Genomic DNA, 47,026 nt, shown 5'->3' with positions numbered 1-47,026 from the left:
AGGAAGAGCTCGACAAAGCACTCGATCCAAAAGGAGATGCTCCAGTCCTGCACAACTTCACATTGAAATAATATCCCATAACATCAATACGGAAATATCTAATTGACAACGCCTGACGGTTTCAATATGCCGTCAGGCGTTTTTCTGAAATTGCCCCTCATGCGTGCGCATTAATATATAAGGTGAATAACCACGTTTTTCTTTGTTTTCTGTCAAATAAAAGGAAAACCGTCACTTTTTTCTCATTTTCTTTTTGAAAACATTTGGATGGTATGAGAAAAACCCATACCTTTGCATCCGCTTTTGAGAACGAACGCTGTTACAAACAGTTACTAAGTCAGAAAGAGCGACAAAAGAAAGAGTTCTTTGAAAAGATTACAATAAACAGAGAAGTAGTAGTACAAGAAGCAGCTTCTTTTCCACCTTATATTATATAGGGGTCATGGATAAAGGAGTTCTGGGTAGAACGAAACCTATCAATTTCTGAAGGTGATACCGAATGATTTTCGGAGGCATTCTGAACAGAGACAAAACGAACTTTCCTTCGGGAAAGGTCATTATAAAGATATTATACAATGGAGAGTTTGATCCTGGCTCAGGATGAACGCTAGCTACAGGCTTAACACATGCAAGTCGCGGGGTAACATCTGGTAGAGCTTGCTCTTCCAGGATGACGACCGGCGCACGGGTGAGTAACGCGTATCCAACCTGGCCCATACCACGGGATAGCCCGTCGAAAGGCGGATTAATACCGTATGCTGTCATTAAGATGCATATATTGATGACGAAAGGACTGGCGGTATGGGATGGGGGATGCGTCTGATTAGCTTGTTGGCGGGGTAACGGCCCACCAAGGCGACGATCAGTAGGGGTTCTGAGAGGAAGGTCCCCCACATTGGAACTGAGACACGGTCCAAACTCCTACGGGAGGCAGCAGTGAGGAATATTGGTCAATGGGCGCAAGCCTGAACCAGCCAAGTAGCGTGAGGGAAGACTGCCCTACGGGTTGTAAACCTCTTTTGTTTGGGAATAAAGTGCGGGACGTGTCCCGCATTGCATGTACCATTTGAATAAGGACCGGCTAATTCCGTGCCAGCAGCCGCGGTAATACGGAAGGTCCGGGCGTTATCCGGATTTATTGGGTTTAAAGGGAGCGCAGGCCGTGGGTTAAGCGTGTCGTGAAATTCCGTCGCTCAACGGCGGACGTGCGGCGCGAACTGGTCCACTTGAGTACGCGGGACGTTGGCGGAATTCGTGGTGTAGCGGTGAAATGCTTAGATATCACGAAGAACTCCGATTGCGAAGGCAGCTGACGGTAGCGCAACTGACGCTGAGGCTCGAAAGTGCGGGTATCGAACAGGATTAGATACCCTGGTAGTCCGCACGGTAAACGATGGATGCCCGCTATTCGCCCACCTGGGCGAGTGGCCAAGCGAAAGCGTTAAGCATCCCACCTGGGGAGTACGCTGGCAACGGTGAAACTCAAAGGAATTGACGGGGGCCCGCACAAGCGGAGGAACATGTGGTTTAATTCGATGATACGCGAGGAACCTTACCCGGGCTTGAATTGCAGAGGAAGGATTTAGAGATAATGACGCCCTTCGGGGTCTCTGTGAAGGTGCTGCATGGTTGTCGTCAGCTCGTGCCGTGAGGTGTCGGCTTAAGTGCCATAACGAGCGCAACCCCTCTCCGTAGTTGCCATCGGGTGATGCCGGGCACTCTGCGGACACTGCCACCGTAAGGTGTGAGGAAGGTGGGGATGACGTCAAATCAGCACGGCCCTTACGTCCGGGGCTACACACGTGTTACAATGGGGCATACAGAGCGCCGGCGGCCGGCAACGTCCGTCCAATCGCAAAAGTGTCCCCAGTTCGGACTGGGGTCTGCAACCCGACCCCACGAAGCTGGATTCGCTAGTAATCGCGCATCAGCCATGGCGCGGTGAATACGTTCCCGGGCCTTGTACACACCGCCCGTCAAGCCATGAAAGCCGGGGGCGCCTGAAGTCCGTGACCGCAAGGGTCGGCCTAGGGCGAAACCGGTGATTGGGGCTAAGTCGTAACAAGGTAGCCGTACCGGAAGGTGCGGCTGGAACACCTCCTTTCTGGAGATGCCTTTCGAAAAGGTGCACCTGTAAGACAGAAGATACGGAATCAGGTCTTTCCAAAAATCTTCTTGTACTCACGAACTCCTGTTTTTAAAATAGAGAAAAATGAAACCGGGCAAAACCCTTGAAAGAGTTTGAGCCGCAGTTTGACTTGACGGTAGCGTCCGACACAGTCCTATAGCTCAGTTGGTTAGAGCGCCACACTGATAATGTGGAGGTCGGCAGTTCAAGTCTGCCTGGGACTACAAGGAAAACAATTTCTTAAGCATGGGGGATTAGCTCAGTTGGCTAGAGCGCTTGCATGGCATGCAAGAGGTCAACGGTTCGACCCCGTTATTCTCCACGCAGTCGACAACCGTATTCGTATGGTTATGAATCGACAGACGATCTTTGACATGTTGTTACAGACAAAACTGTAGAAAAGAAAATTTCAATACAGCTGAAAGTATGGGCTAGGTCCCTTGTGAATTACGGTTCACATGTGGACACAGGCGAAAGTAAGAAAGGGCGTATGGCGGATGCCTAGGCTCACGGAGGCGATGAAGGACGTGATAAGCTGCGACAAGCCTTGGGGAGGTGCAAATGACCGTTGATCCAGGGATTTCCGAATGGGACAACCCGGCAGTCTGAAGGACTGTCATCCGGACAAAAGTCCGGAGGCGAACGGAGGGAACTGAAACATCTTAGTACCTCCAGGAAGAGAAAATAAACAATGATTCCCCCAGTAGTGGCGAGCGACCGGGGAAGAGCCCAAACCGGTGTTGTCAAGGCAACGCCGGGGTTGTAGGACCGCGCTGTGGTACTTTTATCGTGAACAGAATGGACTGGAAAGTCCGGCCGTAGAGGGTGAAAGCCCCGTACGTGAAGCGAGCGAAGGCCTAGCGGTATCCTGAGTAAGGCGGGACACGAGGAATCCTGCCCGAATCCGCCGGGACCATCCGGCAAGGCTAAATACTCCCGTGAGACCGATAGTGTACCAGTACCGTGAGGGAAAGGTGAAAAGCACTTCGACGAGAAGAGTGAAAGAGATCCTGAAACCATGCGCCTACAAGCGGTCGGAGCATCCATGAGATGTGACGGCGTGCCTTTTGCATAATGAACCTACGAGTTGCCGTCGCCAGCGAGGTTAAGTCCCATGAGGGACGAAGCCGTAGTGGAAGCGAGCCTGAAGAGGGCGTCAAGTTGGCGGAGGCAGACGCGAAACCAAGTGATCTACACTTGTCCAGGTTGAAGTCCCGGTAACACGGGATGGAGGACCGCACCAATAAGCGTTGAAAAGCTTCTGGATGAGGTGAGTGTAGGAGTGAAAGGCCAATCAAACTTGGAGATAGCTCGTACTCCCCGAAAGGCATTTAGGTGCCGCGTGGGAAGGTCAGCGTGAGAGGTAGAGCGACCGATAGGTCAAGAGGGCTTCACCGCCTATCGAGACCTGACGAACTCCGAATGCTCACGCTTAGTATTCCTGCAGTAAGGGGGCGGGTGCTAAGGTCCGTCCCCGAGAGGAGAAGAATCCGGACCGCCGTCTAAGGTCCCGAAGTTCTGTCTGAGTTAGTCTAACGAAGTGTGGTCCCTGAGACAGCCAGGATGTTGGCTTGGAAGCAGCCATTCATTCAAAGAGTGCGTAACAGCTCACTGGTCGAGGGTCCGTGCATGGATAATAATCGGGTATAAGACAGGCACCGAAGGCGCGGGATAGCAAATAATAAAAGTATCGGTAGGGGAGCATTCCATCGGCGTAGAATGCAGTAGGTGACTACTGCTGGAGCCTATGGAAAAGCAAATGTAGGTATAAGTAACGATTAGGAGGGCGAGAACCCCTCCCGCCGAACGACTAAGGTTTCCCAGGCAATGCCATTCATCCTGGGGTCAGTCGGGTCCTAAGGCTAAGCCGAGCGGCGAGGCCGATGGCAGACACGGTCAACATTCCGTGACTACCGCCATCAGTGATGTCCAGACGGAGCAGTGACACCTCCGCGCCCTGACGGAATAGGGCGTTGAAGGGCGTAGGCTATGAGAATGCCAGGCAAATCCGGCGTTTGAGCTGAAACCCGAAAGTACGGGGTCCCCTTCGGGGGAACCTGAGAGCGAGGGTAAGCATACTCCCGAGAAAATGGGCTAAACTCATGTTGGCGGTACCCGTACCGCAAACCGACACAGGTAGTTGGGTAGAACATACTAAGGCGTTGAGAGATTCATGGCTAAGGAACTAGGCAAACTGACCCCGTAACTTCGGGATAAGGGGTCCTCACCTCCGGGTGAGGCGCAGAGAATAGGTCCAGGCAACTGTTTAACAAAAACACAGGGCTGTGCGAACTCGAAAGATGAAGTATACAGCCTGACACCTGCCCGGTGCCGGAAGGTTAAGAGGAGATGTCACCGCAAGGGAAGCATTGAATTGAAGCCCCGGTAAACGGCGGCCGTAACTATAACGGTCCTAAGGTAGCGAAATTCCTTGTCGGGTAAGTTCCGACCTGCACGAATGGTGTAATGATCCGGACGCTGTCTCGGCCATGAGCTCAGTGAAATTGTAGTATCGGTGAAGATGCCGATTACCCGCGATGGGACGAAAAGACCCCGTGAACCTTTACTACAGCTTAGCATTGACCTTGGTCATCCGATGTGTAGGATAGGCCGGAGGCTTCGAAGCGGCGTCGCCAGGCGTTGTGGAGCCATCCTTGAAATACGGCCCTTTGGCTGTCTGAGGTCTAACGCGGATAGTCGCGGACACTGCTTGGTGGGTAGTTTGACTGGGGTGGTCGCCTCCAAAAGCGTAACGGAGGCTTCCAAAGGTGCCCTCGGGCCGTTTGGTAAGCGGCCTTCAAGAGTGCAATGGCAAAAGGGCGCTTGACTGGGAGGGAGACATCCCGAGCAGGCAGGAAACTGGGGCATAGTGATCCGGCGGATGTGTATGGAAACTCCGTCGCTCAAAGGATAAAAGGTACTCCGGGGATAACAGGCTGATCCCCCCCAAGAGCTCATATCGACGGGGTGGTTTGGCACCTCGATGTCGGCTCGTCACATCCTGGGGCTGGAGAAGGTCCCAAGGGTTGGGCTGTTCGCCCATTAAAGTGGCACGCGAGCTGGGTTCAGAACGTCGTGAGACAGTTCGGTCTCTATCTATCGTGGGCGCAGGAGTTTTGAGTGGTGCTGTCACTAGTACGAGAGGACCGTGACGGACAGACCTCCGGTGTACCGGTTGTGCCGCCAGGCGCACCGCCGGGTATCCGCGTCTGGATCGGATAAGCGCTGAAAGCATCTAAGTGCGAAGCTTTCCACGAGATTAGAACTCCATTGAGGGTCGTCGCAGACGACGACGTTGATAGGGCGCAGGTGTAAAGACGGCGACGTCAAAGCCGAGCGCTACTAATTGCCCGAGAGCTTTCGCTTTCCGGCACACACTTTCAGTTGTATTGCAACTGTCAATTCTACAGGACAAGAAGTCTGTAACATTACGCATGTCCCCCATATCAGGTGGCGACAGCGGCGGGGTTCCACCTCTTCCCATTCCGAACAGAGAAGTTAAGCCCGCTTGCGCCGATGGTACTGCAATGCAATGTGGGAGAGTAGGTAACCGCCTTTTTTCACTTTAAGACTTGAATCCTCCGGAAGAGCAATCCTCCGGAGGATTTTTTTTGCGTGTCTGTACGCATCAGGGTCTTCCTTGGTTCTCATGCAGCGTCATGTCTGTTTTCATCAGACGATAATTGAATTGTCCGGACAATTACCAGATGGTTTTTGCATGCAGAAACAGACGGAAGTGACTGAATTATAGACACTTCCGGATATGGGACCAGATGGTTGAAGGTTTTGGGGAAAAAGTGGTTTTGAGGAGTTTTTCATATTCTTGACTTCGGCGAGTATTTTGTTTGTTGGTTTGGCATCCATGTCACATACTTATCTCATTATATTGTTTTTGATACTTCAGTATGTCTACTTTTCTTTAGAATTTATCCAGAATGAATAAATCTCTAAGACTATAATCTATTTTCTTTCTTCATTATTTTCCTTTTTTCATATAATTATTTACCTTTGTGGAAAATATTAAAAACACATGGATATCTTAAAGGAAAGGATTATGCAGGATGGCAAATGCTATCCTGGAGGAATTTTGAAAGTTGACAGTTTTATCAACCATCAGATGGACCCTAATCTCATGATGGATGTGGCTAAGGAGTTTGTTCGCCTATTTGATGGATTGAACATCAACAAGATCGTTACCATTGAGGCAAGTGGTATCGCTCCGGCCATCCTTGTCGGATATTTGAAGCAGTTACCTGTGGTTTTCATCAAAAAGAAACAGCCTAAGACTATGGATAATATGCTTTCAACTGTAGTCCATTCATTCACCAAAGATAGAGATTATACTGTCTGCATCAGCAATTCCTTTTTGACCCCTGATGACCATGTGCTCTTCATCGACGACTTCCTTGCCAATGGCAATGCTGCAAATGGTGTGATAGACCTATGCAAGATGTCAGGAGCAACAATCGAGGCGATGGGATTCATAATCGAGAAGGCTTTCCAGCATGGCGGAGATTTCCTTCGCGAACACAATATCCGATATGAGGCTTTGGCTACTGTGGAGAGTCTTGATGACTGTAAGATATTGCTGAAATAAATTTTTTCTGCACTTGTCTTCAGCGACTGTTTAAGATGTTCTTCTAAGTTCAATATTTCTCTGGACAGGTAATTCTGACAATTACTATTTCTAATATTTCAAAATCCGCATATGGCACAGCATAATGATTTCGGTAAATGGGGAGAAGATCTCGCTGTACATTATCTTTCTGAGAAGGGATATGCCATATTGGAGAGAGATTGGAGATATGGGCATAAGGATATTGATATCATTGCAATTTCTGATGACACGCTTGTATTTGTGGAAGTGAAGACAAGGAGAAACGACACCTTCATGCGGCCGGAGCAGTCTGTCGACTGGAAGAAGATAAAGAACATCACTCTTGCAGCCAATCATTACGTAAAGATGAATGGTATTGACCTGCAGATCAGATTTGATATCATTTCGATTGTGGCAAAGGGAGCAGATGGCAAATGCAGTATAGATCATATTGAAAGTGCTTTCTTGCCTTATTATTTCAGATAATGCGGTATTACAGCTCTTTCAAGAACTATATTGAACGATTCTGTAACAGCGTGTGGAATGCTATTTCAAGAACAACATAGAACTAATAATATTTGAGGATTAATATTGGAAAGAATAAAGGTTATAGAACTTGATTCCGTAGACTCTACAAACCGTTATCTTCATGACTATGACGGTGAGGAGGGTGAGCTGATGACAGTAGTCGTTAGCAGGAACCAGACTGCCGGTCGTGGACACGGTGATAATAAATGGGAGAGCGAGGATGGCAAGAACCTTACGTTCAGCGTAAAGGTACATCCTGAGAATCTGCCAGCCAACAGTCAGTATGTCATGCTCGAAGCAATGGCTCTCGCCATCCGTTCCGCTTTGGATGCGGAAGTGAAGAGCGTGAGGAGCTGGTCGACGTTGGAAGACTACGACTTTATGTTCGGCAGGTCGGTGGCAAGCGGAACTGACTGTCGCGGTTTCACCATCAAATGGCCCAACGACATATATTGGGACGATCTTAAGATCAGCGGCACGCTTTCAGAATGTGAGATAAACAGTAGTGGAGTGAAGAGCTGTATCATCGGCAGCGGCATCAATGTGAATCAGCGAGAATTCGTCAGCGATGCTCCAAATCCCGTTTCTCTGTCACAGATAATGCGCCGCACGGTGCCGTTGAAGAAAGTCTTCGAGGCAGTGCTCGCCAAGTTTGAGCATTATCTCGCCATTGTCAATGCGGGCGAGTATGCAAAATTGAAGGAAGAGTATATGGGTGTTCTCTACCGTCGTTACGGTTCCTATGGATATATAGATGGCGACGGCGAGTTTTATGCTCGTATTGAGGATGTTGGTCAGAACGGGCATATCATGTTGCGCAGAGATGACGGGATGCTTTCTGAATACGAGTTCAAGGAAGTGAAATTCAAATTGAAACAAAGATAGAATATAAAAATCAAACATAACATGGCAAAGTATAATAGAATCCTTTTGAAGCTCAGCGGCGAGAGTCTTATGGGCAAGCAGAATTATGGTATCGACGTGGAACGTCTCAACGACTATGCGCGCCAGATCAAGGAAGTGTATGAGATGGGAGTGCAGATAGGAATCGTCATCGGCGGCGGAAACATCTTCCGTGGACTCAGCGGTGCCGGGAAGGGCTTCGACCGTGTGAAAGGCGACCAGATGGGAATGTGTGCCACTGTCATCAATTCCCTCGCCCTCAGTTCCGCCCTCGGAGCTGTAGGTGTGAAGACCAAGGTGCTCACAGCTATCCGCATGGAGCCTATCGGCGAGTTCTACAACAAGTGGAAGGCTATCGAGGCAATGGAGGCAGGATACGTATGTATTTTCTCAGCAGGAACGGGAAGTCCGTATTTCACCACCGATACCGGTTCTTCACTCCGTGGAATAGAGATTGAGGCCGACGTGATGCTCAAGGGGACAAGAGTAGACGGTATCTATACCGCTGATCCGGAGAAAGATCCTACAGCTACCAAGTTCAGCGAGATTACCTACGACGAGATCTACACTCGCGGACTGAAGGTCATGGACCTTACTGCTACAACAATGTGCAAGGAGAACAACCTGCCGATATATGTGTTCAACATGGACATCGTGGGCAACCTGAAGAAAGTGATGGACGGAGAGCAGATCGGTACACTCGTGCACAACTGATACAGAATGTCATAAGATCAAACTGTGATAGTAGCTGTGTCTTGCCATTTGTCCATGATGATGGCATGACACAGCTGCTTTGGCTTTAGTCAGAAATCCCGGAGATTCTAATTGTCAATCGGGCTTAATCCCTAAAACGGTCATTCGACCGTCTTATATAATATTGTATAAAACAATCTAACGGGCATTTGGGATAAACGGCAATCCCCCATCTGACTGCCGAATTAGATTCATATTCATGTAAACGACAAATAATGATGGAGACATATTTGATAATAGCAATAGTGGCGTCTGTAGCCGTGCTTTTCATCGGCTACTATTTGGGAAGTAAAGGCAAGAACGCCAATTCGCCAGACAATTCCCAACTTCTTGACAATATGCGTGAACAGATTGCATCCCTTGAAGCCAGGCTGAAAGAGAGAGACAGCACCGTAGCCCGTATGACCGATGAGATTCGCGAACTCACCTCTCAAAGGGATGTGCAGAAAGCCAAGGCCGACAACGCCGTGCAGACCATCGCCATGCAGAAAGAAGATTTCGAGAACCGGCTCCGTAGGCAGAAAGAGCAGCATGATGTGCTCCTTGCCGACCATAAGACTTCGTATGAAAAGCAGATTGCAGAACTGAGAATTTCATACGACCGGCAGGTTGCCGAGCTTAGGGATAACTTCAACACCCAGCTAGCCCAGACCAAGGAGAGCGCCGAGAAACAGATTGAGGCCCTGAAGACAATGAACCGTGAGCAGGTGGACAGTCAGCTGAAGCTGATAAAGGAACAGATGCAGACCACCTCTGAAGAGGTGCTGAAGCGTAGACAAGACGAACTCGGCGAGAGGAACAAAGAGCAGGTGTCGAAAATCATTGACCCTCTGCAGCAGAGTCTGAAAGATATGCAGGAAGCCTTCAACAAGTCTAAGCTCCAGCAGAACGAAGCCCTCACGCGTCTTGACGAAACGATAAAGATAAACATGCAGAAGAGTGCCGCCCTGGGCGAGACCGCCGACAGGCTTACCCGTGCGCTCACCGGTGAGGTGAAGGTGCAGGGAAATTTCGGCGAGCTGAAACTCAAGCAGCTTCTCGAAGACCTGGAACTCAAGGAAGGCGAACAGTTTGATACCCAGGAAACGCTCCGCGACAAGGCTGGACGATCAGCCAGAGGCGACGACGGAAAGGGACTGGTGCCCGACTTCATCCTTCATTTCCCCAACAACCGTCACGTCGTGGTAGACTCAAAGATGTCGCTCACCGACTACGAGCGCTATATGAATGCCGCCGACGGCACACCGGAAAAGTCGGAATATCTCAAGGCACATATTGCGAGTGTTAGGGCTCAGGTGCGCCGACTTGCCCGTAAGGAATACACCAAATTCCTGCCCGACGGATACAACAAGCTAAATTTCGCCATCATGTACGTGCCGATAGAAGGTGCTCTCAACCTTGCTCTGCTCAATGATGACACCCTATGGCGCGAGGCATACGACGAGGGCGTGATGATTCTCGGTCCGCAGACCATGTATATGAACCTACGTGTGCTGGAGATGATGTGGACACAGGTGAGACAGCTCAAGAACCAGCAGGTGATGATCGACGCCGCTAACCAGGTGATAGACCGTGTACAGGATTTCGGAGTGCGCTTCATGGATGTGGAGACGAGCATGAACGACACTATAAAGAAGATGACCAAACTGAAGATCACCACCGCCGACAGCGGTCCGAGCATCATAACGGCAGCGCGGAAGCTGCTCAAGGCAGGAGCTAAGGAAAACCAGCGCAAGAAGACACTCGCCGAAATGGACGAGTCTATATACATAGAGTCTGACGACGCTCCATTGCTCGCCCATCATCAGACTGGTGATGCCGATGTGGCAGCGGCAGACAATGAAACAGACAATAACTCACATATACCGACTGGCAACGAGGAGGCGGACTCATGAAATACATTCTTGCCATAGATTCATTCAAGGGATGCCTGTCGTCGGTCGAAGTGGAGACGGCATTGGCAGAAACCCTCTGCCGTGAGGGAATAGAGACAGTCTGTCTGCCGATGTCAGACGGAGGCGACGGGATGCTCCATGCCTTTACCGCAGCCCTCGGCGGAACATTGGAGCCGGTGTATATCCACGACCAGATGATGCGTCGTGTGGATGCCCAATATGGCATTGCGCCCGACGGCACGGCGATAATAGAGGTGGCACAGGCATGTGGACTGAATCTCGTAAAGGAGGATGAGCGCAATCCGATGCGTGCCACCACGTATGGAGTGGGGGAGTTGCTGTCGAGAGCCATAAAGCGGGGCTGCCGCAATTTCATTATCGGACTGGGCGGCACGGGGACGAGCGATGCAGGAATAGGAATGATTCGTGCGCTCGTGGATATCTTTGCCCGTGGCAAGAATTTCGATGAGGCGATGAAGACGGAACTTGGCGAATGCAGGTTCACTCTCGCTTCCGATGTAACCAATCATCTTTGCGGTGAGAACGGTGCAGCCTATGTTTATGCTCCGCAGAAGGGAGCAACACCAGAGATGGTGGAACAGCTCGACCGCCGTGCCCGTCTCTTTGCCGAGAAATCTGCCATGCATTTCGGTTTCGACAAGTCAAACGAACCGGGAGCAGGAGCTGCCGGAGGGTTGGGCTATGCCTTCATGCAATATCTCGGAGCAGAGATGAAGTCGGGTGCCGACCTGCTCTTGGACCTCACGGACTTCAATGAAAAGATAAAAGATGCTGATTTGATAATTACGGGTGAAGGAAGTGCCGACCGCCAGACCTTGATGGGCAAGCTTCCGCAGCGTATCCTGTTGCGTGGAAAGCAGTTGGGGGTACCCGTAGGACTTGTAGCCGGCGGAGTGGAAGACAAGGACGAACTTCTTTCCGCAGGCTTCACCTTTGTAGAAAGCATAACGCCGGAAGGCATGCCGTTGGAAGAGGCAATAAAAAAAGAAGTGGCATTCAGCAACCTCCGTCGCTTTGCCGCTTCATTTATTTAAAACTTAATTTCCGTTGCCGCTTTTCTCGCCAAGTGTGAACTCATCGTTATAGTATCTGAAGCGTAGGTCTATGCTTTACGAGTCAAAGGTATATGGTTTTTGCCTCGTGAAGTATAGGCTGGATAATCTTCTGGATATACACTGTCAGGCAATGCCCAACAGTTCAATTTCGAACACGAGCGTGGAACCGCCCGGTATTCCCGGCTGTGAGAATTTGCCGTAGCCTTTCTCCGCCGGTATGTACACCTCCCATTTGTCGCCCACACACATCTGCTGCATGGCGATAATCCATCCATCGATGAGGTCGCAGAGGCGCACGGCGAGCGGTGCACCGCCGAGCGAGGAATCGAATTTCTTGCCGTTTATCGTGCGTCCCGTATAGTGGGCGGTCACGATGCTGCGCCTCGACGGGTGTCGCCCGTCGCCGAGTCCCTCCTTCAATACCTTATAATATATGCCTCCGGGAATCTCCCTGACCCCCTCTTCCTTTGCTTTCTCCAATAGCCATTCTTTGTTGACTTTGGCATATTCCTGTTTCTTCATGTTTTATTATTTCCTATTTCAGAAGTTTCACTACGTTTTCAAGACTAATGCCAGTCATTGTCGAAATCTGCTCCTCTGTCATTCCTTTGCTAAACAACGCTTTAGCCATATTGCGTAGCTGTTCATCCTTCAAAGTCAACTGTTCGCTCTGCTGTGACAACTGTTCGCTCTGCTGTGACAACTGTTCGCTCTGCTGTGACAACTGTTCGCTCTGCTGCGACAACTGTTCTCTCTGCTGCGACAACTGTTCTCTCTGCTGCGACAACTGTTCGCTCTGCTGCGACAACTGTTCGCTCTGCTGTGACAACTGTTCGCTCTGCTGCGACAACTGTTCGCTCTGCTGCGACAACTGTTCGCTTTGCTGTGACAACTGCTGCTCTTGCTCCTTGAGCATTTTGTCGCGCTGCATTATAGCTGTATCACGGTCTTCAATGGCTTTGTAGTATTCATCCTCTACATTCATGTCCTGACGCATCTCTGAATTTGCGGCAGCAGCTGTGAGCTTATGCAGCACGTACAGCATGTCGCTGTCATCAGCATACTTGTCTTCGTCTATTTTAAGTACCTGTTGCGTGTCGCCCTCAACTTGGGTCTGGTCGAACACGCTGAGCACCTTCTCAAGTCTGTTGTTCACATTGCCATGCAGAAGAGGAATCTGCACAATAATGCTATTGTGGGTCAGACTTTCCACAAAAGGCTCTTCATTGACGTCGGCCACGACGTTTCCGTTATAGTCAAACACGTCATGATTGACATATACTATCGGTTCCTTGATGTTTCCCACCTTGTGCCCGAGGAGATAAACAGCTACCATCGGGTAGGCAAAGCCTTTCTCATCGGCTTCGCGCATGTTGTTCTTGTTGCTGTATTGGGCTCCGAGATATTGGCGGAAACGCAGGGTCTCGGTGTTGAGCCATGTCTTCTGCAGCTCTATCAGAACAATGCGGTCCTTTATCGCACCGCCTTCGCGCTCACGCACTGTCGCCGCAAAATCTATGCGGAACATAGACAGGGTGTCGCGTGTGGTGTTGCTGTATTCATGTGGACGCACCGTCACGTGGATCACTTCTTTCTTCAGCAAAGCCGACAGTATGGTCTTGGCTATGCGCTCGTCTTCCATGAGATATTTGAACACGGAGTCGTAAATCGGATTGGCTACATGTATAATCATAACGTTCTGTTTTGTTTCATTTACAAAAGTAGATAAAAAATCCGAATAATGAGTCTCTGTTGCTTAAAAAACGCCCCTAATTCGTCAAAAGGTATTCTGCTTATTCCACTTCCTCGAAGTCCACATATTCTCCTTCGTCTTGGGTGAATATGCGGCGGTTTATCTCGTCTTCGGTGCGGCGGTCTTCTATCACGTCGCCAGTCGTAGTGGTGTAGCGGCGTGAGGAACTGGTATTGCCGGAGGTTTGGCTGTTGCTGTTGCCTGTGTTAGGGCTGCTCCCGAATCCGTTACGAGAAGTGCCGTTTCCGAATCCGCCTTGTGCATTGTCGCCGAATGGGTTGTTGCCGTTCCACTGTTTGTTGAGATCGTCGAATTGCTTTTTCACTTTGTGTATCTGTCTGAATATCACAAAGAGTTTTATTGCACCCCTTATTCCCCAGTAGATTAAGAAGAAGAGTATGATGTATAATAGCAGTTCCATGTTGAGATGTTTTGGTGAGTACTGTCGTTATGCCGCTCTCTCCCTTGCCTTGAATAATGACGATATTCGCATAGGGGTGAGCAGTCGCTTCTGTCTTTGGACCGGCAAATATGATGCCATTTGACCGGCAGAGGGTGTTCCTATGCCTTCGGGTCGTTGGCAGGGGCGGTTTTCTTTGCTGTCTTGTTCACGCAAACCGACAGAATGACATACCATGCTATTATTATGGCGAATGCCGAGAGTTGGAAAAAGGCTATCAGTGGGATGCAGGTTATGATGAATATGTACTTCACTTCGTTTCCTTTCCATCCCCAGTTTTTGAATTTCAATGCGAACATCGGTATTTCGGCAATCAGTATGTAGCTGGTCAGCAGTACCATTGCCATTACGATGAACACGTTGTATGACGAAGCCTCCAGCAGGTCTCTTGCTCCCACGATGAGCGATCCCCAGAACAGGGCATTGGCAGGTGTCGGCAGTCCGATGAACGATGTGGCCTGTCGGGTGTCGAGGTTGAACTTCGCGAGTCTGAGCGCTGAGAATGCCGCCATTATGTATGCGAAGTATGGCAGGTATTGCCGCAGCGGTTCGAGAGTGGCGGGATAGTCCATCACGGCAAGTTCGGCGAACACCATAGTTGCCGGTGCTACTCCGAACGTGATGTCGTCGGCGAGCGAGTCCAGTTCTTTTCCTATCGGCGACGACACTCCGAGCAGTCTTGCGCTCATGCCGTCGAAGAAGTCGAACACGGCACCTATGATTATCCACAACAGAGCCAGTTCAGGGCGGTTGACGAATGCGAAAGATGTGGCTATGCAGCCTGATATGAGGTTGCAGCAGGTTATGGTGTTTGGTATGTTTTTGGTGATGAAGTTTGCCATTTCTTTTTCTCCTTCCTTTTGTTTCGTTGTTTTGTTTGTTGTTTTTCTCTCTGATGGGTTCTTGTCTGCAGGTCTGGCGGATGAGGCTTGGTGATTGCTCTTTTCGTGTTCCGCGTATTTGCCGTTGCCTTCTATATGGCGTTGTTGTCCGCCATTCTTTATAAAAACAAGCCATAGACTCTTGCAGCCCGGCCTTTGGCGTAGGGTCATGAGTCTATGGCTTTATGGTTTCCTCATCATGTGTGTGCTCTTATTTGAGCTTTGCGATGACGGTCTTGTCTCCGGTGGTGCTTTGTCCCATCTTCACGCACACCTCCGTGCCGAGTGGCAGATATACATCCACTCTTGAACCGAATTTGATGAATCCAAGATGCTCGTCGATGTAGCAGTCTTCTTCCGGCTTCGCGTATGTCACGATTCTTCGTGCCACGGCTCCCGCAATCTGTCTGCACAGGATTTCCGTGCCGTCTTCGGTCTCAAGCATTATGTCAGCGTGCTCATTCTCCTCGCTTGCTTTCGGTAGCCATGCCTTGTGGAAGTTTCCGTTCTGATGGTTAACGAATTTCACTTTGCCGTCAACGGGAAACCAGTTGGCATGCACGTTGAAAAGGCTCATGAATATGCTTATCATTAGTCGCTTGTCGTGGAAATAAGTGTTTTCCTCAACCTCTTCGATAACCACAATCTTTCCGTCGGCAGGTGCTACTACCACCTTGTCGGTGTCGCCCTCGAAATATCTTTTTGGGCAGCGGAAAAAGTTCAGCACTATGGCATAGACGATTCCGAAGACGCCGACAAAGCTCCAGAAAGCCGCTTTGCAGTCTACATAGAACCAGAGTATTGCAGCGACGGCGACGACGAAAATCGCCCCGTAGAGCAGTGTGTCTGTTCCTTCTCTATGTATTCTTACGTACTTCAGTTTTTTTATTTTCTTACCCATAGTATTTCGTCGTAAAATAGAAGCTTGTTTTTAAAGCATTCGTCGTAAAATAGAAGCTTGTTTTTAAAGCATCTGCAAAGATACCGCTTTTTTGCGTATTTCGCAAATTTTGTTCTTATTCTTTTGCCATTTCATGGATAAAGCGTAACTTTGAGCCACTTTTATAGCAAAAAGTAAAACAGAAAACTTAACCACCTTATACTCAGTGATGCAGGATTTCATACATTTACACGTACATACATATTACAGTATCCTTGACGGACAGTCGAGCGTATCGAAGCTCGTGGACAAGGCCGTTGCCAACGGCATGAAGGGAATGGCGATAACCGACCACGGCGACATGTTCGGAATCAAGGAGCTGTTCAACTATTGCAACAAGGTGAACGGCAAGCTCCGCGACGAGGGCAAGCCTGAATTCAAACCCATCTTCGGTTGCGAGATGTATGTGGCGCGCCGCAAGAAGTCAGACCGCAGCGACCCAAAGGTGGACAAGAGCGGATACCACCTGATAGTGCTCGCCAAGAACTACAACGGATACAAGAACCTGATAAAGCTCGTTTCCCGTGCATGGGTAGATGGATTCTACATGCGTCCGCGAACCGACCGTGAGGACCTGGAGAGATATCATGAAGACCTCATCGTGTGTTCGGCATGTATCGCCGGCGAGGTGCCGGCAAAAATCCTGCGCGACGACATCGAGGGAGCACGTGAGGCGATAGAGTGGTATAAGCGGGTGTTTGGCGACGACTACTATCTGGAGCTGCAGCGGCACGAAGTGAAAGATCCCAACCAGAGGGCAAACCGAGAGACATTCCCGCTGCAGCAGAAGGCGAACAGGGTGATACTGCAGCTTGCCAAAGAATATGGCATAAAGGTGGTATGTACCAACGACGCCCATTTCGTGGACAAAGACAATGCCGAGGCACATGACCATCTGCTGTGTCTATCCACCGGCCGCGACCTCGATGACCCCAACCGTATGCTCTACTCCAAGCAGGAGTGGTTCAAGACCCGTGAGGAGATGAACGAGGTGTTTGCCGATGTGCCGGAGGCGCTGTCTAACACAATTGAGATTCTCGACAAGGTGGAGACATACTCCATCGACCATGCCCCCATCATGCCATTCTTCCCCATCCCCAAAGAATTCGGAACAGAGGAAGACACACGCCGCAACATCACGCCGGAACAACTATACCATGAGTTCACCTCAGACGAGAACGGCGAGAATCCGCTGCCGAAGGATGAGGCAGACAAGAAGATAAAAAAGCTGGGAGGCATCGACAAGCTGTATAGGATAAAGTTTGAGGCAGACTATCTTGCCAAGCTCGCCTACGACGGAGCAAAGGAACGCTACGGCGATCCGTTGTCGAAGGAAGTGCACGAACGAGTGAAGTTCGAGCTGCATATCATGAAGACGATGGGATTTCCGGGATACTTCCTCATCGTGCAGGATTTCATCAACTCGGCACGCGACGAGCTGGGAGTGATGGTGGGACCGGGACGTGGATCGGCAGCAGGATCCGTCGTGGCATACTGTCTGGGCATCACCAAGATAGATCCGATGAAATACGACCTGCTGTTTGAGCGTTTCCTCAACCCCGACCGTATATCGCTCCCCGATATCGATACCGACTTCGACGATGACGGACGAGGCAAGGTGTTGGAATGGGTGGAAGACAAATATGGCCACGACAAGGTGGCGCATATCATCACATACGGAACGATGGCGACGAAGAACGCCATCAAAGACGTGGCGCGAGTGGAGAAAGTGCCGCTTGCCGAGGTGAACGCCCTCTGCAAGCAGATACCTGACAAACTGTCGGATTCAGAAGGAAACTCGCTGAAGATGAACCTTCCGAACGCCATCAAATGCGTGCCGGCGCTGAGAGAGGCAGAGGCTTCTCCAGACCCGCGGATGCGCAACACCATAACTTATGCCAAGATGCTTGAGGGCACTGTGCGTGGCACAGGTATCCATGCCTGTGGCACCATCATATGCCGCGACGCCATCAGCGACTGGGTGCCGGTGTCAACGGCAGAAGACAAGTCGGACCCCGGCCACAAACTGCTCTGTACGCAATACGACGGACACGTGATTGAGGAGACCGGACTCATCAAGATGGACTTCCTCGGACTGAAGACCCTATCCATCCTGAAAGAGGCAGTGGAGAACGTGAAGCTTCACCGGGGCATAGACATAGACCTCGATACTATCCCTATCGACGACCTGCAGACATATCAGCTATACAGCGAAGGACGCACCATCGGAACTTTCCAGTTTGAGTCTGCCGGAATGCAGAAATACCTGCGCGAGCTGCATCCCACGACATTCGAGGACATCATCGCCATGAACGCCCTCTACCGTCCGGGACCAATGGACTATATCCCATCCTTCATCGCCCGTAAGAACGGCAAGGAAGAGATAAAATATGACATCCCTTGCATGGAGAAATACCTGAAAGACACCTACGGCATTACGGTGTATCAGGAGCAGGTGATGCTTCTCTCCCGTCAGCTCGCCGACTTCACCCGAGGCCAGAGCGACGCCCTGCGTAAGGCGATGGGAAAGAAGAAGAAAGCCATCGTAGACCAGATGAAGCCGATGTTCATCGAGGGCGGAAAGAAAAACGGCCACGACCCGAAGGTGCTCGAGAAAATATGGGCAGACTGGGAGAAGTTCGCCAGCTACGCCTTCAACAAGTCGCATGCCACCTGCTACTCATGGGTGGCATATCAGACGGCATATCTCAAGGCACACTATCCTGCCGAATACATGGCTGCCAACATGAGCCGGAACCTTGCCAACATCACCGAAATCACGAAACTCATGGATGAGTGTAAGGCGATGGGAATAGAGACCCTCGGACCCGACGTGAACGAGAGCCGCAACAAGTTCAGCGTGAACAAAGGCGGAGCCATCCGTTTCGGACTCGCCGCCATCAAGGGAATGGGAGCGGCAGCTGCCGAATCGCTGATTGCCGAGAGAGAGAAAAATGGACCTTACAAGGATATCTTCGACTTTGTGCAGCGAGTGAACCTCAGCGCCTGCAACCGCAAATGCTTCGAGAGCTTGGCGCTCAGCGGAGGCTTCGACAGCTTCGGTATAGACCGTGAACGATATTTCGCACAGAACGAGAAGGGAGAAAACTTCTTCGATACGCTGCTGCGTTTCGGACAGGCATACCAGGTGTCAAAGCAGCAGGCAAGCAACAACCTCTTCAGTATGTTTGCTGATGAAGAAGTGGAAATCGCAACGCCCAAGATTCCTGAGTGTGAACGGTGGAGCGACATAGAGAGGCTCAACCGCGAGCGCGACCTCGTGGGCATCTATCTCTCGGCGCATCCTCTCGACAGCTATGCTGTGGTGCTCGAAAACCTTTGCAACACGAAATGTCCGGAGGTGGCAGACAAAAAGGAACTGATGGACCGTGGCGACATCACCGTAGGAGGTATCGTGACCAACGTCCGCGAGTCGATGACAAAGAAAGGTAAACCATGTGGCTTTGTCATGCTCGAAGATTTTGAAGGCTCTGGTGAGATTGCTCTTTACGGAGAGGCGTGGGGACGCTGGAGGGGAATGTTCTCCATCGGGGCATCGGTGTATATCAAGGCACAGATAACCCAGATGTATGCCGGCAGCAATTTCTATGATTTCAATATCTCCGATATTCAGTATCTGCAGACCGTGAAGGACAAACGTATCGAGAAGCTCACCATAGTCATCGATTCGCATAAAATATCCACTACGCTCGTCACAGACCTGTGTCAGAAACTCTCAGCTGATCCAGGCCCGACGCATGTCTATGTGCAGCTCGACAGCATTGAAGACCGTCGCAGCATCACCATGCGCTCGAAGGGCATGAGTGTGAACGTGACTAAAGATCTGTTGTCTTTCATCAAGGAGAACGAAGCGTTGGAATATCATATAAATTGAAAAATATTGATAAAAAGCTTCGCATCTCATAAAAAAGAGCTAAATTTGTGGCGCAATTTGAATGCAGGTCATACGCGGAGGCTGTGGCAACCCATGGAAAGCACCTTGGATAAACAGGGAAATGCCGGTTGTGGCAGCCAGGGGTGATGACATGCGGAGTATGAAAGACATCCTTAGAATTTAATAACAAGAACAATAAAACAAAAATAAAATGGAAGTAACAATCACCTCAGAGAACTTTGAGAGTTTGAAGAATGGCGAGCAGCCATTAGTAGTGGATTTCTGGGCAACATGGTGTGGACCATGCCGTGCCATCGCTCCTTTCGTGGCAGAGCTTGCAGAGGAATACGACGGCAAGGTAGTAGTAGGCAAGTGTGACGTTGAGGCTAACGACGACATCGCTATGGAGTATGGCATCCGCAACATCCCGACTCTGCTGTTCATTAAGAACGGCGAGGTCGTAGACCGTCTCGTTGGCGGACAGTCTAAGGCTGCTATCCAGAAGAAGTTCGAGACTCTGCTCTAAGCAGATTGTAATGCTCCTTTGCCAGTCGGTATTGTAGGCTGGTTGGGCGGTAGAAAATAAATTATCGTTCCATGTCGCTGTTGATATAGCGGTATGGAACGATTTTCTTTTTCCTGTAAATTATTTAGTCAATATGCTTGTAAATGTAAATATTTTGTCCTATCTTTGCATTTGAACCCAAATCGGTCGTTAGGGCTTGCTTGGATTTTGATTTTTAGAAGAGTGGATTTTGGTTGGCTTTTAATGAGTAATAGCAAGCTATTGCGAATTAAAAACGGACAAAAGACGCCTTATAAAAAGCAAAAGACTGCAAGCAGTTATAAAATATCACATTTAACGGCCTAATGACCGTTTTGGGTTGAATAAAAAATGGCTGTCATACTATGGCTTTACGTATAGTATGGCATATAGGATTGGGATTTGATCGGGTAAATATAGGTGGGCTTTTAAGGTAAAAGCAACAACCGTCGGTAGCATTCATAACGTTGCTTCCGGTGGTTTTTATTTTGGCCGATTTTTTTTAAACCATTGGCGGAATTCCACTCAATACGAGAAGAAAGGCTGTGTAATTTATTCTGTTCGTAGGTTATGAGTTTTATATTTTTTTTTGTAACTTTGCCTAAAATAATTCCTAAACAATAAATTTAATACTTTTAAATGGCACGAAGAATTTGGAAGTGACGTATATATCGTAAAGGCGATATAACCTTACAAACATTACCGACATTAACTAGTCAAATATATAAAGTACTATTCTCAAAAACATTACTATAAACATGGAAGCTTTTAAAATTACCTATATACCAGCATTGGTTGCTTTGTTCACAAGCATCTGTGCTATTTTGTCTTTCTTCTTTTTCAGTTACTTAGGCGTTAAAAGCAAGAGGGCGAGACGCACAGAAGAAGTTTCGGCTTTTGATAAAATAGTCGGAAACCTATCTTCATCTGATAACACAGTAAGATTAGCCTCTGCTATTATGATAAGAAGATTCTTTAATGGAAAGGTACAGAAATCCAATCTGTTCCTATTTCAAGAAAGTGCTAATGTGATTTCTTCAATGTTGAAAGTTCTCCCGACAGGAATATTCCAAAAGACTATGGCAGATGGTTTGGCTTATGCTGTGGACTTATCCAATATGGATTTACAAAAGACAAATCTGCAGGATGTATATTTGGGTAGAAAGGATGATAAGAATATTAAAGTTGATTCGACGGATTTTTATTTAGCAGACTTGTCCTATGCACTTTTGGAAAATCTATCAGGAAAAGCTATATTCTACAGATCCATTTTATTTTGTACGCAAATCAAGAATTCTGATTTGTCAAACAGTTGTTTTAGAGAAGCGGATTTGACAAGGGTAAAGTTTAAAAATGTATTTTTGAAGAATGCCGACTTTACCGGCGCATTGCACGTACCCGATGAAATAAAAGAAAAGCTTGTTGACGGTAAGTACCTGGATGATGACCGAGTGACAGCCGGACATAAATTAGAATCAAGCAAGAGCATATTCTTCTCAATGCCAAGCATAATGGAAAAAGGAGAAGAACTTCTTACAAAAGACTTCAAGTCATTTTTGGAGGCCCAAGGCTATAATGTCCATTATTATATAAAAGACGACTACCCTTGCTATGGCCAACTGAATAGAATACGTGAAAAAATAAAGAATTCAGTTGGTATGGTTGCCTTTGGCTTTAAACAAATAAGTATTAAAGAGGCTACATTCCGCCCAAATACGAAGGACGAACAAATTTGGCAAAACAAGTGGATGTCAACACCTTGGAATGATATAGAAGTAGGAATGGCATTAATGGAAGGTATGCCAGTACTGATCATAAAGAATCCATTGGTGGATATGGGAGTTTTTGATGATAAACTGAGTGAATGTTTTATTGCTAGCATATCAACAACAGATGACAATAGAAAACTATCCTTTAACAAAGAAGTTCAAAGATGGCTATCTAAATTATCTGTTTAAATAACTACAGTCCACTAAAAGCCTAAAGCGTTCTTTGGAACGACATCACGAACACTTGAAATATTCTGACATAATTATATTAATGAAGATTGATGATAACAAATGATTTTATCTGAAAACCCCATAAATATGAATCTAAAAACAATAGAACAATTACTGCAAAACGCTCAGATTATATTACAGAAAGATAAGGCTGAGAAGAAAGAGCATGAGGCCAGAGGTGAATATTTCAATGTTTTTGAAAATTTACACTTTACGCGTCCAGAGGAGCATCTGCATACACCTATCCTACGGATGCTTCTTGATAAGAATGCCAATCATGGTGTAGGAGATCGCTTTTTAAAGGCTTTTATAGATATGGTTGTGCGAAAATTGAATCCTAATTTTCAATATGATGTTACCTCAAGCAATATTGAATATAAAGACAAATATATTGGTGAAATAAAAATATCAGAAGATGGAAAGTCAACAGGAGGAGAGATTGATATCTTTATTAATGATGATAAAGGACATGCTATCATCATAGAAAACAAATTTGACAGATATGGCAATCCTGCCCAGGAACAGCGAAGGCAACTTGAACGATATTACAATTACGGAAAGGAGCATTATGAGGATAATTTTATCTTGATTTATCTCACACCTTCCGGTCAAAGTGCCTCTGAGTATTCTACCGGTCCTAACAAAATAGCATACCATACGCTAAGTTATGATCCATCTGATAAAAAGCCCAATATTATATCTTGGCTCAATAAGTGTTTGGAAATATCTAAACACTGCCCTCGCATTCATGAAGTAATAAAACAATACATAACCTATATAATGAATACAAGACAGATTATGGAAGATAAATATCAAAAAGAATTATTAGAGCTGTTGCTTGCACCCAAAAATATAGATGCGACTCTTAGTATTTTATGTAATGTGCAAAATATTAAACAGAAAATTAGAAGAGATTTCTGCGACCAGTTGGTGTCTTTGGCTGGTGAATATGGTCTTGAACCTCGTGAGCATTATAATGACAGCCTCGTTACCTGGGATGAAGATTATGGATGGATGATTTTTTTAGGGGAAAATAAGCATCAATCACAAGTAGGATTTGTAGTTGGAAATTACTCAAGAACAGATCAAGACTATGGAGGAATGTTATATGGGTTGTCTATTATTAATGGGGATTATTCAAATATAGAAGAGTTGAAGAATGTCTTTAAAATAAAATCAACCGATTCTGATGAGCAACCTTTGTTCCGTTATGAGAAAGATTATCATCATGTTCCTGAAAGTAAAGGAAATTTAAAGAAAGAATTTCCTTTTGGATATTCTTTTTTGTATGATGAAAATAGAGAAGGGAATAAAAAAAAATGGTATGATTGGGATGACATTCAGACTTTGGAAGATATGCGCAATGGTAAACTGCTTAAATTCATGAGAAGCCGCTTTGAAATACTAAAAAAGAATGGTGTCATAGAAAAGCTATAGAGTGACCTAATATTATTTCATTATAAAATGGAGTTGTGCCCACAGTTGGCATAGCTCCTTTTTATTTTTGCACCATATTTTGATTAAAAGGTATAAGCATTAATAATATGGAAAAAATCGCACTTGAATCTTTGCGACTGATAGCAGCAGATTATGTTAGTCAGCAAGTAATCGATGAGCTTTGCTCTGAAGGAATATATTCAATAAAGAACAGCCCCAATGTATATGTTAATGTTGTGCTGGTGTCTACCGATAAAGGAGCCGATAACGTTAATGAAATCTTAGAAACACATGCACGTGCAAGAAGAAATGTCGTAATAAAAACGAATTCTGGACTCTGTATCAAAGAAGAATCTGACATTGTCTCTATATTGTCTTTTCAGGCAGATAGCAATCCATACCTCGAATTGAAGAAGTTTCTGCAACTGTATAATATATGTATAGAGAAGCATAGTATGGTATGCTTTGATTTGTCTGACTTCTTAATACTTATAAGAGGAAGGAACGTAATATCTACCCACTCGTATGTGTATAAAAAAGACATAACAGATGCTCTTGCACATCTAAAGTCTATATGTATAAAAGAAAATGGCAGATATCTTTTGGCAATTACCATAGCCGACTATGACAATAATGAGATGGAGAAGATGATGCTTCCTGTAAGTGACTATATGGAAACCTTCCCGGATAAGAGCATATTTCATTTTACGATCACGGAAGCTATACCGAAAACATTAACTTTATTCACGTCAATACCTTTGTAGCAGTATGAAAAAAAACACACCGGAGCAATATCTTTGCAGTCGAAACGTTATCTATATAAATGTAATATACGAATATGGCACTGAACCAAACCAATAAGCTCGTGTGGATTGTGGAGACCATTTATCGGGCACATAAGATTTCCTTTGAGGAACTGAACCGCCGTTGGATGGACAATGTTGACTTGAGCAGAGGTGAGGAGATGTTGAAGCGTACTTTCCACAAGTGGAAGTGGAATATCTTCGACACCTTCGGATTGTCGATAGACTGCGAAAAGACCGCTCCATATAGGTATTACATCGCCAATGAGGATGACATGAAGAGTGGAAGTATTGGAAATTGGCTGCTCAGTACGCTATCGGTAAGTAATTTTCTCCTTGAAAGCAAATCAATCAAGAACAGGATTATCCTTGAAGACGTGCCCAGTGGCAGGGAATATTTGGAGCAAATCATCGATGCGATGAAGAAGAACCGCTTCATTCATATCAACTATTTCAACTACTGGAAAGGTGACACACACGACCATTATGTGATGCCGTTATGCGTAAAGCTATTCCGTCAACGCTGGTATTTGTTGGGGCGTAATTGGCCTGCAGGTTATGATCTCGTCTTTTGTCTCGACCGCATTCAAAACTTCCGTCTTTCGAGCCACACGTTTGAATATCCAGAAGAGTTCAATCCACAGGAATACTTCAATGGTTGTATAGGTGTAATTCCTGGCGATGGCACCGACATTGAGAAGGTAAAAATCAAGGTCAGTGCCAGTCAGGCTAACTACTTGCGCGACCTTCCTCTGCATGAGTCGCAACAAGAGACTGAGCAAACAAATGAATGCAGTATCTTTGAACTGCATGTGCGCCCTACATTCGACTTCCAACAGGAACTGCTGTGGAATGGTGAAGACCTTGAAGTACTCGAACCGCTTTGGCTACGTAAGGAGATTGCAGGAAAAATTAAGAGGATGTGGAACAAGTATAATGAGGATAAGTAATGCATGACTTTGCAGATGGACTGTCCCGACTATCTGTTCTACTATACTTGTGTAGCGTCGAGTCTGACCATAAGCCAGTCGTACACTTGATGTAATCGCAACCTGCTGCGGTTATTATTTACCAAACCATCATCACGCCCTGGCCGACACAGAAGCCTGAGCCGCTAGAGCACTGGAGATATTATAAACTTTATATAAATATGTGCACTATAAAATATAATCAAAAGGAACTGCCGTTAGTTCCGTTCTCTGAACTTAAAGGTAAGACCTATGTTATTCCCTATCAGCAACGAGGATACAAGTGGACTTCATCAAATGTTGAAGAACTCTTGTGTGACCTAAGAGAGTTTATTGAGGATGCTAATCCCCAAAAATGCATCTATTGTCTCCAACCGTTGGCTATTGTTTCTGTGGGAGAAAACAGATATACAGTATTAGATGGACAACAGAGACTTACTACGTTGTATCTTTTGTATAAGTACTTATATGGAGAGTCTCCATATGAGTTTGATTATGAAAGGGACATAGATGATGATATCACTATGTCAAGGACAACGTTTTTAGCAACTGTTGAGTCTATTAGCGAAGAACAAGCTTCTGCAAAAATAGATTTCTTCTATATTCATAATGCCTACAAGCACATAGGTAAGGTCTTTATGGATTGGGCTAAGCAATCGGCTAATAGTATTGAAGTAACTGCTGTCAAAGCTGAACTTGCTAAACATATCAATATGTTCAAGACATTACTTGAAGGAAACGGGGGGAAGTCTCTTCATGTGATATGGTACGAGGTAGTTGGTGACAAAGAAAAGCAACATGAGATTTTCTCTAACCTCAATAGCGGCAAGATACATCTTACCAATACAGAGCTTATAAAGGCTTTACTTCTCAATAGTGTTTCTGGATTACCCAGCAAGGAACAGAATGAAGCTGCAGCAATATTTGAACAAATTGAACGATACATGCAGAATGACAACTTTTGGTACATGTTTAATGCTTCTGAGTTGCGTAATGGTCAAACTCGGATGGACTTTCTGTTCAACCTCGTGGCTAATTGTAAGCAGAGCGACTATGAGATAGATGCAAGATGGTCGTTCCGTAACTACTTCTCTAAACAAGAAAAGGGATCCTTGTCTGATAAATGGAAGCAAGTAAGGCATACCTTCCTTCGCCTAAAGGATATGTATGATGATATATATTGTTATCACTACATAGGTTTTCTTACCTACAATTCCAACGATAATACGCTGAACAGTACAAAGGAATTTCTTGCCCTGAGTAGAAAATCTACTCATTCTGAGTTTGTAGAAAAGTTGAAACAGGAAATAAAGTCTATTCTAAGGAAGAGACATGACAAGATCACGGACTATACTTACGATAAATCTAAAAAGAAAGATTTACGATTATTGTTTGTGATGCATAACGTGGAGACAATACTCCAGAAATATGCTTCTTTGAATGGCAACGATAAGCTACAATTGCAAAACGGTTTCGAACGTTTTCCCTTTGAACTCCTCCACAAGCAGAATTGGGATATTGAACATATAGCATCCAATACCGATGCTGATTTCAAAAATTCAGAAGACAGAGAGTCTTGGCTGGAAAGTATCAAGGCTGATTTGGGCGAAAAATACCCTACCGATCAGGTGGGTGATCTTGAGTTACGTTATAACAAGACCAAGAAGAAAGATGACTTCAATGTCTTGTATAAGAAGATTATGTGCATAGTTGATGATGACATTGCAGATGTGATAAAAGAGGATGGTAAAGATGGTAAAGACAAAATGCAGGTAGGAAATATTACCTTATTGGATAGTCACACAAATAGAAGTTATCACAACGCTTTGTTTCCCAGAAAACGCAGATATGTTATTGTTGCAAATGGACTTATGGATATAGAGGATAATTACGAAAAGAACATTTCCAAACTTTATATTCCACCATGCACATTGGCTGTATTTACCAAGGCATACAACAAGGGAGCGGATTTGACCTTGAATGCCTGGACACAAAGCGATGCCGATGCATATGTCGCTGACATGGAACAGAAATTGAGTTTTTACTACAAAAATGATTGAATACAATGAATTTTATAGAATCTTTCAACAATAAGACCATTCTCATACCTCTTCTGCAGCGTGACTATGTTCAGGGCAGTGAAAAATCTGCAGTTATCAGTCCATTCCTTGATGCATTGTTAGAGAAGGATTGTGACCTGAACTATATCTATGGTTACGAAAAAGATGGATGTTTTGTCCCTGTTGATGGGCAGCAGAGATTGACAACACTTTGGTTGCTCTATCTCTATCTTCATGCTTACAAAAAGCGGACAGGACAATATAGGGTACATATGAAATTCGCATCAAGGGAGTATGCTAATGATTTCTGCGAACGTATTGCAGAACATCTGGAGGAGCTATTGCCCAAATCTTCTGCCTACAAGACGCTGGATGAAGCAATCAAGGATCAAAACTGGTTTATCCGGTCTTGGAGCAAGAATGCTACAGTCTGCAATATGCTCAGCACATTGAAACTTATTCACCGAAAGGTAAATGAGCACAATATTGATGTTATATGGATGCGACTCGTCGAGACAGAATCTCCAAGCATTACTTTCGCTTTCCTGCAAATGGATGAGAGTTATGGACTTGATGATGACGTTTATATAAAGATGAATGGACGTGGCCGTAAACTGTCTGCCTTTGAAAATCTGAAATCATGGATGGATAGTAAGGTTTCCAATCGTCCGTATGCCCAGGAATGGAGAACAGAAATGGACAACACTTGGACAGATATGTTCTGGCAGAATCGCAACTTGGAGCAAGAACATCCAGAGGAAATTGATGACGAGCAATTGTTCTTCTTCTATAATTTGCTTATTTTGTATCATATAAAAACTGGTGAATTGCTCCAAACTGTCACCAAAATGAAAGAAGATAATCCTTATCTGTTTGAGGAAATGCAAGATTTCTTTGAGATAGAAGCAAATGCTGGAGACCAAGCCATTACAGATAAGATTATAGACAGGCTACAGAAAGCTGGCAATATTCCTTTGTTATGGATAGACAGGCTGTGCCTCATGCCGGATGCCTTCTTTGATTTTGCAATCAATAGCATTCGTAAAATAGTAGAATTCTCAAAGACATTCAATTCTTCAGACTTATATATTGGAGAAGAGAAGGCTAGCAACACTACCAAGACTTATAATATAAGTATGTGTGAAGGGTCTATTGGCAGAACCTTACCTCTTTTCTATGCGCTATTGTCTTATAAACAGGGAGAAACAACTCTCTATGACTGGATGCGCGTTATGAGAAATCTCATACTGAATACTTCTGTTAACAGAGAAGACCTACCATCTTTGATGTTAGCAATGGATGACTTTGGTACTCATTGCAGCAAAGAGAATATCTATTTACTTCTGGGGAAATCAGAGTCTATGGATATACTGAAAGGATTTAATTCCCGACAGATCAGTGAAGAAATATTGAAAGCAAGTCAATTGAATTATTACAATTCAATGACAATGTTGGAAAACGGCCGCTTCTTCAGTGGTCGTATAGGAGCACTTTTCAATATGCTTACTCTCAATCCGTCTGATATTCAAAGCTATTTGGACAAAGACAATGTAGAGGCATATACAAGAGTTTTGCTTGCGATATTTGATGGTAAGGAAGGTGGTTGCACTGTGCAGTTTGATGACAAAAATCACTTGCTGCGTAGAGCACTGATGACATTCAGACCGTATAAATTCGGTATGAAAATGAATGGCTATTGGTGTTTTTGTCAAGGACTTGATGAGTGGAGGGACTACGTAAATACTACAGAAGAAAGCCGTAATGCACTTTATGGTCTTTTGAAGGAAGTATTGGTTCCTGCCCAAAAGTCAGGTCAAGATTTAAAACAAACCATTTCTGACCATGTGGAAGCTATTTCATGCAAATATGAACGACTTCTCTTATCGCCTGATGAAAATTCATACCGTTATCATTTCATTCACCATCCAGGTGTTTGGGATTATATGAGAACTAAGCGATGCATGTGGACAGATAATAATAATTATGACATAGAACTCAAGACGAGCAACGGAAACAATAGTGACCGTATGGAGTTGAGAACGTATGCTCTGTTTCTTGACTATAGTCATAACGATAACTTCAAGTGTGATTGTACTAATTGGATGGTGGGTATATGGCCCAAGGGCAGATCGTGTATGTACTTTGAACGTGATTGCACTTTTGAACAGAAGAAATATAAAGTCGCCATTGATGTCTATTTCTTTGACCAACAAGAATATCGCAAATGCGAAGATAACTATGCCTTTGACCTATTCATCAGGTCCCAGCATCCTGATGCTTTATCAGATGAAGAATGGTTGGCTTTTGTAGAAGAAGACTACCAGGCTAATATGGGATTGTTCGGTAAGCTTCTTCCTGAACTTATGAATATTCTCGAACGCAAATCAGATGGACGACTTTGTAGTAAGTCGATCTATTCCAGAAACGCGATCAAAGAGATTCTGAAACATACAATGCAGGGTATAAACCATTCCTTAGAAAACAATGAAAATGAAGGATGAAATAGGCATAATAACAGTCAAGACTTTTGTAGAAGAACGATTGGAAGGCAATATTGACAGTATCATAGATTACGATTTGGGGAGGTTGCGTTCAGACAAACAATATGGTTGTCCTGGTCGCAAGTTTGACCCTGATGATACAAATCTGATGCGTGCCATCTATTGCGTTGTCTTTGGTGACGTATGGACTAATCTTTCTTGGGAAAACTCAGGTGATGGAAAATTACGTGGCGACACTATAAACTCCAGTGCAACTTTCTTTTCATATCCTTGGAAAGACGAGTTTACCCAAAAATGGAACCCTCCTGTTGAACTGACTGAAAAGATAAAGACCTTTCAGCATACATTCCATACCATTGGCAACATGATGGTTCTACCTGACAAACGAATTGATGGATGGAGCATCAACCAGTATCGTGGATGCCATGCCGAGTGGCATGATTATGAAGACCGGTTCCTTGCGGCCTTATATAAGGTGCTGACAGACAAGTCCGACCATGAGGAGGATTTGCAAGATTTTGTTCGACTCAACGAGGAAGACTTCGCTTTCTTTTATGGTGAAGATGGATGGCGACGCTTCATAGATGGAAATATCCTTAATGACTATGTGGATGCAAACCATCTGCCAATTATTAGGTCGAAAGGATATACATGGTGGCGAAGCGGATATGTCAACAAGCAAAGATTCTTTACTGAAGCCAATAGATATATTGATGAGTCAACTCGCATCATTCACAATAGAGGAAAGCATATGTTGGACATACTTAAAGAACGGATAGGTTAATGATTACTGTAATTTCTTATGACCTGTGCCAATATTTTGCATAGTCTATCTATAATTTTGCAGCAAATATAAAAACAATCCGCAATGACATACAAAGACCTTCTCCACCTTGTTACTTTTAAAGAGGTTGAACCACACATAGTGAACATGTATCCCAAAGCAAAAGACAGTCTCGGCTGGTTCAAGTTGCATTACGATATGCTCAGATTGATGAATCCAAAGCGTCATGATGATTCCAATGGTGATGTGTGTCGTATTACTATGAAAGATTGGGATGATGGCACAGGGTCCCATCTTGACGCTTTTCCTATGGAAGGAGATTTTTGGGAGCATTCTCTCACTAAAGAGATTGTCCTTGATGCTGACGTACATGTCACTGATGCAGAAATCGTCGCTTGTTGTTTGTGGCATACGTCCTTCTATGGCTTTACCAAAGGACAAAAGAAAGAGTTTGCCAACATTGATTTCAAGTCGAAAGTTAAGGAATTAAAGACGATCATACTTAATAATGGTGGGTATGTTCCGCCAAAAAGAGAACTTCTTCCTTCTAAGAAGCAAGAAATGATAGGGAAAGTCAAGAAGAATGTTGGGTATGGCGATAAACATATTAACAAAACAAAGCGCAAACGTCTTTTTCGTCAGGATTTCATGGAGACTTATTATGACCGAATGGAGGCTATTAGCAGTTTTATCGTGCAAGTATTGCCAGCATTATCTGTTGGTGCTAACAGTCTCACAATTGGTCAACTTTGCAAACTGTTCTTTTCAAGTAAATTTGCTACCACCGTCATTCAATCATACGCTGACGAAAAGTCTGATGCCGCCAGCTATATGTCAGATCTTATTTGCAAGTACGACATGCTGCCTCATGGGAAAAACGCTATCATCTACTTGGTAACTGGGCATAGTTGGGATATTCCATCTGTGCTAAATCCTAAAGAAAATGAACTCTTGAAGGTTATTGTTGGCAAAGTTATTACCGCTACGGAAAGAAAAGGAATTGTGGATTTAATTCTTGATAATAATCCGGTTTTAGGTCGTCAGATTGAAATTACGGTAGTAGCTACAGACATATCCATCCATAGATAAGATCTTCAATAGAGATAGATAAATATTATTTAGTTTGATATTTAATCGTTTTCATACAATTCCCCCAAATCGCTTATACAACATTTCATAGTCTGCCTCAGCGACTGTGGTTCCATCACTTCTATCATCGTCCCATAGCTTTGCAACTCCATTATGAAGTCGTAAGTGGGACGAAGCGTAAGTTCGAAGTCGGCATATTCGGTGCAAGAACAAAGCTCTTTTTGTGAGAGATGCAATGGAAGAGAACGCATGTAGTGTTGGTGTGCACCAAAGGCACGAACAACAATTCGTTGCAAGGGTATATCCTCGTCTATTACTACACCGAAGAAGCTGGAGAAATAGTTCTTGGCATTGAAGTCGCAAGGGAACTTAAAATGATGTTTCCCATATACAGCATGCGGCAATCTCTGCTAAGGAGATGTCTGCTCTATTTGGCACTACCACTTTGGGGCCTATAATGGCTTCTGTTTTTGCTATACGTGACTTATCAAAGTCTTCAATGATAATTTCTCTACCAAGAGAATCTTCCCAAGGGTTGCCATCCAAACATGCAGAAACTGTAATTCTTGATTCATCTGTGTCAGAACCAGTCTGAGGAACCATCTCTACATATATGTCATAGCCAGTCTCGCTTTCGGGTGACGGAACAAGATGGCGCAAATAGTCATAGTGCATCTTGAACCATGCCAAAGACCTTCTCTCTGCATAACTTTTCGACAAGAATGGCGAAATCTCGTCAAACGATACCTTGTGTAACAATTCGTACAATGTCATATCTCATGTCTTTATCGTTGTTTGCCGGCAAAGATATTGACGTGCTGACTCAATTATCAATACAGGTTAATTGTTTCTTATAAAAAACTCACAAAAACAGAAGTTTTTTCAACCTGTGCTGTTAATTGGCACACCTTCATAATACTTTTGCAGCAGACATTAAGAATACAGTTATGAAAAAGTCTACAAAATATGAAAGCACTGTAAAGGATGCGAAGACATTGGAATCCGTCATTCCGAAACAGCTTACAGAATACACGACAAGGGCATTAAGTAAACTAAACGAAGCGCTTGGGGGCGGTGTCGGCGGATATGTAGCAAACAGACTGCACATGAGCCATGAGGAACTGAGGGAAGCATTGGCCGCCGAGCAAATCGATGGTGTTGCATTGGCCATTTATAATATAGAGAAACGTGGACAGTCGGTAGTCATAGGCGACCAAACGGGTATAGGCAAAGGCCGACAAGCAGCTGCCATGATTCGCTATGGACTGTTGTCTGGCTATCTGCCGATATTCTTCACCGACCGATATACCCTGTTCAGTGATATGTACCGCGACTGTAAAGCACTTGGCATTAAGGAGGCACGACCACTGGTGGTGAATGCTGGTGTGTCGGTTGTCGACTTTGACCATGTGGTTGAGCAGAAAGCGACATGTACGTCCGACGAGATATGGTCTCCCGCAGACGAAGAAGATAACGAAAAGTATGAGGCAGAGCGCATGGCGCTCTACCAGAAACAGTATGAGGTGGTATACAAAGCTCCCAAGAAATCTGTCCTTCAAGAAATATTCATAAAAGGTGAACTGCCGCAGGATGCCTTCGACTATCTCATGATTACCTACTCCCAACTGAAAGATGCCAAACGAGACATGACACGTCTCAACTTCCTCATGGCGTTGTGCGAGCAGCATCGTGTACTGTTCATCTTCGACGAAGCCCACAAAAGCAGCGGAGTGAACGCTGGCAAAGCATCGGTTATCACACAAGGCATAAACATGATTCTTGAAGAAACGCCACAGACCCAATGCGTGTTTCTTTCTGCCACTTTTGCCAAGCGCCCGGAATGTCTGCTCACTTTCATGAGACGCACGACCCTGAGTGCCTTGGCTACAGAAAACACGCTCAAGGATGCCTTGCATTGTGGTGGAGTGCCCATGCAAGAATACGTTTCATCTTGTTTGGCTGCCGAAGGACAAATGATCAGGCGCGAGCACTCTGGCGAGGGTTTGCCTACTCCTGTCTATACATATCTTGATGAAGACCTCGACGTACATGGTGAGCAGTTTGACAAGGTGATGTTCTTCTTCCGTGAAATAGTAAAACTCTCTGCAATGGTTCGCACAATGGTTAATCATGCCCTTATGTACAACGTGCTTCTACCCTTCAAATGCTATCCCACAAGAGCACAACTTTTCTATATCAACAAAGTGTTGTTGCTTTCCTTGAAAGCGAAAAAGGTGGCACAAGCCGCCATTGAGAATGTAAAGCAAGGAAGAAGTTTGGTGATTGGTATGAGCGACACGCTTGAGTGTATCGTACAGGACGTGGAAGTGAATGAAGACGGATCCGTTCGTGGCGACATATCTGCGTTGTTGTTGCGCTTGTTGGAAAAGACGGTTTGTGGAAGCGCCCCTACCGACAGTGCCAATCGACCTGTTTTTGAAATGGTAGAAGAATTGGAAGAAATGTCATTGAAGGCAGAAGCCAAAGAGATAAGCGACTACTACACATGTATCAAGCAAGACATAACAGAAGAGGTGTTTCATCTCCCCGTGTCGCCTATCGACGTAATACGGCAGCTGATAACTGCCGAGAAGTTTGTTGCGCCCAATGGTGAATACCTAAACATCCGTTTTGAGGAATGTACGGGGCGGGCACACCAACTGGATTATCTCTCACCTGAGGGCGATGACGACTTCATCAACGCTGTTATCAGGTCAAGAAAGAAGCGTCACTCTAACCTTATCTTCAACCCATTGGCTGAATTAATTCAGTGCACGCTTAATTCTAATGTCAGTTTGTGCTAAATTGAGCACGGTGCTTGCCCAACTGGGGAACGCTGCTTTCTCATCATGGGCACGCTGCTTGCCCCTGTTGGGCAGAATTGCTGTCAGACGTCTGCCCAATAATTGACTGTTGTAATACTATTTCCTAACCTTGATTTTTTCCCCCACAGCGTGGGGAACATAACCCCCTAATGTGGGGTTTCATTCCCCACGTTAGGGGGGGATATAAGCCGGTGGGTCAACTTTACGAAAAATTGGTGGGTTTAAATTTGCTTATTACAAATACCCATATTCCTGTTTTCTGGATTCTGCCAATGCATGCAATTCCTGTAGTCTGAATTCCTCACATCTGACAATTCGTAAGCGTATCCGCGATGCTCGTGTATACGGTCAAAAAATGTCGCCCAAGTTTTTATTCCCTTTCATCAGCAAACCATCCAGACAATTGGCTGACAATCGCCAGACAGTCAACTGTCTGTTTGTCAGAATGTTATGACGAAAAACCAGATGATCTGACAGTTTTTCAGAAATTCTCGCTTTTACTAAGAATCAGAGGTATGGGCATCCATTTCGTCAGCTTTTTTATCATGGCCTTTCCTTTCCTCTCATTTTCTTTCCGACTCCTTTTCTCTTATCGCTTGTCATCTTCTTTTCTTGAAGAACTCCTGCATCAGCGTCCGGCATTCCTCTTCGAGTACTCCTCCGATGGCTGTCGCTTTGGGATGAAGTACGTCGGGTGCGAATTTGTGATAACCACGCTTTTCATCGGGTGCTCCGTATACGATGCGTGGTATCTGTGCCCATCCGATGGCTCCGGCACACATGGGACACGGTTCCACGGTGACGTAGAGCGTGCAGTCGGTGAGATATTTGCCTCCCAAGGCATTTGCGGCAGCCGTTATCGCCTGCATTTCGGCATGTGCGGTAACGTCGGTCAGGGTTTCCGTCAGGTTGTGGGCACGGGAGATGATGCGGCCGCGACACACCACGATGGCTCCCACGGGAATCTCTCCCTCGTCGAAAGCAGCCTGTGCTTCAACGAGAGCCTTGCGCATGAATTGCTCGTCTTGGTTTTCAGTGTTCATTGTGGATAAAGATTGTTTCCTTTGTCAGAACTTGACACTTCTCGTGCCGTCTTCGTTCTCTTTGATGTCCACATGGACAGCATCCTCCGGCAACAGATCTTCTATCAGCTCCGGCCATTCTATAAGGCATATTCCGCCTCCATAGAAATAATCTTCATAGCCCATATCGTAGACCTCTTCCAACTTTTTGATGCGATAGAAGTCGAAGTGATAGATAGGGTAGTCCACTGTGTCAGACTGATATTCGTTCACGATGGCGAAGGTTGGCGACGTAACGGTGTCTACCACGCCGAGACAATCGCAGATTGCCTTGATGAATGTAGTCTTGCCGGCACCCATCTTGCCGTAGAAGGCGAACACCTTGGCGTCGCCCATGTTGTTTACAAACTCTTTGGCAGCTTCGTTGATGCTGTCGAGACCGTTTATTGTTATTTCTTTGTTCATTGTCGTTCGTTTTGTCAAGGAAAATACGGAGTCCTCTGTCGGATTATCCTTGTCTTTCCCTTGGTTTCTATTCCTTTAATAGTAAGGTTGCTCTTCCTGTTTTCAGTTTCTCTTTTTCTTTTTCATCGTGACGAGCGGTATGAGCATCTCTTCCATGGATATTCCTCCATGCTGGAAGGTGTCTTTGTAGTACGACACATAATAGTTGTAGTTGTTTGGATATGCAAAGAACGTGTCGTTTGTGGCAAATACATACGATGTGCTCAGGTTCGGCGATGGCAACTGTGCCTTCTGTGGGTCTTTTATGGCGAATACCTCCTTGGCGTTGTAGTTCAGGTTCTTGCCCAGTTTGTAGCGCAGGTTGGTGTTCGTGTTTCTGTCTCCCACTATCTTGATTGGTCTTGATGCCCTCACGCTGCCGTGGTCTGTTGTCAGCACCACGGTGTAGTCGCTTTCTGACAGTCGGCGGAAGAGGTCGGAGAGCACGGTGTGTCTGAACCAGCTCAGCGTGATGCTTCGGTATGCCGACTCGTTGTTTGCCAGTTCGCGCACCATCTTTGATTCCGTGCGGGCATGGCTGAGCATGTCGATGAAGTTTATTACAAGTACGTTGAGGTCATTGTCGCCAAGCTGACTGAACTGCTGCAACAGTTTGTCGGCGCCCACCGAGTCGTTCACCTTGTGGTAAGAGAATTTCGTTCCCGTCCGGCGGTATCTTTCGAGTTGCGTCTGTATGAGTGGCGCTTCGTTGAGGTTTTTCCCCTCCTCTTCGTCCTCATCGACCCACAGTTCCGGAAACATCCTCGCTATCTGGTTTGGCATCAGCCCGCTGAAGATGGCGTTTCGTGCATACTGTGTCGCTGTCGGCAGAATGCTCATATATAGATTCTCGTCGATATCGAACATGTCGCCCACCTCGTTTGCGAGCACCCTCCATTGGTCGTAGCGGAAGTTGTCAATCACAATCAGGAACACCTTCTCTCCCTTGTCGAGCAGCGGAAATATCTTCCGGCTGAATATGTTGTTGCTCATCAGTGGCCTTGATGGCAGCTGTGCGTTGTTGGGGTCCACCCAGTCAAGGTAGTTGTTGCGTATGAACTTGGCGAATCCGTTGTTGGCTTCGCTCTTCTGCATCATGAGCATCTCTGTCATGTTGCTTTCGGTGCTGCTCAGTTCCAGTTCCCAATGCACGAGCAGTTTGTACACGTCGATCCATTCCTCCACAGTCCGGCAGTTGTCAATCTTCGTTGATATGTTCATGAAGTTTTGCTGATATCCGGTCTGTGTCACTTCCGTCACTATTTCCTTCTGGTGTATGTTCTTTTTGAGGGTGAGCAGGATTTGGCTTGGGTTGACTGGCTTTATCAGATAGTCGGCAATCTTCGATCCTATTGCCTGGTCCATGATGTTTTCCTCTTCGCTCTTTGTCACCATCACTACAGGTGTGGCAGGCAGAATCTCCTTTATCTTCTGCAGCGTTTCCAGTCCGCTTATTCCCGGCATCATCTCGTCGAGCAATACGAGGTCGAAGTTGTGTCGTGAGCATTCGTCGATGGCGTCGGTGCCGTTGCTCACGGTGATGACCTCATATCCCTTCTTTTCCAGGAATATGATGTGGGCGTGCAAGAGTTCTATCTCGTCGTCCACCCATAATAGTAGTCCGTTGCTCATTGTCGGTTCGTGATTTATTATTCAATATACTTGATCCATGATGACATGCAGTAGGGGGTTAGAATCCGTCCAGCTCGTAGTAGTCGTCTTCGAGGTTGAATTCCTGTTGCTTCTTCTGCTTTTTGTCGTCCTGCTGGATATTGTAGTTGTTGTCGTCAGCGTCGTCGGTGAAGTGGATGCCGTTGTCTTGCTGTTGAGGCTTTTTCTCTTCTTCCTTCTTGGGCGCAGGCTTCTCTGTCGTTGTCGCTTTCTCCGTCTTGGCTGAGGTGCCTGTCTTTTCCGTTTTCTCAGTCATTGCAGGACTATCTGTCTTGGCAGGTTCCTTTGTCGGCTTTGGCACTTCCTTTTCCGCCTGCTGTTCCAACTCTATGTTTGGCAGGTCGTCGTTTGCGGTTTGCTGCTTTCTGTCGTTGGCAGACTGTCGTTCAGGAGTCATGTCGAATGTTTCCTGCTGGTTTGTCGTTGAGTCGTCAGCGTCAGGCAGAGAGAATGTGTTGTCGTCAACAGGTGTTTCAACCTTCTTGTCAGTCGGTGCTGCCACGTTGTTGTCCACCGGTATTGTCAGACCGTTGTCGGCAGGCGCGACTGTTGGACTGTCGATAGGTATTATGGTGCCATCGTTCTCCTCGTTCTGCTTCTCGTCGTTTGTCGGTATTCCCAACTGCAGGAACGTGTCGTCGTCGATCACTCCGCCATTGTATAATTTGTTCTCCTCCTGCTTCTCGCTTTCCGGTTCCTTTTCGTATTCTATCGTTTCCGGCTCAGAGAGCAGTCGCATGGTACTGATGCGCAGCGGTACGAAGTGCTTCTCGTAGAACTTGTCATAGTCGTTATAACTGTATTGCGTTCCGAGCAGCTCCTTGTTGGAGTCGCTGATTATTATCGCTCTTGCCTTGCGTGTGAGTCGCAGGATGTTATTGTTGGAGTATAGCTGTCGTGCGTATTGCAGCGCCTCGTCGTAGCTCTTGAATCCGCTTATCACCATTCTTTCCAATCCTTCCACTTCTTCTCTTGCTATCTCGAAGTTTCTGACGAGGAAGTTGCTGAAATTGTATTTCGCCAATTCGAAGAGCAGCTGGTTCTCGTTTATGGAGTCAGTCTGATAGGCGATGATGAACGAGAAGTCCACATTGCGCTCCGCCGTGAATTTGCGCGTCTTTATAGAGTCACTGTCGCTCATCACTTCGGCACGTCTCTCCCACACATCGCTGATGTCGAATTTTCCGCCATGCAGTTTTCTTCCGGCGTTCACTCCGTTTACAATCATTCCTGCCAGTGTGCTCACTTCGCTCTTCGGGTATTTGTCCACCACGGTCTTCATGTCGTCTACGCAACCTTTGGCGTCACCGCTGTTCAGCTTTGCCATACCGTCGAAGAAAATGAACTTGTCGCGGTTTGCACCCAATGGGAATCGTGTTGCCGATATCTGCACGTTGTTTTTCACCTCCATGAACTTGTCAGCCTTGAAGGCATCGTATGTGGCGGCATACAGAGAGTCTTCCAGATGCACGCCATAGCGGGAGTTCTCCACGAAATGCGGGTCGGAGAGGAGTGTCGTCCATTCGCTGTCGGGGAATCCGCTTTTCAGCTTTTCGAGATATGATGCAGCCGTCTGTGGCTGGTGCATTCTGCTGTAGAGCAGGAACAAATGATAGTATGCATTGTCCATGTGCTCGTAAGTAGGGTAGTCGTCGGCAAGACGTCGCAGCTCCTTTTCGCTGAGCACGAGGTTGTCGAGCTTGTCCTTGAATATCACTCCTGCATTGTATAGTCCGTCCATTATAAGGAGGTTGCTCGCCTCCACCTGTTCTTCGGTGAACGGAATCTGTGCGAGATAATATTCCCGTTTGTGCGGATCGTTCTGTGCGCTGTCAGCCACATTTGCCAGTGAGTCCTCCATTTGTGCCACGTTTGCGAGTGAGTCTCTCATCTCGTCGGTCATCTCTTCCACTCCCTGTGTCTGTGCGACGACTGTCTTGTTCACTCGCTGCCAGTCGTCCACGTTCTCACGCTTTCCCCATAGTTTCTGGAAGGTAGCCTTGCCTTGACTCACTGCCATAGGGTTGTAGAAATACCAGATGGCGTCTTTCTTCTGTTGGGTGTTGTTTGTGATGTTGTTTCTCTGGTCAGCGTTTGCGCTGCCTCCGTTCTGTGCCTGAACGCGTTGTGCCTCGGCTTCGGCCTGTGCGTCACGCTCTTCCTTTTCCTTCTTCTTCAGCGCTTCTATCACACGGTCGATGGCGGCGTTGCGGTCTTTCTCCGACATCTTGGCGAGAGCCTGCAGAGAGTCCTGCAGGTGTACGGCGTCGGTATGTGGAACGAGTTCGTCGAGAATCTTCGAGCGGTCAGACAGTTGCTTGTAGTCCTTGCGGTCTTTGTCGAGCAGTCCGATGGCTTCCCCGTAGCAGCGTCGTGCGTTGCTGAAGTCCTCCTTCGCCCAGTATATGTCGCCGAGTGTCAGGAGCAGCACGCCTTTCTCTATTCCGTTGCGCGTAGATTTGGCGTTTCCCTTCTCATATGCGGCAATTGCCTGCACGGTGTCCTTCTGGTTCATGTATATGTTGCCGATGGCATAATACACCTGGTCGAGATATTCCTTGTTGTTGTCGTTTCTCGCCATTCGTTTCAGTCTGCCCACCATTTGCTTCCATTTTCCCGTTGCCATCACTTCCGTCATGGCTATGCGGGCATTGAATTCCAGTTCGTATGGCGGTTGCTGCCTTATCACGCTTCTGTATGCCTTGTATGCCGCCTGCCTGTTGCCTACAGCGGTCTGCAGCTGCCCCATCAGATACCATTCGCGGGCGCGCTGCTTGCGGCGTCCCTCGTGTTTGATCACCTTTCTCAGATAAGGTATTGCCTCCTGGTATCTGCCTGTTCGGATATAGTAGTCGGCGTAGGTGTAGTCCCAGTCTTTCTGCGCCCTCCAGTTCAGCGAATCTCGCTTTATTTTGGTTATCACATCCTCTGCGTCGTATAGCCAGTCCTGTTCCACGTAGCATCTTGCCAGCCAAGCCCTTGCCTTGCCGTAGATAGCGGGTTGCGTGGCATACAGACGGCTCATGTATGCGAAAGTGGAAGCCGCTTCGTCGAACGACCCCTTCATGAATTGTGAGCGTCCCATCAGCAGCCATGCTTTCCAGAGGAACGGGTTGTATTCGCGTCTGTTCAGCCATTCGATGTCTTTTGCGTTTTTCTTGCGCGATTTGTTCCATTCCGGTCGTTTCTTGATGCTGTGCAGCTTTATCGCCTTCTGGCATTTTTCTATTGCGCGGTCGAAGTTTCCCTTTCCCAGTTCGCGGCTTGCTTTGTTGCCCACGGTGTATAGGGGCAACATCTCAGTGAAGTTGTCCTTGTTGCCGTTCTCTTTTTCGAGAGAAGCGTCTATATATGCTAGCGAACCGTTGTAGTAGGTGTTGTATCTTGCGTTGAATGAATGCCACCATCTGCTTGCCGACGTGTTCTTCTGTGTGGAGCAGCCGATTACGGTCATGACGGCAAGAAACGCCACGACTATTGATAATGTATGTTTGTCTATAATATTTTTCACTCTATAATAACTCAAAAAACCGCTTTTTATTGTATGTGCGGATGTTTTGTATTATCTTGTGTAATAAAGATTGTCGGCAGATTGTTTTGCTCCGGTCCTGCTATTCTTCCGAGATCAGGAAACCGGCGTCTGCCAGGTCTTTCCAGAAATGCGGATATGATTTCGTCACCACTTGCGGATTGTTGATTCCCAGTCCTGGTATCTGTGATGCCGCAGGAGCGAAAGCCAATGCCATACGATGGTCCTCATAGGTTTCGATTACGGGATTTTCTTCCGGTTCGCAGCGCTCTCCGTCCCATATCAGTTCCGTTCCGTCGCCGTCGCTTATCACATATCCCAGCTTGCGCATTTCCGTTTTCAGCGCCACGATTCGGTCGGTCTCCTTGATGTGCAGTGTGGCGAGTCCTGTGAAATGGAACGGCACTCCCATCAGAGCGCAGGTCACCACGAACGTCTGTGCCAGGTCTGGCTGGTTGATGAAGTTGTAGTCGAGGCGTGCCGACACAAGTCCGGTCTTGCGTAGTGTCACAGTTGTCGGCACGTTGCGTGTCCTGCTGCTGAACGAAGTCTTGATGCCCAGCATGCTGAAGAGATATTTCACCACAGAATCGCCCTGCAGCGAACCGTCCATCAGTCCGTTGAGTTTTATCTCCGCCTCGTTGTCTTTTGAGAGGGCGAGAATCTCATACCAGTATGACGCCGCACTCCAGTCGCTCTCGATGTAATAATCCTGTGGGGTGTATGGTTGAGGTTTCACTTCTATAGTGTCGTTGTCGGTCCATTCAGCATCAGCTCCGAAGTTGCGCATTGTGCAGAGTGTCAGGTCGATGTATGGTCTGGAGATGATGTCTCCGGTGAGATGCAGTGTCAGTCCCTTCTCCATACCCGGTGCTATCATGAGCAGTGCTGAGATGAACTGCGAGCTTACGTTGCCATGCACTTCCAGCGAACCTCCCTGCAGTTGTCTTCCCTTGATGCGCAATGGCGGAAATCCCTCATTCTCTTCGTATGCCACGTCGGCGCCGAGTCTTAGCAGTGCGTCGGCCAGGATGTTGATTGGGCGGTGTCTCATGCGTTCCGTTCCCGTTATAGTGTGCTCTCCAGGTGTCACGGCAAGATAAGCTGTCAGAAATCTCATTGCCGTGCCGCCCGCCTTGATGTCGATGGTTTCGGGCATGTCTCTCAGTGCGTTGATCATTACCTCTGTATCGTCGCAGTCTGAGAGATGTTCAGGCATTGTCTTCCTTCCCGAGAGGGCATATATGATGAGCGCTCTGTTGCTGATGCTCTTCGATGCCGGCAGATTTATTTCCGTTTTGAGCTGTTGTGGTGCCGTTATTCTATATGTCATGTCTTATATCCTTTTTAATTGGTTTCGCTATGTGGCGTTTTTCTTGCCGTTTCGTGTCAATAAGCCGCATTGTCGCCTTCGATGATGTTTCTCACCGTGCGATACATTATATATAAGTCGAGACCTATCGACCAATGCTCTATATACCAGATGTCGCCTTCCACTCTGCCCTCCATCTGTGACAGCTGTTTCGTTTCGCCTCTGAATCCGGTCACTTGGCTCCATCCCGTTATTCCCGGTTTCACGAAATGGCGTATCATGTATTTGTCGATGAGCTTTGAGTATTCCTCAGTGTGCTTGAGCATATGTGGGCGCGGTCCCACCACGCTCATGTCCCCCTTCAGCACATTCCAGAACTGCGGCATCTCGTCGATATTCGTCTTTCTCATTATGTCGCCCCATCTCGTCTTTCTCGGATCGTCTTTCGTAGCCTGCAGTTTGTCGGCATCAGCGTTCACCTTCATGCTGCGGAATTTGTAGCAGTAGAACTCCTTGCCGTTCAGTCCGTTTCTTTTCTGCTTGAAGAAAATCGGTCCCGGCATTGTCAGTTTCGTTATTATTGCCACGATAATGAAAATGATAGGGAACAGCGTCACCAGGAACACTCCCGACACCACGATGTCGAAGGCACGTTTCAGTGCACGGTTTTCGGGATGGGAGAGAGGTTCCCTGTAGAGACTCAGGTATGGCACGTTGCCGAGCATGTTGAAATAAACCCTGTGGTGCAGGTAGTTCGTCACGTTCGGTACGTTGTAGAAGTGTATGAAATTCTTTTCGCAGAAGTGAATGATAGGCAGGATCTCGTCGGCACGGCTTGATGGCAGACAGCAGAACAGCTCATGTATTGAATGGTTGCCTTTGAGATAGTCTATCACTTCGCTCGTCTTGCCCAGGAATTTGCATTCTTGGGGAAAGTTCCGGTTAGGCTGGTCATCGAAATATCCCACTACTTTGTATCCCAAAGATGATATTGCGAGCATCTCTTTGTATAGCGAGATGTTGTTCTCCTTACTGCCGACGAACACCACCCGGTTGATTGATTTGCCTCGTCTTCTGTAGCTTATCACCGCCCATCTCACGAAAATGCGGTATGCCGACACCATGAATATCAGCGAGAAGAGGAAGAGCGGTAGGATTTTGTAGCTCATGTGGTTGAAATGACCGAGTCTGAGCAGCGGCACAGACAGGACCACGAAGAGCAGCACGTTTCTTGTCACGAGCGTCACTATCTGAAATCTCTTCACGTTGCGTATGTATAGTATTACTCCGCCGTTGAGTATGCAGGCGCAGTAGATCACTCCGATGAGTATCGACGTGTGTAGCTGCGTGTCGTCCAACGGCGTGCCTTTCACGGTGTTGAAGAGCCAGTATGTCAGCATGGCGATGATGAAGTCGCCAAGGATGGTGGCAGCTACTACGAGACCGTTGCTGTGCATATTGTTCAGCTTCTGTCTCATCCATGTTCCGCCCATATTTACTTGTACCCATTCCATATGCGTAGTTCAAAACTTGTTTTTTTATTAGAGATCTTTGCTCTTTTTATCTTAAGTCGGTATAGTCTGATAGAAAGGATGTTTCTTTTTCTCATGGCATCTCTTTCTCGTCTTTGTCAGGGGCAATGCAGGTTTTGACATGCATTGTCCCCGGATTGTCGGCGAGTCGGGGGTGTCTCTTCCCAGTCGTCATTTAGTCTTCTTTTCTTCCTTTTTTCAGAGTTTTTGAGCCTTTGCTGTTGTTGCAGACTCGTAAGCATGTGTCAGCTGATGCCGTCCTTATACCACTTGAACAGTTTCTCCACTCCGTCTTCTATCTCCACCTTGTGGGTCCATCCCAGACTGTGCAGCTTGCTCACATCGATGAGTTTGCGTGGTGTGCCGTCCGGCTTGCTTGCGTCGAATTCCACTGTTCCTTCGAATCCTACTGCTTTTACCACAAGTTCAGACAATTCCTTGATTGTCAGTTCTTTGCCTGTGCCCACGTTGATATGGCAGTTCCTTATTTCGCCGAGCTGCGGTATCGCACCTCCTCGTCCCTCGCTGTTGTTGCGGTCTACTGTTCCGTCAACCTTTGCTCCATAGAACACCGAGCTGTATTTCTCTATGCCTATGATGTCTTTGAAGTCCACGTTGAGCAGCACGTGTACACTGGCGTCGGCCATGTCTTGGCTCCACAGAAATTCGCGCAGCGGCTTGCCGGTACCCCAGAGCACCACTTTGTTGTCGTATATCCCGTAGTATTCCAGAGCCTTGAGTATGCGGTCCTTCGGGTTTTTTCCGTCCACGTTCCCTTCACCTATAGTCTGGCGTAGCTTGTCGTCTGGGTTGATCGGTCGTTTGTCCATATCCTTCTCAATCATGTCCCATGCTCCGTCGTGGATAAGCTTTGCCAGATATATCTTGCGCATCATCGCAGGCATCACGTGGCTGTTCTCCAGATGGAAGTTGTCGTTCGGTCCATATAGGTTCGTCGGCATCACGGCGATATAGTTCGTGCCATACTGCAGGTTGTAGCTCTCACACATTTTCAGTCCGGCAATCTTTGCTATTGCATATTCCTCGTTGGTGTATTCCAGTGGTGAGGTGAGCAGTGCGTCCTCCTTCATCGGTTGTGGCGCATCCTTCGGATAGATGCAAGTTGAACCGAGGAAGAGCAGTTTCTTCACCCCGTGCGAATATGCGTTGCTTATCACGTTGCACTGCATCTTCATGTTCTGCATGATGAAGTCGGCGCGGTATAGCGAGTTCGCCATTATTCCGCCCACGAAGGCTGCTGCGAGCACCACAGCGTCCGGCTTCTCCTCGTCGAAGAATTTCTCCACTGCGTATTGGTCTGTGAGGTCCAGCTCTTTGTGTGAACGTCCCACCAGGTTTTCGTATCCCCTTGCCTTAAGATTGTTCCATATCGCCGACCCCACGAGTCCGTGGTGACCGGCGATGTAGATTTTGCTGCTTTTGTCTAATGACATGTTTTATTAGTGTTTTGTATTCCTATATCGGTGTTATTATTTCACGATACCCTTCTCAAGATATTCGGCGAGGTTTGTCTTCACCTTCTCTCCGGCGCGTTCCACTGCCACCTTTGCCATGTCGGCGTCAACCATTATTTTGACGAGCTTCTCAAACGATGTCTTGCCCGGGTCCCATCCCAACTTAGCCTTTGCCTTGGTTGGGTCTCCCCAGAGATTCACCACGTCGGTAGGGCGATAGAAATCCTTTGACACCTCGATGATTACCTTGCCCGTCTTCTTGTCGATACCCTTCTCGTTTTCGCCTTCGCCCTTGAATTCCAGTTCTATGCCGACATGCTTGAATGCCAGATAGCAGAAGTCACGCACAGAGTGCTGCACTCCGGTAGCGATGACGAAGTCCTCCGGTTTGTCATGCTGCAGGATGAGCCACATACACTCCACGTAGTCCTTGGCGTATCCCCAGTCGCGCAGCGAAGAAAGGTTGCCCAGGTAAAGCTTTTCCTGTTTTCCCTGTGCGATGCGTGCTGCCGCGAGTGTTATCTTGCGTGTCACGAACGTCTCGCCTCTGCGCTCGCTCTCATGGTTGAAAAGGATTCCCGAGCAGCAGAACATATTGTAAGCCTCGCGGTATTCCTTCACAATCCAATATCCGTAGAGCTTTGCCACGGCGTATGGGCTATATGGATGGAACGGAGTGTTTTCGTTCTGTGGCACTTCCTCCACCTTTCCGTATAGCTCCGATGTCGATGCCTGATATATTCGGCATGTGTCGGCAAGTCCGCACTGGCGCACAGCCTCGAGCACTCTGAGCACTCCGGTTGCGTCAACGTCGGCTGTGAACTCCGGTGAGTCGAAGCTCACCTGCACGTGGCTCTGTGCCGCGAGGTTGTATATCTCTGTGGGTCGCACCTTGCTCACCACCTGTATGAGGCTCATGGAATCTCCCATGTCGGCATAATGCAGATGGAAGTGTGGCTGTCCCTCAAGATGGGCGATGCGCTCACGGAAGTCAACCGATGAACGGCGTATCGTACCGTGTACTTCATATCCTTTACCGAGCAGGAATTCTGCCAAAAACGAGCCGTCCTGGCCCGTGATGCCTGTAATAAGAGCTATATTCTTCATAAATAACTGTTTGTTCTGTTGTGTCCTTTTTTATGTTGAAAATCCGCTATTATA

General features: G+C 46.7%; 32 protein-coding genes, 2 tRNA genes and 3 rRNA genes. 22 read left to right on the top strand and 15 right to left on the bottom strand.

Annotated features, from left to right (window positions below):
• Positions 1-572 precede the first annotated feature (572 nt).
• The 11 genes from CCC32_RS05820 to CCC32_RS05770 all read left to right on the top strand — a co-directional run bounded on the left by CCC32_RS05820 (position 573) and on the right by CCC32_RS05770 (position 11,859).
• A 16S ribosomal RNA gene (locus CCC32_RS05820) occupies positions 573-2,104 on the top strand.
• A 174-nt stretch (positions 2,105-2,278) separates the two neighbouring features.
• Positions 2,279-2,352: transfer RNA gene (locus tag CCC32_RS05815), tRNA-Ile, on the top strand.
• Positions 2,353-2,376: 24 nt separating this feature from the next.
• A tRNA-Ala gene (locus CCC32_RS05810) sits at positions 2,377-2,450 on the top strand.
• 148 nt (positions 2,451-2,598) lie between these two features.
• Positions 2,599-5,494: ribosomal RNA gene (locus tag CCC32_RS05805) — 23S ribosomal RNA — on the top strand.
• A gap of 80 nt (positions 5,495-5,574) precedes the next feature.
• Positions 5,575-5,687: ribosomal RNA gene (gene rrf / locus CCC32_RS05800) — 5S ribosomal RNA — on the top strand.
• Together the 16S, 23S and 5S rRNA genes with 2 tRNA genes alongside form the textbook arrangement of a ribosomal RNA operon.
• Positions 5,688-6,158: 471 nt before the next feature.
• Positions 6,159-6,725 carry a xanthine phosphoribosyltransferase gene (gene xpt, locus CCC32_RS05795; RefSeq protein WP_022317138.1) on the top strand — a complete coding sequence of 189 codons (567 nt, stop codon included), beginning with the start codon at positions 6,159-6,161 and terminating at the stop codon, positions 6,723-6,725.
• A 111-nt stretch (positions 6,726-6,836) separates the two neighbouring features.
• Positions 6,837-7,211: a YraN family protein gene (locus CCC32_RS05790; protein ID WP_042517346.1), complete on the top strand. Its 375-nt coding sequence runs from the start codon at positions 6,837-6,839 to the stop codon at positions 7,209-7,211.
• Positions 7,212-7,316: 105 nt separating this feature from the next.
• Positions 7,317-8,138 (top strand): biotin--[acetyl-CoA-carboxylase] ligase, encoded by an 822-nt coding sequence (locus tag CCC32_RS05785; RefSeq protein WP_287072964.1) that lies wholly within the window; start codon positions 7,317-7,319, stop codon positions 8,136-8,138.
• A gap of 21 nt (positions 8,139-8,159) precedes the next feature.
• Positions 8,160-8,870 carry a UMP kinase gene (pyrH, locus tag CCC32_RS05780; protein WP_287072961.1) on the top strand — a complete coding sequence of 237 codons (711 nt, stop codon included), beginning with the start codon at positions 8,160-8,162 and terminating at the stop codon, positions 8,868-8,870.
• A gap of 254 nt (positions 8,871-9,124) precedes the next feature.
• The gene (locus CCC32_RS05775) at positions 9,125-10,804 is read left to right on the top strand and encodes a DNA recombination protein RmuC (protein WP_287072959.1); all 1,680 of its coding nucleotides are present in this window, start codon (positions 9,125-9,127) and stop codon (positions 10,802-10,804) included.
• Complete coding sequence (locus CCC32_RS05770) at positions 10,801-11,859, top strand: glycerate kinase family protein (RefSeq protein ID WP_287072957.1); 1,059 nt, start codon at positions 10,801-10,803, stop codon at positions 11,857-11,859. The genes CCC32_RS05775 and CCC32_RS05770 overlap by 4 nt, the downstream gene beginning before the upstream one ends.
• Before the next feature lie 144 nt (positions 11,860-12,003).
• Here the strand turns inward: CCC32_RS05770 and bamJ are convergent, their stop codons facing one another.
• From bamJ to CCC32_RS05745, 5 genes are all read right to left on the bottom strand, one after another.
• The gene (gene bamJ, locus CCC32_RS05765; RefSeq protein ID WP_278841309.1) at positions 12,004-12,402 is read right to left on the bottom strand and encodes a BamJ family beta-barrel-assembly machinery protein; all 399 of its coding nucleotides are present in this window, start codon (positions 12,400-12,402) and stop codon (positions 12,004-12,006) included.
• Between the two features lie 13 nt (positions 12,403-12,415).
• Complete coding sequence (locus tag CCC32_RS05760) at positions 12,416-13,573, bottom strand: hypothetical protein (protein WP_287072954.1); 1,158 nt, start codon at positions 13,571-13,573, stop codon at positions 12,416-12,418.
• A 100-nt stretch (positions 13,574-13,673) separates the two neighbouring features.
• On the bottom strand, positions 13,674-14,054 hold the full coding sequence (locus CCC32_RS05755) for a DUF4834 family protein (protein ID WP_287072951.1): 381 nt from the start codon (positions 14,052-14,054) through the stop codon (positions 13,674-13,676).
• Positions 14,055-14,194: 140 nt separating this feature from the next.
• On the bottom strand, positions 14,195-14,935 hold the full coding sequence (locus CCC32_RS05750) for a CDP-alcohol phosphatidyltransferase family protein (RefSeq protein WP_287072948.1): 741 nt from the start codon (positions 14,933-14,935) through the stop codon (positions 14,195-14,197).
• A gap of 250 nt (positions 14,936-15,185) precedes the next feature.
• Positions 15,186-15,875 (bottom strand): phosphatidylserine decarboxylase family protein, encoded by a 690-nt coding sequence (locus CCC32_RS05745; protein WP_287072946.1) that lies wholly within the window; start codon positions 15,873-15,875, stop codon positions 15,186-15,188.
• A gap of 208 nt (positions 15,876-16,083) precedes the next feature.
• Between CCC32_RS05745 and dnaE the strand changes: the two genes are divergently transcribed.
• From dnaE to CCC32_RS05695, 10 genes are all read left to right on the top strand, one after another.
• Positions 16,084-19,809 (top strand): DNA polymerase III subunit alpha, encoded by a 3,726-nt coding sequence (dnaE, locus tag CCC32_RS05740; RefSeq protein WP_287072945.1) that lies wholly within the window; start codon positions 16,084-16,086, stop codon positions 19,807-19,809.
• Positions 19,810-20,020: 211 nt separating this feature from the next.
• Positions 20,021-20,335 carry a thioredoxin gene (gene trxA, locus CCC32_RS05735; RefSeq protein ID WP_044065252.1) on the top strand — a complete coding sequence of 105 codons (315 nt, stop codon included), beginning with the start codon at positions 20,021-20,023 and terminating at the stop codon, positions 20,333-20,335.
• A gap of 776 nt (positions 20,336-21,111) precedes the next feature.
• Positions 21,112-22,311, top strand: a complete 1,200-nt coding sequence (locus tag CCC32_RS05730; RefSeq protein WP_044075161.1) for a pentapeptide repeat-containing protein — start codon at positions 21,112-21,114, stop codon at positions 22,309-22,311.
• A gap of 102 nt (positions 22,312-22,413) precedes the next feature.
• Complete coding sequence (locus tag CCC32_RS05725; protein WP_287072942.1) at positions 22,414-23,790, top strand: PDDEXK-like family protein; 1,377 nt, start codon at positions 22,414-22,416, stop codon at positions 23,788-23,790.
• Positions 23,791-23,897: 107 nt separating this feature from the next.
• On the top strand, positions 23,898-24,554 hold the full coding sequence (locus CCC32_RS05720) for a hypothetical protein (protein WP_287072941.1): 657 nt from the start codon (positions 23,898-23,900) through the stop codon (positions 24,552-24,554).
• Between the two features lie 74 nt (positions 24,555-24,628).
• On the top strand, positions 24,629-25,543 hold the full coding sequence (locus tag CCC32_RS05715; protein WP_287072939.1) for a helix-turn-helix transcriptional regulator: 915 nt from the start codon (positions 24,629-24,631) through the stop codon (positions 25,541-25,543).
• Positions 25,544-25,743: 200 nt separating this feature from the next.
• Positions 25,744-27,621: a DUF262 domain-containing protein gene (locus CCC32_RS05710; protein ID WP_287072937.1), complete on the top strand. Its 1,878-nt coding sequence runs from the start codon at positions 25,744-25,746 to the stop codon at positions 27,619-27,621.
• A 5-nt stretch (positions 27,622-27,626) separates the two neighbouring features.
• Entirely contained in the window at positions 27,627-30,122 is a 2,496-nt protein-coding gene (locus CCC32_RS05705; RefSeq protein WP_287072920.1) for a DUF262 domain-containing protein, read from the top strand.
• A complete protein-coding gene (locus tag CCC32_RS05700) occupies positions 30,112-30,906 on the top strand; it encodes a DUF6994 family protein (protein WP_287072918.1) in 795 nt (264 codons plus the stop codon). Before CCC32_RS05705 ends, CCC32_RS05700 begins: the two co-directional genes overlap by 11 nt.
• An 84-nt stretch (positions 30,907-30,990) precedes the next feature.
• On the top strand, positions 30,991-31,995 hold the full coding sequence (locus CCC32_RS05695; RefSeq protein WP_287072915.1) for a DUF6557 family protein: 1,005 nt from the start codon (positions 30,991-30,993) through the stop codon (positions 31,993-31,995).
• Positions 31,996-32,036: 41 nt separating this feature from the next.
• On the opposite strand, the gene CCC32_RS05690 is transcribed toward CCC32_RS05695, so the two are convergent.
• Positions 32,037-32,291, bottom strand: a complete 255-nt coding sequence (locus CCC32_RS05690; protein ID WP_502705606.1) for a WCX domain-containing protein — start codon at positions 32,289-32,291, stop codon at positions 32,037-32,039.
• A 73-nt stretch (positions 32,292-32,364) separates the two neighbouring features.
• Positions 32,365-32,769, bottom strand: a complete 405-nt coding sequence (locus CCC32_RS05685) for a hypothetical protein (RefSeq protein ID WP_287072911.1) — start codon at positions 32,767-32,769, stop codon at positions 32,365-32,367.
• A 173-nt stretch (positions 32,770-32,942) separates the two neighbouring features.
• Between CCC32_RS05685 and CCC32_RS05680 the strand changes: the two genes are divergently transcribed.
• A complete protein-coding gene (locus tag CCC32_RS05680; protein WP_287072909.1) occupies positions 32,943-34,799 on the top strand; it encodes a strawberry notch-like NTP hydrolase domain-containing protein in 1,857 nt (618 codons plus the stop codon).
• 620 nt (positions 34,800-35,419) lie between these two features.
• Here CCC32_RS05680 and CCC32_RS05675 read toward each other — a convergent pair.
• The 8 genes from CCC32_RS05675 to gmd all read right to left on the bottom strand — a co-directional run bounded on the left by CCC32_RS05675 (position 35,420) and on the right by gmd (position 46,972).
• Positions 35,420-35,863, bottom strand: coding sequence for a nucleoside deaminase (locus CCC32_RS05675; RefSeq protein WP_287072905.1), 444 nt, complete (start codon positions 35,861-35,863; stop codon positions 35,420-35,422).
• Between the two features lie 24 nt (positions 35,864-35,887).
• Positions 35,888-36,307, bottom strand: a complete 420-nt coding sequence (gene tsaE / locus CCC32_RS05670) for a tRNA (adenosine(37)-N6)-threonylcarbamoyltransferase complex ATPase subunit type 1 TsaE (RefSeq protein WP_022315677.1) — start codon at positions 36,305-36,307, stop codon at positions 35,888-35,890.
• A gap of 102 nt (positions 36,308-36,409) precedes the next feature.
• Positions 36,410-37,978, bottom strand: a complete 1,569-nt coding sequence (gene porX, locus CCC32_RS05665) for a T9SS response regulator signal transducer PorX (protein ID WP_022315676.1) — start codon at positions 37,976-37,978, stop codon at positions 36,410-36,412.
• A 58-nt stretch (positions 37,979-38,036) separates the two neighbouring features.
• Positions 38,037-41,471 (bottom strand): type IX secretion system periplasmic lipoprotein PorW/SprE, encoded by a 3,435-nt coding sequence (porW, locus tag CCC32_RS05660; protein ID WP_287072971.1) that lies wholly within the window; start codon positions 41,469-41,471, stop codon positions 38,037-38,039.
• 157 nt (positions 41,472-41,628) lie between these two features.
• Positions 41,629-42,879 carry a 3-phosphoshikimate 1-carboxyvinyltransferase gene (locus CCC32_RS05655; protein WP_287072901.1) on the bottom strand — a complete coding sequence of 417 codons (1,251 nt, stop codon included), beginning with the start codon at positions 42,877-42,879 and terminating at the stop codon, positions 41,629-41,631.
• A gap of 56 nt (positions 42,880-42,935) precedes the next feature.
• Positions 42,936-44,336 (bottom strand): undecaprenyl-phosphate glucose phosphotransferase, encoded by a 1,401-nt coding sequence (locus tag CCC32_RS05650; protein WP_287072969.1) that lies wholly within the window; start codon positions 44,334-44,336, stop codon positions 42,936-42,938.
• Between the two features lie 299 nt (positions 44,337-44,635).
• The gene (locus tag CCC32_RS05645; RefSeq protein ID WP_022315671.1) at positions 44,636-45,844 is read right to left on the bottom strand and encodes a GDP-L-fucose synthase family protein; all 1,209 of its coding nucleotides are present in this window, start codon (positions 45,842-45,844) and stop codon (positions 44,636-44,638) included.
• A 36-nt stretch (positions 45,845-45,880) separates the two neighbouring features.
• A complete protein-coding gene (gmd, locus tag CCC32_RS05640; protein ID WP_022315670.1) occupies positions 45,881-46,972 on the bottom strand; it encodes a GDP-mannose 4,6-dehydratase in 1,092 nt (363 codons plus the stop codon).
• Positions 46,973-47,026: the final 54 nt, after the last annotated feature.

The sequence above is a fragment of the Prevotella sp. LMAG:51 genome, from assembly GCF_008680225.1.
Classification (GTDB): domain Bacteria; phylum Bacteroidota; class Bacteroidia; order Bacteroidales; family Bacteroidaceae; genus Prevotella; species Prevotella pectinovora.
Note: the sequence above shows the minus strand (reverse complement) of the source record. Positions and strands in the feature narration are given on the sequence as shown.

Excerpts from the sequence above, each read along its gene's own strand:
- xpt (WP_022317138.1), top strand. The coding sequence starts at position 6,159 with ATGGATATCTTAAAGGAAAGGATTATGCAGGATGGCAAATGCTATCCT.
- CCC32_RS05790 (WP_042517346.1), top strand. The coding sequence starts at position 6,837 with ATGGCACAGCATAATGATTTCGGTAAATGGGGAGAAGATCTCGCTGTA.
- pyrH (WP_287072961.1), top strand. The coding sequence starts at position 8,160 with ATGGCAAAGTATAATAGAATCCTTTTGAAGCTCAGCGGCGAGAGTCTT.
- CCC32_RS05775 (WP_287072959.1), top strand. The coding sequence starts at position 9,125 with ATGATGGAGACATATTTGATAATAGCAATAGTGGCGTCTGTAGCCGTG.
- CCC32_RS05770 (WP_287072957.1), top strand. The coding sequence starts at position 10,801 with ATGAAATACATTCTTGCCATAGATTCATTCAAGGGATGCCTGTCGTCG.
- bamJ (WP_278841309.1), bottom strand. The coding sequence starts at position 12,402 with ATGAAGAAACAGGAATATGCCAAAGTCAACAAAGAATGGCTATTGGAG.
- CCC32_RS05760 (WP_287072954.1), bottom strand. The coding sequence starts at position 13,573 with ATGATTATACATGTAGCCAATCCGATTTACGACTCCGTGTTCAAATAT.
- CCC32_RS05755 (WP_287072951.1), bottom strand. The coding sequence starts at position 14,054 with ATGGAACTGCTATTATACATCATACTCTTCTTCTTAATCTACTGGGGA.
- CCC32_RS05750 (WP_287072948.1), bottom strand. The coding sequence starts at position 14,935 with ATGGCAAACTTCATCACCAAAAACATACCAAACACCATAACCTGCTGC.
- CCC32_RS05745 (WP_287072946.1), bottom strand. The coding sequence starts at position 15,875 with ATGGGTAAGAAAATAAAAAAACTGAAGTACGTAAGAATACATAGAGAA.
- dnaE (WP_287072945.1), top strand. The coding sequence starts at position 16,084 with ATGCAGGATTTCATACATTTACACGTACATACATATTACAGTATCCTT.
- trxA (WP_044065252.1), top strand. The coding sequence starts at position 20,021 with ATGGAAGTAACAATCACCTCAGAGAACTTTGAGAGTTTGAAGAATGGC.
- CCC32_RS05730 (WP_044075161.1), top strand. The coding sequence starts at position 21,112 with ATGGAAGCTTTTAAAATTACCTATATACCAGCATTGGTTGCTTTGTTC.
- CCC32_RS05725 (WP_287072942.1), top strand. The coding sequence starts at position 22,414 with ATGATTTTATCTGAAAACCCCATAAATATGAATCTAAAAACAATAGAA.
- CCC32_RS05720 (WP_287072941.1), top strand. The coding sequence starts at position 23,898 with ATGGAAAAAATCGCACTTGAATCTTTGCGACTGATAGCAGCAGATTAT.
- CCC32_RS05715 (WP_287072939.1), top strand. The coding sequence starts at position 24,629 with ATGGCACTGAACCAAACCAATAAGCTCGTGTGGATTGTGGAGACCATT.
- CCC32_RS05710 (WP_287072937.1), top strand. The coding sequence starts at position 25,744 with ATGTGCACTATAAAATATAATCAAAAGGAACTGCCGTTAGTTCCGTTC.
- CCC32_RS05705 (WP_287072920.1), top strand. The coding sequence starts at position 27,627 with ATGAATTTTATAGAATCTTTCAACAATAAGACCATTCTCATACCTCTT.
- CCC32_RS05700 (WP_287072918.1), top strand. The coding sequence starts at position 30,112 with ATGAAGGATGAAATAGGCATAATAACAGTCAAGACTTTTGTAGAAGAA.
- CCC32_RS05695 (WP_287072915.1), top strand. The coding sequence starts at position 30,991 with ATGACATACAAAGACCTTCTCCACCTTGTTACTTTTAAAGAGGTTGAA.
- CCC32_RS05685 (WP_287072911.1), bottom strand. The coding sequence starts at position 32,769 with ATGACATTGTACGAATTGTTACACAAGGTATCGTTTGACGAGATTTCG.
- CCC32_RS05680 (WP_287072909.1), top strand. The coding sequence starts at position 32,943 with ATGAAAAAGTCTACAAAATATGAAAGCACTGTAAAGGATGCGAAGACA.
- CCC32_RS05675 (WP_287072905.1), bottom strand. The coding sequence starts at position 35,863 with ATGAACACTGAAAACCAAGACGAGCAATTCATGCGCAAGGCTCTCGTT.
- tsaE (WP_022315677.1), bottom strand. The coding sequence starts at position 36,307 with ATGAACAAAGAAATAACAATAAACGGTCTCGACAGCATCAACGAAGCT.
- porX (WP_022315676.1), bottom strand. The coding sequence starts at position 37,978 with ATGAGCAACGGACTACTATTATGGGTGGACGACGAGATAGAACTCTTG.
- porW (WP_287072971.1), bottom strand. The coding sequence starts at position 41,471 with ATGACCGTAATCGGCTGCTCCACACAGAAGAACACGTCGGCAAGCAGA.
- CCC32_RS05655 (WP_287072901.1), bottom strand. The coding sequence starts at position 42,879 with ATGACATATAGAATAACGGCACCACAACAGCTCAAAACGGAAATAAAT.
- CCC32_RS05650 (WP_287072969.1), bottom strand. The coding sequence starts at position 44,336 with ATGAGACAGAAGCTGAACAATATGCACAGCAACGGTCTCGTAGTAGCT.
- CCC32_RS05645 (WP_022315671.1), bottom strand. The coding sequence starts at position 45,844 with ATGTCATTAGACAAAAGCAGCAAAATCTACATCGCCGGTCACCACGGA.
- gmd (WP_022315670.1), bottom strand. The coding sequence starts at position 46,972 with ATGAAGAATATAGCTCTTATTACAGGCATCACGGGCCAGGACGGCTCG.